The sequence below is a fragment of the Vreelandella titanicae BH1 genome, assembly GCF_000336575.1.
Lineage (GTDB): Bacteria > Pseudomonadota > Gammaproteobacteria > Pseudomonadales > Halomonadaceae > Vreelandella > Vreelandella titanicae.
This window is the reverse complement of record NZ_AOPO01000010.1, coordinates 1-57,182: the sequence shown is the minus strand read 5'-3', so window position 1 is coordinate 57,182 and position 57,182 is coordinate 1. Positions and strand designations below refer to the sequence as shown.

Sequence of the window (57,182 nt, the reverse complement as noted above, 5' to 3'; positions counted from 1 at the left end):
ACCCCTGGATTGCTAAGGAGTACGGCAGCCACAGCATGCCGGAAACTGCTGATAACATTGCCCACGACCTGAATATTAGCCGCGATGAAAGCGACACCTTTGCCGCCCGCTCTCAGGCCCGCTACGCCCAAGCGCTGGCCTCAGGTTTCTACGACGGCGAGATGTTTGGCGTAGAGGTGCCCCAAGGGCGTAAACAGCCGCCACTGTTGGTGGAAAAAGACGAACACCCCCGCCCACAAAGCAGCGAAGACAAACTGGCCCGACTGGGCTCGCTATTCGAGGGTGGCGTGGTCACCGCCGGAAATGCCTCGGGCCTGAATGACGGCGCCGCTGCCATGATTGTCGGCACCAAGGCCGCCGGTGAACGTGTGGGCCTAGCGCCGCGCGCGCGCATTGTCGCCAGCGCCGTTGCCGGTGTGGCTCCGCGGGTTATGGGGTTAGGGCCAGTACCCGCTTCACAAAAGGCGTTGGCGCGTGCAGGGCTTACCCTTGAGCAGATGGATGTGATTGAAATCAACGAAGCGTTTGCCGTTCAGGTGCTTGGCTGCGTGCAGCAGTTGGGTCTCTCCGTTGATGATCCACGCTTGAACGCCAACGGCGGCGCTATCGCCATTGGTCATCCTCTGGGGGCATCAGGAGCACGCTTGGCGCTTACGGCTCTCCGACAGCTTGAAGCGACCGGTGGGCGCTATGCGTTGGTTACCATGTGCATCGGCGTCGGTCAGGGCATTGCCACGATTATCGAGCGTCTGGACAGCTGATTTAGTGTCAAACAGCCGCTATTTCGTTGAGAGGCATGAACGCTGCGTCTAAGTAGATATGCGATACTGGGCGCCATAAGCCACCTATTGTTGGGATATTGAATGCACCCCACCGACACTGATGCTGACGACCCGCAGTTGCCAGGAAAAGATCGTAACTTTGTGACTGCCCTCGCGCGCGGTTTAGAGTTACTGCGCGCCTTTGGCGCAGGTGAAGAGTATTTAGGCAATGCTGAGCTCTCCAACCGTACGAGTATCCCTCGCCCGACGGTGTCACGTTTAACCTATACCCTGACGCAGTTGGGCTATCTCCAACACAATACCCACCTGGAAAAGTACCGCCTTGGGCCAGGTGTCTTAGCCTTGGGATATCGCTTTCTCGCCAATATGGGCATTCGCGAAATTGCTCGCCCGCATCTGCAGAAATTTGCTGATGCCACCGACTGTAACGTTAGCCTGGGCGGGGCCGACCGCAGTGACATGGTTTATTTGGAAACCTGCCACGGCCATGGCCCGCTAATCATTCGCCTGGACACGGGCTCCCGCCTGCCCATTGCCACTTCCGCCATTGGTCGTGCCTGGCTATGCGGTTTGTCTGACGAACGGCGCCAGCAGGTGCTCCAAGAGTTGGCCAGCGAGTATGGTAGCGACTGGCCGCGTTATGAAGCGGGTATACAACAGAGTTTCAAAGACTATGCACAGTACGGTTTTTGTCTCTCTGAGCAGGATTGGCAGCGCGATATTAGCGCGGTGGCGATGCCGCTAATTTTAGAAGATGGCGCCGAGGTCATGGCGATTAACTGCGGCGGCTCCAGCCTGCGCTTGGATCACGACCGCTTGGTTAATAACTTAGGCCCACGTCTCAAAGAAGTCGCTAATCAGATTAAGCAGGAACTAGCGCCAAGAAACCGCTCGGCAAGGTAAATTCAAGCTAGGGAGACTTTAACTAACGCCCGTTTGAATGCATCATAGACTTCTAAACAAGCGCAGCGATACCAAGAGCGCCGAGGAGTGGGGATGCCAAGCGAGTGGATAGCGCGTCATGATCAAACAGTCACCCTTAAAGGCGAGTGGACACTTGCCAATTACCGCTATATCAAAGCGGCGCTTAATCACAGTGAAACTCGAACCGAACTTGGCAAGCCAACGGGTGCGACGGTTTCGTTAGACGCAATAACTCGCCTTGATACCGCCGGTGCCATACTCATTGTAGAGCTGATTGGCGTTGAGAAAGCACAGGCGGTAGCGGATTGGGCAGCAAAACTGCCGAAAGAACAGCAGGCGCTGCTGGTGCGTATTGCCGAAGCCATGGAAGCGCCGCTTGACGTTGATCCCCCCTCCTATTCGCGTATTAGCCAAGCGCTTGCCAGCGTGGGCCAACACATGGCGGGGCTTTGGTCTCAGCAGCGCCAGCTGCTGGCCTTTATTGGTCTCGTCGTGGCTACCCTATTCCATCTGGCATTGCGGCCACGCCACTGGCGCCTAACGGCCACCGTTGCCCATATTCAGCAGAGCGGTCTTAATGCCGTACCCATCGTCGCGCTACTCACCTTTATGGTGGGTGCCGTTGTGGCTTTCCTTGGCGCTACCGTTTTGCAGGATTTTGGCGCCACGATTTATACCATCGATCTTGTTGCGTTCTCATTCTTACGAGAGTTCGGCGTTCTGCTTGCTGCAATTTTATTAGCGGGACGAACCGCCAGCGCCTTTACTGCCCAGATCGGCGCCATGAAATCCAATGAAGAGATTGATGCCCTGCAGGCCCAAGGGCTAGATCCTATCGAGCTTTTGGTGCTGCCACGGGTAATGGCGATGTTAATTAGCCTGCCCATGCTAGCGTTTGTGGGCATGCTCAGCGGCTTAGCGGGTGGTGCCATGGTCACCTCTTTGTCACTGGATATTTCACTTACCCAGTTCATGGCCACGCTGCAAAAAGACGTATCGGTGACACACTTTTTGGTAGGGCTTAGCAAAGCACCGGTGTTTGCCTTTGTAATCGCCGTTATCGGCTGCCTTGAAGGCTTTAAGGTCAGCGGCAGTGCGCAGTCGGTGGGAGAACACACTACGTCAAGCGTCGTTCAGTCGATTTTTATGGTGATTCTGATTGATGCCGTCGCCGCGCTATTCTTTATGGAGATGGGCTGGTGATCAATTCAGATAAACCGACAGAGCAAAACGACCTCCCGGTCATTAAGGTTCGAGGCTTGGTGAACCACTTTGGCGCTCATGTGGTTCACGAAAATTTAGATCTGACCCTTGAACGCGGGGAAATCCTCGGCGTTGTAGGCGGTTCTGGTACCGGCAAATCAGTGCTGTTACGCAGCATCGTTGGTTTGAAGCGCCCCAATGACGGCACGGTTGAAGTCCTAGGCACAACCCTTAACGAGCTTAACGAGGCACAGCGCAGTCAAATAGAGCGGCGCTTTGGTGTACTGTTTCAACGCGGTGCGCTGTTCAGCTCGTTGAACCTGCAAGAAAATATTGCCCTACCGCTAATTGAACACGCCAGGCTACCCCGTGAAGACGCCGAGCATCTTGCCAGGGTAAAGCTAGCGTTGGTCGGGCTGCCGCCACAGGCCGCGCTGCAGTTTCCTGAGTCGCTGTCTGGCGGCATGGTCAAGCGCGCCGCCCTTGCCCGTGCCTTAGCGCTTGATCCTGACATCCTGTTTCTTGATGAGCCCACGGCGGGGCTTGACCCTATTGGCGCTGCGGCCTTCGATCAGTTGCTGGTCACCCTTCGCGATGCGCTGGGTTTCAGCGTATTCCTGGTCACCCATGACTTGGATACGCTCTACGCCGCCTGCGACCGGGTAGCGGTACTCTCACAAAAACGCGTATTAGTCGTAGATACCATTGATAAAGTGGCGGACACCGACGACGAGTGGATTCAAGACTACTTTCACGGCCCGCGTGGTCGAGCCGCTCAGCGTGCTCATACCGGCTCTTCAAATAATGCAAACGTCCAGGAGTGACTGCACATGGAAACACGGGCGCATCACGTTTTAATCGGTCTCTTCACGCTGGCCACTGCCGCTGGCGCGCTGCTGTTTGCACTTTGGATGAGCTATGCAGCGGGCGAACGTAGCTACCAGCCTTATCGTATTCTATTTGAGCGCAGCGTTAGCGGCTTATCGGTCGGCAGCCGAGTGCAGTATAACGGTATTGAGGTGGGGGACGTCACCGAGCTTAACCTTAATCCTGATGACCCTCGGCAAGTGATTGCCCATATCCGCGTCTACGATGACGCACCGATTAAGACAGACACCCGGGCAAAACTTGCCTTTGCCAGTATCACCGGCAGCATGTCCGTGCAACTTCACGGCGGCACCCCTGAAGCCCCACTGCTAATTGACCAAACCGATATCGAAGCACCGTTTATAAACGCAGACCCTTCGCCCATCGCTACGCTGTTTGATGAGGGCGAAGATATGATCGAAAACATCAATTCAATCCTGCAAAACGTCAACGAACTGTTTGACGATAATAACCGTGACCAGGCAGGCAGTATTTTAACCAACATTGCTCAGATCACCGAAATGATTGCCGCCCAGCAGAACGCCCTAGACCAGAATATGGCGCTTTTCGGCGAAGCCACTCGCCAGGCAACTAACACGCTTAGCAGCATCGACGAACTTAGCCAGGAAGCGACACAGCTACTGCGTCAAGATGGCCGGCTGGTAATGGAGAGCGCTGCCGATGCAAGCCGCGATGTGGCACGTGCGGCACAGCGCATCGAGCAGTTAGTGGAGACTAACGCTGGGGCCATCGAAGGTAGCTTACAGGGTGCGCAAGATATTGCCCCGGCGCTCTCTTCGCTGCGCTCCACGCTCGATACGCTAGATCGTATTACCCGCCAGCTAGAGGAGAGCCCAACGGACTTTTTCCTAGGCCGTGATCAGGTAGAGGAGTTCCGCCCATGACATTACGCTCCACCGCCATCGCTTTAGTTAGCGCTGCGCTGCTACTCAGCAGTGGCTGCTCAATATTGCCCGAAAGTGAGCCAGCGACCCTGTATCGTCTGCCCAGTAGCGATATACAGCCCGTCACATCAGATTCTATGACCACCCGCCAACGCCTGGCGGTGGCGGCCCCACAGGCGGGGCATTTACTGAGTAGCAACCGCATTTTAGTCTACCCGGAGGGCAATATTGTTAATGTCTACGAAGGTGCCCGCTGGCAAGAGAATGCCTCTGCTTTACTCCAATCGCGCTTGATCACTGGGTTACAGCAGAGCCGCCTATTCGCCAGCGTGGGTAGCGATAGCCTGCCTTCCGAGCTATTGCTACTGAGTGAACTACGTCACTTTCAGAGCGACTACGCTACCCGTCCGCCCACGGTGAAGGTTCAGCTCGATGTTCAGCTCGTCAGCACTCAAAACCACGCTTCAATCGCTACTCAGAGCTTTACCACCAGCGCGCAATCTATAAGCACTGATATTCCTGATGTGGTTGATGCATTTGGTGCTGCTAGCGACGAACTTACTGAGCAGTTGGTCAACTGGCTGGCCAATCAACAGGAAGCCACCATTGACTAAGTCAGCATAGTTAAGAAGTGGTTGCCCTGCGGGCATACTCCCGCGGGTCGCGGGGGTAGTAGCGTTCTGGCTGGCTTTCCAGGTGCGCAAAGTAGCGGGTATCCTTGTAGGGCATTTTCATGTAGCCCGAGACGCCTAGGCCCTCGATTTGGTCTACCGAGGCGAGAATGCGCGCCAGCAGCGTGCGGAACTCGTCCTCTCGAGCCGGATCCAGCAGACGATAGTAGCTATGTATTTTGAGGTGTTGTGGCAGCGCTTCAAAAATGATCATGCCGGTATGGTGAATGTCATTGAGCTGCTGCAGCACATGCATAATCGCCTCGGGCAGCACCAATAGCTCTTCTGGGTCGGGGCCATCTTCGAAGTAGCTGTGCTGACGGGTGCGATCTTCAAGCTCCGGTACTGCGCTCAACTCATAGCCTATCGCCATGCTGGGTTCGCTAACGAAGGCTTCATCCACGGAAGTACGTTCTAAGTGCAGTGTTTGGCGGGCATTAAACAAGCAGCTTTTAAACACGCCCTGACGATGAATCGCCCGCGCCAAGTGCACCATATTATTGACCGCTTCAATAAAGGCGGGCTTCAGCGTAGGGTCGTGTAAATTTAACGACGAATCGATATACACACCCTCACGCTCCCAGCGAACCGCCAATCCCCCTACCACCGGATATTTGCCCAGGCGGCTCACCGACGCCAAAAAGGCTTTTTCGGTTTCCCCCATACCCTGCATAAACTGCTTGTAGTAGCGGTCTAACTGCACATCATTGACATCATTCAGGGTTTCCTGTGCATTCGCTTCGCGTAGAAAGGCTTTGCGCGAGCTATATACCACGGTATCGATCTCCTGATGCGCAGGACGCGCCCATACCGGTACCAGCGGGACACTGAGCGATGTGGGCAGATCGATCATTACTACCCTGGCCATTCGCGGCATGTTTTTTAAAAAGTAGTCGCCCGCTTTGCGCCGTACCTGAGGGTCGGGGTCGAGCATGCCATCCAGGGTGCGGGCAAACTCCATCGGCAACCCCAGCGAACTGGCGGGAATCGCCCGATGGCCAAATCGACACGACTGCGCCGACGCCAGCGCATACAGGGTACCCGCCGCGCCCTGCTCGTCGAATCGCGGCGATGACAGTGCGCCGTTCAACTGCTCTTCGCCGATAAAGTAAACATCGCCCAGGCGGGCATTGGTTTGCTGCAAATTGTCCGACATCAGCTCCATCACGTTGGCGCCCACAAACTGCAGTTGCGCGTCTAGTTGGGCAAATACCGATGAGCCCCAGTCGATTAACGCAATAGACTCCTGCTCGGCGTCATACACCAAGTTAGAAGGCTTAATATCGCCATGCACCACCGGACGTGCCTGGGACCCTGACTCCCGCCGCAGGGCAAGCAGGATGTCGGCCAACTGCGCCGCAATGCGCACAATCAAGCGTGGAGAGAGGCGCCCCTGCTTAAGCGATACCTGCTCTAAATTCCAGCCGGGGGCACGCTCCATTACCAGAATGGACTGCCCCCGGGAGCGCTGGTAAGCAATAAGACCTGGAATGCGTGGATGGGACACCTGTTCCAGCATAAACGCCTCTTCTTCGAGGCGCTCCTGCAAGTGCACAGGTAGGGTAATGCGGGAGAATTTAAAGACATAATGCGCTTTAGCGCCTTGGTGGACGGTGCTGCCGGCAAATACAAAACCGTAGGCACCCTTGCCAATGAGCTCGATGCCCTGATAGCCCAACTGGGAGAGCTGCGCCTGGCATAGCGCTACCCAGTCTTTAAGCTTACGGGCATCGTGATGGCTCAGCAGATAGACCGACTGCTCTTCAGGTATATAAAACTGCTGAAGCGGTGCCTGGGACATAAGTCACCTTGCTTGCTAGCCTAAGTGAAGCAGCATGGTCTCTGGGGCTTCGAGAAAGCCCTTCCAGGCATTACAGAAACGCGCAATGGTACCGCCGTCGATAAAACGGTGATCGCCCGCCCAGGTGATGGTCATGATCGCCCGGCGCTGTACCGCACCCTGCTCATCAAAGCGTGGTAGCCACTGGGTTTTACCAATCGCCACAATAGCGGCCTCGGGGGCGTTAATGATAGGCGCGGCGTAGGTACCTCCCAACGCCCCAATATTGGAAATACTAATGGTGCCGCCTTTTAGATCCGCCTGATCAACCCGCCCCTCCCGCGCCGAGGTGGTTAGCCGGCCGACTTCCCGGGCAATTTCCAACAGGGTTAAGCGCTCAACGTTTTTGACATTGGGCACCATCAAACCCGCTTTGCTATCCACCGCCATACCGATATTACAATGGGGGTAGTAGTGCAGCTCATCCCCAGCCGCATTTAACTGGGCATTAACGATAGGCTCTTCGGCGACGGCTAGCGCCATGGCTTTCATAAAAAACGGCATTAGCGTCAGCCGTTCGCCCTGAGCCTCGGCTAGCGGCTTTAAGCGCTCCCGCAGCGCCAACAGTGCAGTAACGTCGATCTCTTCACCGTAGTGAAAATGGGGAATGGTGCTGGCTGCCTCGACCATGCGCTTGGCCATGACCGCCCGCACACCGCGGAGGGGCTCCACTCTGGGTGCCTGAGTTTCAGCTTGGTTGTTAACAACGGTTTGGCTAGATGAAGCTGAAGCTTGGAGTGCTTGATCCAGATGCGCCAACACGTCCTCTTTTAGCACCCGACCGTCTTTGCCGCTGCCAGCGATCTCCGCGAGCTGTAGAGAGTGTTCACGCACTAGGCGTCTAACGGCGGGGCTGGCTGGCACCTTGTCATATAAGCGGCCAGCAGCCGGAATACCTGTAGGGTTGGACGATTCTGTCGTCTGTGCCATTGGCTTTTCACTGGCGGCCGATTGCGCACCGTCTGGTTCGGCCTCACTATTATTGTTACTAGCCCCATCCACTTGATAGGCATACAGCGGCGCATGCACTTTGGCAATTTGGCCCTGGGCCACATACAGTTTGGTCACCACACCGGCTTCGGGGGCGGTAATCTCCACCAGCGCCTTGTCGGTCATGACTTCAACGATAGGCTGATCTTCTTCAATTTGATCGCCTTCAGCGACGCGCCATTCGACGACTTCACACTCGACGATGCCTTCGCCAATATCAGGCAATAAAAAATCGCTCATTGTTTTTCTCCCCATGCGTACTTAGGCATTAATAGCCACTAAAAGTTGACGCTTTCGCGAATCGCTTCAAAAATCTTCAGGTGATCAGGCAGATACTCTTTTTCCAGCACCAGTGGAAAAGGCGTATCCAGACCCGTCACCCGGGCAATGGGCGATTCCAGGTAGAGAAAACAACGCTCTTGAATAGTGGCAGCGATTTCACCGGCAAAGCCACCGGTTAACGGGGCTTCATGGCTCACCACCAGTCGGCCGGTTTTTAACACCGATTCAGCCACCGTATCCGCATCCCAGGGCAGCAGTGAGCGCAGGTCGATCACTTCACAGGCGATGCCCTGCTCTTCGGCTAGCTCGACCGCTTTGCCGATCACCTCCATCTGCGCGCCCCAGCCTACCACGGTAATATCCGTGCCCTCCTTGGTGATTTCGGCTTCGCCAATGGGAAGCTGGTAATCCTCTTCGGGCACTTCACCGACTGAAGCACGATAAAGACGCTTAGGCTCCAGAAAAAGCACCGGATCCGGGTCGCGAATAGCGGCAAGCAGTAGCCCTTTAGCCTGGTATGGGTTGCGCGGCACCACCACCTTTAATCCAGGTGTATGGGTGAAATAAGCTTCCGGTGATTGAGAGTGATAAAGGCCACCAGCGATACCGCCACCGTAAGGAGTGCGAATCGTCAAACCACCAACGTTAAACAGATCGCCTGAGCGGTACCGGAACTTGGCGGTTTCGTTAACGATCTGGTCAAACGCCGGAAAGATATAGTCGGCAAACTGTATTTCTGCCACAGGCACCGAGCCCTGGGCCGCCAAGCCATTGGCAAAGCCGATAATGCCCTGTTCGACAAGTGGCGTATTGAAACAGCGCGCTTTGCCGTACTTCTCCTGCAGGTGACTGGTGGCCCGAAATACGCCGCCAAAAATACCCACATCTTCACCAAAGCAGATGACTTTTTCATCCTCTGCCATGGCGATATCCAGTGCATTATTAATTGCCTGGAGCATGTTCATGGTAGCCATGTTACGCCTCTCCCTGAGTATCAGTCTCGGTGCCCACGTCTAAATCCAACGACTGCGCCCCGCGGGGATAAGCCTCTGGGTAGCGACGGATATGGCGTTTTAACTGATCGAATTGGCGCTGCAGCGATGGGGTTATATCGGCATACACATCGCTGATCAGGCTCTCTAGCGGCGGCGATGAGCGCTTCTCAGCCCGCTTCATGGTTTCCAGTACTTCACGGCGCAGGGTTTCCTGCTGGGTAGCCTCCTCCTCTTCGCTCCACCACTGTTTCTTCAAGAGCCATTTTTGCAGCCGCAGCAGTGGGTCTTTGGCGCGCCACACTTCCTCCTCATCTTTCGAGCGATAGCCAGAGGGGTCGTCGGAAGAGGAGTGCGCGGCAAGGCGATAGCTCATGGCCTCGATCAATACCGGCTGATTTTTCTCAACGGCGATCTTGCGTGCCTGCCGCGTCGCTTCGTAGACCGCCAGCACATCGTTACCATCTACCCGGATCACGTGCATGTGGTAGCCAAAGGCTCGGGGGGCGATACCGTCGGCGGCAAACTGCTCGACGGCAGGCGTGGAAATGGCATAGCCATTGTTACGGCAGAAGAATATCACCGGCACCTGATGCACTGAGGCCATATTCAGCGCGGCGTGGAAGTCTCCCTCGGAGGCGGCGCCTTCACCAAAAAACGTTAACGTGCAGTGACCGTTACCAGCCAATTTTTGGCCGTAGGCGTAGCCCGTGGCCTGAGGAATCTGAGTCGCTAAGGGGGACGAGATGGTCATGTAGTGCAGCTTGCGCGACCCATAGTGAATCGGCATTTGGCGGCCTTTGCCGTAGTCCAGCTCGTTGCCGAACAGCTGATTCATGAATTCGTCGATCGAGAAGCCGCGATACATTAAAGCGCCCTGCTCGCGGTACTGGGCCATAATCATATCGGCGTCATTTAGCGCAGCAGTGGCGCCCACTACAGCGGCCTCTTCCCCGGTACACTGCATATAAAAGCTCAACCGCCCCTGGCGCTGAGCAGCCATCATACGTTCATCGAGAATACGCGTGGCCAGCATCGCCTGATAGATACGCCGGGCGTGATCACGCTCAAGCGCGGGCTCATCAGCGTCGCTATGCAGCTCACCTTCTGGGTTAAGCAGGCTGAAAGTAGGAATTGAAAATTCGTCGCCGGTCATGAAGTCCGGCTGGTGTACGTACTGTGTCATCATTATTGTCCTTGTTTTGCCCCTTTTGAGGGCAGTGTTGTTGGTATTGACCGTTTATGCCAGTGGATTTATCTGTCATAGGTCAACGCAACATCTATCTACCACAACATTTAGGACAATAACGCAAGGCAAGGACTTTAGGGATGCTACTTAAGATGCAGAGAGGTTAAAACGCAGAAAAATCAGTCATCAGAGATACGCGCACGTAGTTGACGCTGCAACACTTCGAACAAGCTATCAATCGTCAGGGCCAACAATGCAATGGTCAGCGCCCCTTGAACCACATAGGCCATATTGCCGTTCACGATGCCGGAGATAATCGGGTCACCAAGGTTACTTGCTCCCACGGTAGCCCCTAACGCGGCAGTGGCAATATTGATGGTCACCGAGGTTCGGATGCCCGCCAGAATGACCGGTGCTGCCAGAGGGAGCTCAACTTGACACAGGATTTGCGTTGGCTTCATGCCCATCGCGTGAGCCGCCGTTTTAATTTCGCTTTCGACGCCCTGCAGACCGGCAAGGGTATTGCGCACGATAGGCAGCAAACCATAGAGCATCAAAGCGACAATAATCGGTAGGGTGCCAAAACCCAGAACGGGCACCGCCAGCGCCAGGACGGCCACGGGGGGAAACGTTTGCCCCAGCGATGCCAACTGGGCCACCAGTGGTAGAAAATCACTCCCCCACCTGCGGGTAACGGCGATACCCGCCGCGACTCCCACGATAATGGTCACCACCGCTGCAATGCCGACGACAAAGAGGTGGCGGCCTAGCAAAGTGACAAAACCGGCGCGATCGTAGATGACTTGCCGGGCATCGGGCTCAATCCAGCGAAATAGGGGCTCGGCAGCCGACATGGCAAAGACGCTCATCATTAGCAGCGCCCCCCAAAGCAGTGGCCATAGCCATTGTGGGGCTTTTTTGTGGGGCTGGGCGACGCTTAGCGAGTTACTCACGCGGGTTTCCATTGTCCAGTTGAGCCTCCTTGATAATTCTCCGCAACGATAGCTCACCGACCGGCACATCATGTTGGTCAACAACGGTCAACCGGTCGCTATGATCGCGCAGCATCATGGAAAGCGCCTGACGTAGCGAGAAAGTCCCAGGGATGCGCGACTGCGCGGGCAAGGTAGGCCCCATAGAGGTCATATGATCTTTCACACGGGTTAACGCGGCTTGTTTAAGGCCTCTTTCCAGCCCACCTAAAAGCGACTCGACAAAAGGGTCGGCAGGGCTTTGTAATAGCGCCAGCGGTGAACCTTGTTGCACGATTCGACCTTCGCGCATCACCACTAAGTGATCCGCCAGCTTAAGCGCTTCATCCATATCATGGGTCACAAACACTACGGTTTTATGCAGCCGTGCTTGTAGCTTGGCCAGCTCATCCTGTAGCTTTTCACGGGTAATAGGATCAAGCGCGCCGAAGGGTTCATCCATCAACAAAATATCCGGGTCTGCCGCCAGGGCACGCGCAACACCCACTCGCTGCGCCTGCCCCCCTGAAAGCTGATGCGGGTATTTATGCCCAAACTCATCCACTGGCAAACCGAGCAAATGCATTAGCTCGGCCACCCGTGACTGGACGTCCGTTGCTGACCACTTCAATAACCGTGGCACCAGACCGATGTTGCGCGCAACGTTCCAGTGGGGAAACAGCCCGGTGTGCTGTATCACATAGCCAATCCGGCGACGTAGTTTTACAGGGTCATACGCGTCTATCGCCTGCCCATCGAGGATGATGTCGCCTTCGCTGTGCTCAATTAAGCGATTGATCATGCGCAAGGTGGTCGATTTACCACAGCCCGAGGTACCCACTAACGCACAGAATTTACCCTTCGCCACCCGTAGAGAAATATCGTCCACCGCGGTTTCATCCCCAAACCGCTTGGATACGTGGGATAGTTCGATCATCTTGTTCCTCCGGGGCGCAGCGCTTCTGCCAAGGCACCTAAGCCCGCATCCACCACCAGAGCCAGCATTAAAATAGGCAGTGCGCCAAGCAGCACCATATCCATGGCGGCCTGACCTAAGCCTTGAAAAATAAAAGTACCTAACCCGCCCGCACCAATCAGAGCGGCAACGGCGGTAAGCCCAATGGCCTGAACAGTGGTAATTCTCACCCCTTCCAACAGCACCGGCAGCGCCAGCGGTAACCGCACCTGCCAAAAACGCTGCCCGGCACGCATGCCCATGCCTTTGGCGGCTTCTAATGTATCGGGACTGACTTGTTCAAGCGCGGTATAGGTGTTGCGCACAATGGGCAGCAGGCTGTAGCCAATCAGTGCAATTAAGGCGGGCGTAGTGCCAATACCGCTAACGCCAAGCTGGGCTAAAAAAGGCACGTTGGTGGCAAGCCAGGCTAGCGGCGCCAGCAGTAGACCGAATAGCGCCAAACTGGGAATGGTTTGAAGAAAATTGAGCACAGCAAACGCGCCCTTCTGCAGCCGGGCATAGCGGCGCATCAGCATGGCAAGTGCCAGCCCAAGCACAATGCTGACACTGACGGCGATACTGACCAGCTTAATGTGCTGCGCGACGGCGCTTAGAAACTGTTGATCACGGGCTTTAAATTCTTGAACGAGGGCAAGCGTCTCCAGCCCAAAAGCTGCACAGAGCCACCACATCAGCGCGACACCACATAGCAATAGCGTGGGCCATACCCGCGTGAGGTTTAAGCGCAAGCGTAGTTCTACTAAACACAGCAGCAGTACAAACAGAACAACCCAATACGCCGCTCCCATGCCTAAACGCGCTTGAGGCATCTCAGGGTCAATCAGTAAATAGCTGCTCGCCATCAACCCCACTGGCATTAGCGCCATGATCACTATCACCGCCGCTAACAGCGCTCGGTAGTGACGATGGGTTGGCTGGCACGCGAGAATACCGATAAAGGAGAGCAATAGCGTTGCCAATAGCGCACCTGGCCAGCCAAAAGCCTCCAGTGCGCCATGCCCCGTCCCTAACACAATCCGGTTGGGGGCCATGCTGACCACATCAAGTAACCAGAATGCAGCCAGCATAATAAGGCTCAGGCTAACGAGCACAACGTTAGGGTGCCACCCTTCCCAACGAAGCCGCGGGGTGGGCAGTGCATCCATCAACGACATTAATTAGTTATCCCGAGCGTTAGCATTAAATTATAAGATTACCAGGCATTAATTATTAAGCGAATCGAGGTAGTCGCTGGCCACTTGGGATGGAGACAGCCCGTTAACGGCGACATCGGCATTGAGCGTTTGCAGAGTGACCAGATCAAGGCTAGTGAAAACCTCATTGAGCAGCGCTTCTATTTCTGGATAGGCTTCAAGTACGCTTTCACGCACCACGGGGGCAGGCTGATACACCGGTTGCACGCCCTTGGTATCTTCCAGCACGACCAGCCCCAGCGCACTTAAGCCACCGTCCGTGCCATAGGTCATGGCGCCATTAACGCCGCTGGTCTGTTGGGCGGCAGCACGCATGGTAGCAGCGGTATTACCACCAGAGAGCACCAACAGTTGATCATCACTCAACTCAAAACCGTAGGCTTCCTGAAATGCGGGCAGTGCTTGTGAAGACTCGACAAACTCAGCGCTTGCAGCAAATTTGAACTCGCCGCCGTCAGCCAAATAGGCGGCTAGATCTTCTAGACTCACCAGCTCATTTTCCTCGGCAACATCCTCGCGGACGCTCATTGCCCAAGTGTTATTAGCGCTGGCAGGCTGCAGCCATATCAAGCCTTGCTGCGCATCACGCTCGCGCACTGTTTCATAAGCCTGATCTGCATTATTCCATACTGAACTGTCGGTCATATCGAAAAAGAACGCGCCATTACCCGTGTATTCTGGATAAAGGTCAATCTCGCCCGCTTCAAGCGCAGTGCGGACAACGCTAGTGCCGCCCAGCTGTAAGCGGTTTTCGGTCGCAATGTCATTGCGCTCCAGGGTCTGAATAATCAGCTCGCCCAGAACAGAGCCTTCTGTATCGATTTTGGATGACACCACCACAGGCTCGTTAGCGCTGACTTGGGAGAATGCCGCGAGGGATACGGCACAAGCAGCGATTAAGGGCTTAGCAATGAAAGAATTGGCTGAAAAGCGCATCTTTGAATTCCTTTTGAAGTGGGCTTTAAACGACCGAGGCTCTTATAGTCATTATAAGAGCCATCAGCGTTTAAGTTAGCGCATAAGCCACCAACGAGAGATGAAGGTTTTTGGGTTAAGGTGCTTCTAATACCCAAGACGTGCCTTCTCGGGAGTCCTTGAGAATAATCCCTAAAGCGGCAAGCTCATCGCGGATCGCATCCGCTTGGGCGAAGTCTTTATTCGCCTTAGCCTCAATGCGCTGAGCAATTTTCGCTTCGATCTCGCTCTCGCTGAGCGGCATACCCTGCTGCTGCGTGCCTTTTAAGAACGTTTGTGGCTCTTGCTGAAGAAGCCCCAAAACTGACCCAAGCTGCTTTAACTCGCCCGCCAGCTTGGCAGCTTCATTAGGCTGTTCTTGCTTGGCGCGATTGACCTCGCGAGCCAGCTCAAACATCACCGCCAAAGCTTCGGGGGTATTGAAGTCATCATCCATTACCTGAGTAAAGCGCTCACGGTAAGCCGAAGCGTCATCACTATTTGCCGCGCCTAGCTCAAGACCTTCCAGCGCGGTGTACAAGCGCGTTAGCGATTTACGCGCCTCGGTCAGTGAATCAACCGAGTAGTTGATCGGGCTACGGTAGTGACTCGCCACCAGCAGAAAACGCACCACTTCTGGGTCGTGCTCGGCCAGCACGTCGCGAATGGTGAAAAAGTTGCCCAGGGATTTGGACATCTTTTCCTGATTCACCCGCACAGCGCCTGCGTGCATCCAGGTATTGACGTAGGTTTTGCCAGTGGCCGCCTCGGATTGAGCGATCTCATTTTCATGGTGTGGAAAGGTTAAATCCGGCCCGCCGCCATGAATATCGAAAGTGTCACCCAGGCAGCAGGTCGACATCGCCGAGCACTCGATGTGCCAGCCAGGCCGGCCGTTACCCCAGGGCGACGCCCAGTGCGCCTCCCCCGGTTTGGCTGCCTTCCAGAGCACGAAATCGAGCGGGTCTTCTTTATGAACATCCACATCAACCCGGCTGCCTGCACGCATATCGTCTAACTGGCGGTTATTGAGCTTGCCGTAATCAGCGAATTTGCGCACCCGATAGTAGACATCACCGTTATCGGCCGCGTAGGCAAAGCCTTTTTCAATCAGCGTTTCAATCATTGCCACGATATCGTCGATATGGCCGGTGGCGCGGGGCTCATGGCTGGGCGGCAATACAAATAGGCGCGCCTCGTCTTCGTGCATGGCATCAATCATGCGCTCTGTCAGCGCAGTGATACTTTCGCCATTTTCGTCCGCGCGCTTGAGGATCTTATCGTCGATATCGGTAATGTTGCGCACGTAGTTAACGTCATAGCCGCGTTCTCGAAGATAGCGGGTGATGACATCAAAGGCGACCATGACGCGAGCGTGCCCTAGGTGGCAGTAGTCATACACCGTCATGCCGCAGACATACATGCTCACTTTACCCGCTTCCAGTGGGGTGAAAGGTTCTTTGCGGCGCGTCAGCGTATTGTAAATATGCATATGGCTATCCATGTTTGTTTTAGCCCTTCTGCTTGATTTTAGCCCAGCTATCTTTCAACCCCACGGTACGGTTAAACACCAAATGCTCTGGCGTAGAGTCGTGACGGTCAGCGCAGAAGTAGCCGACGCGCTCGAACTGGAAGCGTGACTCGGGCGTTGCGAAGGCTAAGCTTGGCTCTCCGATGGCTTGGCAAACGACCAGCGACTCCGGATTAAGATGCTCTAGAAAATCGACATCTTTATCGCGATCAGGCTGCTCAACGGTGAACAGGTTGTCGTAAAGACGCACTTCCATTGGCACGCCGTGTGCAGCGCTGACCCAGTGAATAACGCCTTTGACCTTACGCCCTTCGGGGTTTTTACCCAGCGTATCGAAATCCACCGAACAGTGCAGTTCGCTGATCTCACCGGCGGCGTCTTTGAACACCTCATCACAACGAATCACGTAGCTATTGCGCAGGCGTACTTCTTTACCGGGTGCCAAGCGGAAGAACTTTTTAGGCGCGTCTTCCATAAAGTCGTCTTGGTCGATATACAGCTCGCGACTAAACGGCACCTGACGCACCGTCATATCTTCACGGGCGGGGTGGCCAGGAACCTCGTACACCTCCTGGTGATCTTCCGGCACGTTGGTGAGCACGACTTTCAGCGGCTTTAACACACACATGGCGCGCGGGGCATTGTCCTCAAGATCCGAGCGAATGGCGTGGGTCAACATGGCGATATCCACCAGGCCACCGTCGGCACGGGTGACGCCAATCATCTCGCAGAATTTACGAATTGACGCGGGCGTATAGCCACGGCGACGCATGCCGGAGATCGTCGGCATCCGCGGATCGTCCCAGCCATCGACGATTTGTTCATCCACCAGCAGCTTCAGCTTACGCTTGGAAGTCAGGGTGTAGTCGAGATTCAGCCGTGCAAATTCGATCTGGCGCGGCTTCGCGGGTACTGGCAGATTATTTAAAAACCACTCGTACAGCGGGCGGTGATCTTCAAATTCCAGGGTGCAGATCGAGTGGGTAATACCTTCAATAGCATCCGACTGACCATGGGTGAAGTCGTAAGAGGGATAGATTTTCCACTTGTCGCCAGTCTGGTGATGGCTGGCATGACGAATACGGTAAATAATCGGGTCGCGTAGATTGATATTGGGTGAGGCCATGTCAATCTTGGCGCGCACGACCTTTTCACTTTCGCCAAACTCACCTTCACGCATACGCGCGAGCAAATCCAGGTTCTCCTCGGCGCTGCGTTCGCGATAAGGGCTGGGTTTACCCGGCGCCGTCAGGCTGCCGCGATACTCGCGGATTTCATCCGGCGACAGGTCGTCAACGTAGGCTTTGCCTTCACGCATTAAGTGCTGCGCCCAGGCATAGAGCTGGTCGAAGTAGTCAGACGCAAAACGCACCGGGCCTGCCCATTCAAAGCCTAGCCAGCTGACGTCCTCTTTGATCGCATCGATGTAAGCCTGCTCTTCTTTGGCAGGGTTGGTGTCGTCAAAACGTAGATGACACTCGCCACCCAGTTGCTCCGCCAACCCGAAATTTAGACAGATCGACTTCGCATGGCCGATATGCAGGAAGCCATTGGGCTCCGGGGGGAAGCGCGTCACGATTTTAGTGACCTGGCCGCCCTCGATTTCGTCGCGTACTTGGTTGCGAATGAAGTTCGGCGCTGGGGTGGTCTCGTTGGTCATGATGGTGTTGATAACCTCGTGGTGGATGGCGTGCTGCGCCGTGAGGACATAGGATACTCCTATGGCCCTTCGCGGTGCAGGGCAAAACCGCTATTATAACGTGACGCCGATGCACAGCGCCAAGGCGAACGCCTTTATTGAACAGGAATTTATCTATGATCGTATTACAAACGAACCACGGTGACATCACCATCGCTCTTAACCACGAAAAAGCGCCAATTAGTGCGGCGAATTTTGAACAGTATGTGCGCGACGGGTTTTATGATGGCACCCTGTTCCATCGCGTCATTGACGGCTTCATGGTGCAAGGGGGTGGTTTCGATAAGGAGTTCAACCAAAAGCCGACCCGCGACCCTATCGACAACGAAGCCGACAACGGCTTGAAAAATACCGTTGGCACCCTGGCCATGGCACGCACCCAGGATCCCCACTCTGCCACTGCGCAGTTTTTTATCAATGTGGGCGATAATAGTTTTCTTGATCACAGCGGTAAAAGCCTTCAAGGCTGGGGCTATGCGGTATTTGGCGAAGTCGTTGACGGGATGGATGTGGTCAATGAGATTAAAAACGTAGCCACGTCTCGCCGCGGCATGCACGCCGACGTCCCCTCCGAAGATGTCATTATCGAGCGCGCGTACGTCAAAGACGCGGAATAACGCCGGGAGCCTTATGCGCACACTGCTTGTTGCCGACCTTCATCTAAGTAGCGATACCCCCGAGATCAATCAGGGGTTTTACCGCTACTTAGAGCACACTGCTCCAGGAGCCGACGCGCTTTATATTCTTGGGGATCTTTTCGATGCCTGGATTGGCGATGATCTACTGGACGCCAATACACATCCGCTTAGCGTTGTTGCACATGAAGTAATTCGCCATTTGCGCAGACTTAGCAGCGACGGTACTGCGGTGTACCTAATGCACGGCAACCGAGACTTTCTGCTGGGCGAACGCTTTATAAATGCGTGCCAGGCATTTCTGCTACCGGATATTGAGGAAGTGGAAATCCAAGGCATTCCCGTTTTACTGCTACATGGCGATAGTTTGTGTACTCAGGATGAAGCGTATATGGCTTTCCGCAAGCAGTCGCGCAATCCAGAGTGGCAGGCGCAGATGCTTGCGCTACCTTTGGAACAACGTGTAGCACTTGCGCAAAGCTTGCGTACTCAATCTGGCGAAGCCAATGCTAATAAAGCTGAAGCGATTATGGATGTGACGCCACAAGAAGTCATTGCGCTGATGGAGCACCATGGCTTGACTACCATGATCCACGGTCACACCCACCGCCCCAGAGTACATGACTTGACGGTTGAAGACGTGCCTGCCAAGCGCTATGTACTAGGCGACTGGGATGCCCAGCACGGCTGGGATATTATCATTGAGCGCGCCGACCATACTGCGCCCCGACTACGTCAGTTCTCTTTAACGGAATTACCTGATTCCTGACCGCAATTTACGAGTATAAAAAAAGCCGATCATGTGATCGGCTTTTTTGTCTCTTGCTGTTTTTAACTTGGGCTTAAGCGACTCTAGCGCTCTATATCGGCATCGCTGCGCAGGTCATCAATCAATCCCTGCAATACCGATTGGGCACGCAACTGCTCGGCCATTTGCGCAACAAATGTCTCCATCTGCTCATCGACCTCACCTACACTGACGCTATCAAGCGCTACCACAGCCACTCCTTGCGGCAGTTCAACCGTGCGATAGACGCTCTCACCCTCTTCAGGTCGCTCCATGCGGAAGGCTTCCTGAACAATCAGCTGAGGCACAGTGCTATCGGCTTGGCGGCTTACGCTGTTGGCTTCTAGCCAATCAACATCTGCCGACTGACCGTCTCGCAAACTTGCAACCAGTGCCTGTGCCTCTTCACGCAGCGCCTCTTGCTGCTGTTCTGCGGCCACTGACATTTCAACGTCCTCGCGCACTTCATCAAGCGGCAGCAGAGTCGCATCACGCTGCTCAGCAACCCGCAGTACCAGGCGACGATCCTGATCCAGCTCAATCACTTCGCTGTTGTAGCCCTCTTCAAATACGTCGTTGCTAAAGGCCGCCGACATTACCCCAGGCTCAGATAGCACTCCGTCAGCCTCATCATCACGAGCAAGCCAATCGCTCTCCTGCAGCGTTAGACCGAGCTCATCGGCAACGCTCTGCAAGTCGTCGGCAGCGAAGCTCTCGTCGATCAGTTGTTGAACCCGCTGGTTAAACTCATCATCAATGTCACGTAGTGCCACTTCCCGCGCTAGCTCATCGCGCTGCTCTTCAAAAGTAGGGCCCTGAATATCCGTCACCTGGATAATGTGGAAAGCGTTATCCAACTCAACAGGCTGGGATACATCACCCTCTTCGAGACCAAAGGCCGCTTCATCAAAGGCCTCACCAAAGAAGCCACGGCTGATCACACCAAGATCACCGCCCTCTTCTGCGCTGGCCGTGTCGTCAGAATAGCGCAAGGCGGTATCTGTAAACGAATCACCGCTGTCCAGTGCTTCCCGAGCGGTCTCGGCTAATTGCTGCGCTTCATCGCGGGTGCGCTCATTACCAAAGGTGATCATGATATGCGACACACGGCGGTCAGCATTGCGATTTTTCTCGCGCCAGGCGTCACGCAGGGCCTCTTCATCCACGTCACGACCCTCTGCCATGGCCTGACGGTCAATCAGCACATACTCAAGACGCACCTGTTCCGGGCGTTCATAGCGCTCCTGGTGGGCATCGTAATATGCTTGGAGATCGTCATCGCTAACGCTGATATCAGCGTCCACATCGTCGCCATCCAAGACTATATAGCGAAAACTACGCTGCTGGCGCTGTAATTCGGCCAGGCGCTCTTGCTCGTTCGGCAGGCTAAAATCACTGAAGGCTAAGCCTTGCTGTAAATGCTGGCGCTGGATATCGACGCGCAACTCTTCACGAAAGGAGATCGGCGTATAGCCAGCACCGGCGAGACGATTTCGGAATACCTCTGCAGAGAAACGGCCATCCTGATCATGAAATTCCGGCAGGCTGACAATTAACTGATCCAACTGCTGTTCAGAAACGGCAAAACCACCCTCTTCTGCATACTGGGACAGCAGTTGCTGCGTGATAAGCTGGTCAAGTATATCGTTGCGCAAGGCACGCTCTTGCTCAGGCGGCACTTGTCCTGAACGCAGCGCGCGCTGAACCTCTAGCTCAACTTGCTGACGCATAATCGGCTGTCCGTTGACGCTCGCCACTTCGTCCGGATCGCTGCCAAAAAGCCCAAACAGTGACTCAATCCCGAAAAGTGCCATGGCCGCGACCATGACACCGATAATAATTTTGGCACCCCAGCTCCTGGAGCCATCTCGAATACTTTGCAGCATGCTAGCCTCAGATAGTCACAGCCAAACAGATCGGCCCGCTCAACCCAAATAAAAAGTGGGCCAGAAAATAACATGGGCGCATCGCCAATGCGATGCGCCCATTAGGTTACAGCAAACGCGGTCAAATTAGTTGACGGCGTCTTTCAGCGCTTTACCTGCTTTGAAGCTGGGTACTTTGGCGGCACTGATCTGGATTGGCTGACCCGTTTGTGGGTTACGGCCAGTACGAGCAGCACGCTCTTTGATCGCGAAGGTACCAAAACCTACCAGAGATACGCTTTCGCCTTTCTTAAGGCTATCGGTGACAGACTCCACCATGGCATCCAATGCGCGGGTTGCCGCTGCTTTCGGAATATCTGCAGACGCGGCAATGGCTTCAATCAGCTCGGACTTATTCACTCTTCACCCCTTGACTGTTTCAAAAAATGGCTCTGAACGGCATGGTCACCGATGGATACGACGATCAAAGCATAGCTGCGTTTTATAGCAATGCCTTGAAACATCTGTCAAGCAACCATGCCGCGAAATACCCGCTACCCAAAGCAGCGGGCACATATTAAGTAAAATTAAAGACCAGCGAGGACTTTAACAGCTTAATGGGTACTAGCAACAACGGTATTACTAAACGATGCTTCGGTACTTTTCAATGGCGCACCGTCTTCTACCTTATCAGCTAGCGCTACGGCTAAGACATCATCTATCCAACGTACCGGACGAATATCCAATGCACCTTTGATATTGTCAGGTACTTCCTTGAGATCACGGCGGTTTTCCTCAGGAATTAGCACTGTCTTTATACCACCGCGGCGGGCTGCCAGCAATTTCTCCTTCAATCCGCCTATCGGTAATACCTCACCGCGCAGATTGACTTCACCGGTCATTGCCACGTCGCAGCGTACCGCACGCTGGGTGTATGCGGAAACAATCGCCGTCACCATGGCAATACCTGCACTGGGCCCATCTTTAGGTGTTGCCCCTTCAGGAACGTGGATATGCAGGTCCTCTTTTTCGAACCGTTCGGGGTCAATGCCATACGCTTCTGCCCTGGCGCGCACTACCGTATGAGCGGCACTCACCGACTCTTTCATTACATCGCCAAGTGAACCGGTCTTGTTAATTCGCCCTTTACCCGGCGTCACGACAGACTCGATGTTGAGTAACTCGCCGCCCACCGATGTCCAGGCAAGGCCTGTCACTCGGCCGATCTGGTCGTCTTGCTCTGCCAAACCGTAACTATAGCGACGTACGCCCGCGTAGTGCTCAATTTGCTCAGCCGTTAAGCTCTGCCCTGTTTGGGCGGCTTGCGGGTCACGCTCTTTCTCAAGCCGCTCACGCAGTACCTTCCGCGACACTTTGGCAATCTGCCGCTCCAGCTCACGCACACCCGCTTCGCGGGTATAGTAGCGAATAAGCTCTAAAAGCGCGCTGTCTTCGAGCGTTAACTCATCGCCTTTTAAACCGTTCGCGGCTAGTTGCTTAGGCAATAAGTAGCGCTTAGCGATCGCCAGCTTCTCATCCTCGGTGTAACCCGGCAGACGAATAATCTCCATACGGTCAAGCAAGGCGCTAGGGATATTCATCGAGTTAGCGGTACAGATGAACAGCGTCTCGGAGAGATCGTAGTCAAGCTCCAGATAGTGATCGCTAAAGCTGTTGTTCTGCTCAGGATCAAGCACTTCGAGCAGCGCAGAGGCAGGGTCACCGCGATGATCCATGCCCAGTTTGTCGACCTCATCCAAAAGAAATAACGGGTTTTTAACCCCTGCTCTGCTCATCCGCTGCATCAACTTGCCTGGCAATGAACCAATATAGGTGCGCCGATGGCCGCGAATTTCCGACTCATCGCGTACCCCACCCAGGGCCAAACGCACATATTTGCGATTGGTGGCACGGGCAATGGACTGGCCAAGCGAGGTCTTGCCCACCCCGGGCGGCCCAACGAGACATAGCACTGGGCCTTTCATCTTGCGCACGCGCTTCTGTACGGCAAGATATTCCAGGATGCGCGCCTTAACCTCCTCCAGGCCGTAATGATCTTCATCGAGCACCTGCTGCGCTTTGACGAGATCATGCTTTACCCGGGTACGCTTTTTCCATGGAACAGCGACTAACCAATCCAGGTAGGAGCGCACTACGGTCGCTTCAGCGGAGTTTGAGGCCATCATTTTAAGCTTATTGAGCTCTTGAGTCGCTTTCTCGGACGCCTCTTTCGGCATACCGGACTCTTTAATCGCCAGCTCATACTTCTCAGCCTCGTTGGGCACATTATCCAGCTCACCCATCTCTTTCTGGATAGCTTTCATCTGCTCATTGAGGTAGTACTCGCGCTGAGTCTTCTCCATCTGCTCTTTGACCCGCGAGCGGATGCGCTTCTCTACTTGCAGTAGGTCGATTTCAGATTCGATCAGCGCCATCAGGTGCTCAATACGATCGCGCACCCGATCCATCTCAAGCAGCTCTTGCTTGTCGCCAATTTTAAGCGACAGGTGGGCACAAATGGTGTCCACCAAGCGGCTTGGATCTTCAATCCCCGACAGCGAATTAAGCACTTCGTTGGGGACTTTTTTGGAGAGTTTGACGTACTGCTCGAACTGATTGAGCAACACGCGCACCAGTGCTTCCTGCTCACGACTGGTCAGCGGTTCACTCTCTCGGGGCGTTAAATACGCCTGGGTGTAGCCTGCGGCATTCTCTTCGACATTGAGAACATCCGCTCGGAAATTCCCCTCAATGAGTACCTTGACCGTGCCATCAGGCAACTTAAGCAGTTGCATGATATCGGCCACGGTGCCCATAGCGTAAAGATCCGCATTGTCAGGCTCATCTTGAGACGCTTCACGCTGAGCCACCAGTAGCACACGTTTATCAGCCTCCATCGCCGCTTCGAGCGCCTGGATAGACTTTTCACGACCTACAAAAAGGGGGATGACCATTTGCGGATAAACAACCACATCGCGCAATGGCAAAAGGGGTAGACATTGTGTCTGTTCGGCGTTCTGCTGCATCGCAGACGTTCCTCGACAAATCGGATGAGTACTTAAAAGAGTACTTAGAAAAGTACTGCACACTTTTCAAAATGCTGGCGTTTAGACGTTAGCATTGAATAGGCTAGGCAGTAACACTTCACGAATTAGGCTTTATAACTCTCTCGCTAGATAACCAGGCTTCACAACACGCTTTATAAGGGCTCTCTACAGCAGAGTCCTAGAACATCTACAACAACAAGGGGTCGCCTTGGCGACCCCTTGATTTAGCGCAAGCGGTTGAAGCTGGGCCGCGATACTCGACTAGCCACTAACCATCAGTGCCGTCGACACGTGCATCTTCCTGCTGAGAGTAGATCAACAGAGGTTCGCTTTCTCCGGCTATCACAGATCCGTCGATGACGACCTTGCTAACACCTTCAAGCGAAGGAATTTCGTACATGGTATCCAACAGTACCGACTCTAGAATAGAGCGCAGTCCGCGAGCACCTGTCTTACGCTCCATGGCTTTTTCAGCCACTGCACGTAACGCTTCATCTCTGAACTCTAGCGTTACATCTTCCATTTCAAACAGCTTGGCGTACTGCTTAACTAGCGAATTCTTCGGTTCTGTAAGAATCTGCACCAGGGCGTCTTCAGTGAGCTCCATCAGTGTTGCGATGATGGGCAAACGACCCACAAACTCTGGAATCAAGCCAAATTTAACCAGATCATCAGGCTCTACGTCGGCCAGCAGTTCACCCACCCCACGGGAAGACTCTTTGCTTTTCACCGCCGCATTGAAGCCGATGCCGCCTTTCTCAGCACGGTCACGGATAACTTTATCCAGCCCTGCAAAAGCACCGCCTACGATAAACAGAATGTTGCCCGTATTGACTTGGACAAACTCCTGCTGGGGGTGTTTGCGTCCGCCTTGAGGCGGCACGGAAGCCGTCGTACCTTCAATAAGCTTCAGCAGTGCTTGCTGAACGCCTTCACCCGAGACATCACGGGTAATAGAAGGGTTATCCGACTTGCGTGAAATCTTGTCGATTTCATCGATGTAAACAATGCCACGCTCGGCTTTCTCGACGTCGTAGTCGCACTTCTGCAACAGCTTCTGGATGATGTTTTCGACATCTTCACCGACATAGCCGGCTTCCGTCAGCGTGGTTGCATCCGCAATGGTAAAAGGTACATTCAGTAACCGTGCCATGGTTTCCGCAAGCAGCGTTTTACCGCTACCGGTGGGGCCAATCAGCAGAATGTTTGATTTACCTAGCTCTACATCGCCGTCGCGTACATCTGTTTTCAAACGCTTGTAGTGGTTATATACCGCTACGGAAAGCACCATCTTGGCGCGATCCTGTCCGATAACGTAGTCATCAAGCGTATGACGTATTTCGCGTGGCGTAGGTAAACGCTCCTCATCGCTCTCGGCATCGGCTTCGAGAACTTCCTCGCGAATGATGTCATTACACAAGTCGACACACTCATCGCAGATATAGACGGATGGGCCCGCAATCAGCTTACGTACTTCGTTTTGGTTTTTGCCGCAAAACGAGCAGTAGAGCAGTTTGCCACCTTCGTCTTTGCCTTTGCCGTCGGCCATTCGCATACCTCTATCACTGCGGCGGCTTTCGCCGCCGGAAAAGCTCGTTAGAAAAGCAGAATCCTATCACGCTATCAGGATGTAGGCCGCTTATCCAGCACTGCATCAATCAGGCCATACTCTTTGGCTTGATTGGCGCTCATGAAATTATCCCGATCAGTATCACGTGAGACAGCTTCAATTTCCTGACCCGTGTGGTGGGCAAGAATTTGGTTCAGTTTCTCGCGAATACCCAGAATCTCACGGGTATGAATTTCAATGTCAGACGCTTGGCCTTGGTAACCACCCAGCGGCTGGTGAATCATGACGCGTGAGTTGGGAAGGCAATAACGCTTGCCAGCAGCACCCGCTGTCAATAACAGCGCACCCATGCTGGCCGCCTGACCAATACACACCGTAGAGACATCTGGTTTCACAAACTGCATAGTGTCATAAATCGACATACCCGCAGTGACCGATCCACCTGGCGAGTTAATATACAGGTGAATATCTTTATCGGGGTTTTCCGATTCCAGGAACAGCAGTTGGGCAACAACCAAATTAGCCATGTAGTCTTCTACAGGGCCTACCAAAAAGATCACACGCTCTTTTAACAGGCGTGAGTAAATGTCGTAGGCTCTTTCCCCTTTGGCGCTCTGCTCAACCACCATGGGCACTAAACCGCCGGCGTTTTGAATATCAAACTCACTCATTCAGGTGATTCCTTGCGTCCGGGAAGGGAAAGGCGCACCGACATATTAGGTGCGCCGCGTTCCAGGGTGTTAGGCGCTCGCTTGCTCGCCCTCTTCAGCACCCTCATCTTGCTCTGCCTGCTGTTGCGCAGCGGCAAGGGCTTGCTGATAAGACATTTCAACGTCTTTAATGTTCGTTTGTTCGAGCAGCTTAGCTACCGCTTTCTCTTCGAGAATGGCAGATTTTACTTGGGTTTTCATCTGCTCGTTACCCATGTAGTAGCTAACCACCTCATCAGGATCTTGGTACTGCTCAGCAAGCTCGGTCACTTTTGCTTTGATAGCATCATCGTCAGCATCGAGTTCGTTAGCTTTGATTACTTCAGCCAGCAACAAGCCGACCTGAACGCGGCCTTTGGCCTGCTCTTCAAAGAGTTCGTTGGGCAACTGGCTGACATCAAAATCTTCGCCTAGACCAAACTGCTGCGCCGCTTGGCGCTTCATGCCGTCAGTCTCTTGCTGAACGAGCGCGCTAGGCACAGGAATTTCGTTAACCTTTTTCAGCGCATCGAGCACTTGCTGCTTAACCCGGTTATCAACGGCTTGCGACGCTTCACGGGTCATGTTCTTCTTGATTTCAGCGCGGAATTTTTCCTGATCGCCGCCTTCAACGCCAAAACGCTCGATAAACTCAGCGTCTACTTCGGGCAACTTCTGGCTGCTGACCTTATGTACGGTTACCTTGAAGGTGGCTTCTTTACCGGCTAAATGCTCGGCCTGGTAATCCTCAGGGAAGGTGACGTTAAGGGTCTTCTCTTCGCCCGCTTTGGCGCCAATTAACTGCTCTTCAAAACCAGGAATAAAGCTATTGGAACCAATGACCAGCGTGTGGCCTTCGGCGCTACCGCCTTCAAACGGCTCATCACCAATATAACCCTGGAAGTCAATAGTGACCTGATCGCCGTCAGCTGCAGCAGCGTCCACTTCTTCCCAGGCTGCATTTTGCTTACGCAGCGTATCGATCATCTCATCGACATCCGCATCACTCACCGAAACCACCGGGCGCTCAATCTCTGTACCTTCGATAGAGTTAAGCTCAACCTGCGGGTAGATCTCCATAACCGCAACAAACTCTAGGTCTTTACCAGACTCATTGACCGATGGCTCAATTTGCGGGAAGCCAGCAGGGTTCAACCCTTCTTCGGTAATAGCGCGCACATAACGCTCACGCATTACTTCGCTGACAACCTCGTTACGTACGTCTTGGCCGTAGCGCTGCTGGACTACTGCCATTGGCACCCGGCCCTGGCGAAAACCATTCAAGCGAACGTTCTTCGCAGTGTCTTTCAAGCGAGCGCTAACGGCCCCGTCAATTTCGGCCGCCGGCACTTGAATGGTAATGCGGCGTTCGATCTGGGAGGTCGTCTCGACAGAAACTTGCATGAATTGTCCTCTAACGGCTGGGCGTTGTGTTGATTGCATATAATAAGTTCAAGGGGGCAATTTTAAGAACCCCAACGCATAGTGGCAAGCGCCATGCTCGCAACATGGGGGCAGTGATTTTAAAAACAAGGCAATAAGCGAGCAATTAACCACTTTAAGGCGTGTTTAGCTTCATTATTCGCCCCACGTTGCGTAATTTTTACCATTCTACTGCTTTGTGCGTCTTGCAGCGACTTTTTCAATCACTACCGCAAAAAAAGCTAACCTGCATGACGCTCACCCGACCACCATAAGCTCAGCGCATGAAGAAGCACCCCAAGCGTAGCACCATGAGAAATGAATACCTGCCAACTGATCCAGTCCGTAAACAGCGCATGCCAGCCACCCATCACCACCATTCCCAGCAGCAGCATAACGACTAACCGTTTACATAGTTGTGGCAGACGACGACGCGCCTCCACGGCCAGTAAGCGCCACTGAACAATAGCCGCAAAAGCCACCAGCGCTAAGGCGAAGATAATCAGCGTCTGGCGGGTTTCATGCCCTCCCGCCATGTAGCGCGGCAAAGTTGCCAGCATAACGACACATAAGCCCAGCGCAACGCTGATGCGCTCAGGCGAGGTGGGGGCTCGCTGCATCGCTCAAGCCACCTCTAATTGCTGGGCAACGATCCACTCTTCCACCCAGGGCACAGCAGCATCGTCGGCCATAAAGGTCTCCATGGCATCGATCTCTAGGCGCTCCCCTAAACGCGTCGCGCCATGATCCGCCAGCAGCTCATCAAGCGCGCGGCCAGCGCCACAAAATGTATCACCATACGAGCTATCACCGAGTGCAATGAGTCCGTAGCGAAGTGTGGTAAGCGCAGGACTTTGGTCACGCAACTGCCGGACAAAGGGCACAAAGCTGCCGGGAAAATCACCACTACCAGTGGTCGATACACAAAAAAGCGCCAAATCGGCGTCACCGCTGACAATATCATCAACAGATGGCTGTTCAATAATCTCCACAGCGTAACCGGCCTGTTCAAATAGGGGTTTCACCTGCTCTGCCACATCAAGGGCACCGCCATACATGGTACCCACCAAAATATTTAGCTTCGGCATCGTCACTCCCCTGTCAAAGTGTCACAGTGCCAACCGTCAAGTCGACAAATACCTGATGAATTTGCTCAAATATTAACATGGCTGGTTAGAATGAGACACATCGCCCAAACGGGTGACCCACACGCAGCGCACAGGAGTGGCTATGCAGCAAACCTTCGAGGCTTGGATCACCCCGCTAATGATTAGCGGCCTGATCATATTTATGTGTTTTATTATCTGGGATTTGGCCAAAAAATCGAACGCAGGCAAATTTGGTACCATCATGCTGTTTGTGGTGCTCGGCGCAGGCATGCTTGGTTACGTCATTAAGGTGGTGATTACCTGGCTAATCGAAGGTGGCGGCATGCAGGGGTAGCAAAAGCCATCACTCCACAGGCGCGCTTATCACTATACTCATCACAACAACGCCCATCATAAAAGAGAAAAGGAGCGCCCGAAGGCACTCCTTTTTTATGAAGGGGAGTCTTGCATGACACGAGAGCAGCTACTGAACTGAGAGTACCAGCATTTCTCAAACCAAAAGACTATTCACCGCCTTCATAGTGTTCAACCTGCTGCTTAAGCTTTTGCCCTGGGCGAAACGTCACGACTCTTCGAGCAGAAATGGGAATTTCTTCACCGGTTTTGGGGTTACGCCCTGGTCGCTCGCGCTTATCTCGCAGATCAAAGTTACCAAAACCCGATAGTTTTACCTGTTCGTTCTCACGAAGGCAGGCTCTAATCTCTTCAAAAAAAGCTTCGACCATAGCCTTCGCTTCTCGTTTGGACAGGGCTAGCTCTGCATGCAAATGTTCGGCTAGCTCTGCTTTGGTCAACGCACCCATAAGGCTTCTCCTTATCCTTGAAGCAAACACAGCAACAAACGCTCTGTACCAAACGTACAGTAGCAAACGCATTGCCAAGAACGTGATAAGCATCGTGGCGTAGCCCAGGCACTCACATAGCTACTTAATTAGCCGCGCAGCTCAGCATCTAACTTGACACGCACTTGTGTCACAATTGAATCAACCAACTGATTGATTTCCTCGTCGTTTAGCGTGCGCGATGGATGCTGCCAGGTCAAGCCCAAAGCAATACTCTTGTGCTCTTCGGCCACACCTTTACCTGAATAGACGTCAAATAGCTTGATATCTTGCAGATACTCACCTGCTTGCTGCTTGGCGCAATCCAACAGCGCCTGCACAGGAGTCGCCTCTTTGAGTATAAACGCCAAATCACGGCGCACCTCAGGAAAGCGTGATAACGGTTCAAAGGCAGGAATACGGCCTTGGCTAAGCGCATCCAGACGCACTTCGAAGAGCACCGCATCCATCTTCAAGCCAAGCGTTGCGCGCACCTGAGGGTGCAGGGTACCGATCCAACCCGCAGGCTCTCCACGATGCAGCAGCTGCGCACACTGCCCCGGATGAAGGGCCGGGTGCTCTGCAGGCTCAAAGCGCCATGCGTCAGCGTCACCGCCCAAGGCCAGGACACTCTCCAAATCGCCCTTTAGATCGTAGAAATCCACCCGCCCTTTCGCATCACTCCAGCCCTCTGCTTCCCGCGCACCACAGACCAGAGCACCAAGCATCGGGACTTGTGACAACTCATCCAGTTCGCCGTTGAAAACCAGCCCGGTTTCAAACAGCCGCACGCGGGTTTGCTGACGGTTAAGATTATACTCCATGGCGCGCACCAAGCCGGGAAACAAACTAGCACGCATCACCGACAAATCAGCCGAGATAGGGTTAGCTAGCGCGGGGCTTACAGCATCGGGCAGCATGGTCGCTTGCAGCTCAGGAGCCACAAAGCTGTAGGTAATCGCCTCTTGGAAGCCGCGGGCAACCATCTGGCGGCGCAGCCGTGCCTGGGTAAGCGTTGCCTCGTCTGCTGAACGGAGCGCCAAGCGTGCCGCCGGCCGGCGCACCGGCAAATTATTGTAGCCATGGATACGCGCTACTTCTTCGATGAGATCCTCTTCGATGGCCAGATCAAAACGCCAACTCGGCGCAGTGACTGCCCAGCCGGCATCCTGCACGCTGACTTCAAGCCCTAGGCGTTGCAAGATATCAGTTACATCATCACTATCGAGAGCCTTGGAAAGCGCTTTTTCTAACCGTTCACTGCGCAAGAAAATAGCGCGCTCAGCAGGCATACGCTCAGCACTTTGCGCTTCAACAAGAGGCCCTGCTTGGCCGCCGCAGATATCAATCAAAAGCTGTGTGGCGCGCTCAACGGCAACTGGTGTCAATTGCGGATCGACGCCGCGCTCAAAACGGTGCGATGCATCTGTGTGTAGCCCGTAGGAGCGCGCCTGCCCCGCAATGGCAAGCGGAGTGAAGAACGCTGATTCAAGGAAAATAGTCTGGGTATTTTCATTAACGCCGGAGTTTTCCCCACCCATCACACCTGCCATGGCTAGCGGGCCTGAGCTGTCGGCAATGATCAACGTTTCGGGGCGCAGCGCCATATCACTACCATCAAGCAGTGTTAGCCGTTCGCCCGGCTTGGCCATGCGAACCACTATGCCCTCTTGCAGGTTGTGGCGGTCAAAGGCGTGCATCGGCTGGCCCAATTCCAGCATGACGTAGTTGGTAATATCCACCACTGGGTCAATCGAGCGCACGCCACTGCGGCGAAGACGTTCTACCATCCACAGCGGTGTTTCAGCCTTAACATTAACGCCCTTGATTACGCGACCAATATAGCGCGGGCACTGCTCTGGTGCCTCTACGCTCACCGCGAAGCTATCCTCAACCTCCGCGGCCACCGGTGCGATTACGGGCCCGTTAACCGGCAAACGGTTAAGCACGCCGACCTCTCGCGCCATCCCCTTAATACTCAGGCAGTCTCCCCGGTTGGGCGTCAGATCGACCTCAATCGTCATGTCATTAAGATGCATGAACTCTCTGAAATCGCCCCCCACCGGCGCAGATGACGACAGCACCAGGATGCCGGGCGAGGTCTCTTCTTCAAGCCCCAGCTCCGATGCAGAACAAATCATCCCGCGCGATTCAACGCCGCGTAGCTTGGCTTTTTTGATTTTAAAATCACCTGGCAGCACGCCACCCACCTGGGCAAAGGGGATCTTCTGACCAACATCAACATTGGGTGCACCGCAGACAACCTGCACAGGCTCGCCACTACCGTCATCAACGGTGCACACATTGAGCTTATCCGCGTCAGGGTGCTTCTCTTTACTCAGCACCTCAGCCACCACTACACCGCTGAATGCGGCGGCTACCGGCTCAATAGCGTCGACTTCCAAGCCCGCCATGGTGATTTGGTCGGCCATTGCCTGCGTTTCAAGCTGCGGCGAAACCCACTCACGCAGCCACTGTTCTGAAAATTTCATCGTTGATCCTGTATTCGGCGGCGGTCTTAAGCGAATTGACGTAAAAAACGCAGATCGTTTTCAAAGAACAGGCGTAAATCATTCACGCCGTAGCGCAGCATTGCCAAACGCTCAGCCCCCATTCCGAAGGCAAAACCGGTATAGCGCTCGGTATCAATACCCGAGTGACGAAAGACTTCAGGATGCACCATGCCGCATCCCATCACTTCCAGCCAGCCGCTGTGGGAACAGACACGACAACCTGATCCACTACACATCACACACTGAATATCCACTTCGGCGGAGGGCTCAGTGAATGGAAAGTAGGATGGACGGAAACGCACCGAAAGGTCGTCGCGCTCAAAAAATGCCTGCAGAAAGTCTTCGATCGTTCCTTTAAGGTCGGCAAAGCTAACCCCCTCATCGACCAGCAAGCCCTCCACTTGGTGGAACATGGGGGTGTGAGTCAAATCTGAATCGCTGCGATAGACCCGCCCCGGGCAAACGATACGGATAGGTGGCTCACTACTTTTCATAGTACGCACTTGCACCGGCGAGGTGTGAGTACGCAGCAAGCGCGTGGCGTCAAAATAGAAGGTATCAGCCATACCGCGAGCGGGATGGTGCGCGGGAATGTTGAGGGCTTCGAAGTTGTGATAATCGTCTTCAATTTCAGGCCCTACCGCCACGTCATAACCAATACGTGTGAACAGCCCCTCTATGCGCTCAAGCGTACGCGTGACGGGATGCAACCCACCGCTGGCCTGACCACGCCCTGGCAATGTGACATCGATACTTTCAGCGGCCAAACGGGCATTCAGCGCCTCACTTTCAAGCTGTTCGCGCTTAGCATCAATTTCGTCGGCCAGCGTTTGCTTGGCTTGATTAATACGCTCGCCTGCTGCCGGGCGTTCTTCGGCTGACAGCTTCCCCAGGCCCTTCAGCAAGGCAGTTACCTCACCTTTCTTACCTAAGTAGCGTACTCGTAACTCGTCTAGTGCGGCGACACTCTGCGCAGCCTGAATGGCGTCGCGAGCCTCAGATACCAGAGTAGGAAGGTGATCCATCCGTTTCACTCCGAATTAAGCGGTGTCCATCCGTGAAGATGGCGTGGCACGTTGAAGGTGACAAAAAAACAGGGGAAGAGCGGCTGCTCTTCCCCTGGATGGGTCACTCTGAAATGACCTCAGGCACGTAACACGGGCACAAGCCCTATGCATATTACCTTATTGGGCAGCCTTGGCTTTTTCCACGATGGCAGCAAATGCAGCCTTCTCGTGTACTGCCAAATCGGCCAATACTTTACGGTCGATTTCGATACCGGCTTTCTTAAGACCGCCAACAAAGCGGCTGTAAGACATACCGTTAACACGCGCACCAGCGTTAATACGCTGGATCCATAGCGCGCGGAACTGGCGCTTACGATTGCGACGGTCACGGTAAGCGTACTGACCAGCTTTGATTACAGCTTGCTTGGCAACACGGAAAACGCGTGAACGGGCACCGTAGTAACCTTTGGCAAGCTTCAATACTTTTTTATGGCGACGACGCGCTACTACGCCACGTTTAACTCGAGTCATAACACACTCCTGACTTTAAGGCTGAGGCAAAAAAATTGTGCACTCAGAAAAACGAAAACCCGACTTATAGATTCGGCAGCATACGCTGGATGAGCGCTTTATCAGACGCGTGGATCTGCTTCATTCCACGCAATTGACGCTTACGCTTGGTCGATTTCTTGGTCAAGATGTGGCTACGGTGAGACTGCTTGTGCTTAAAGCCATTAGCAGTCTTCTTGAAGCGCTTGGCAGCGCCGCTGTTGCTTTTGATTTTCGGCATGAGGAAAACTCCGCTCGATATTTTTTAGAAAACCCAGGGCCGACCACCGGTTTAACGGTGGCCCGTTGACATCGCCGTTGGATCACTTCTTTTTCGGGGCAATAATCATGATCATCTGGCGGCCTTCCATTTTAGGAAAGGCCTCTACCACTCCGATCTCTTCCAGGTCTGCCGCGATCCTTTCCATCAGCTTACGGCCGATATCCTGGTGCGCCATTTCACGACCACGGAAGCGCAGTGTGACTTTGCCCTTGTCACCACCTTCCAAAAAGCGCGTCAGGTTTTTAAGCTTGACCTGATAATCGCCTTCATCGGTGCCAGGACGGAATTTGACTTCCTTAACCTGGATTTGCTTCTGCTTCTTCTTTTGAGCCGCTTTCTGCTTCTTGGTCTCAAAAACGAATTTGCCGTAATCCATAATCTTACAGACGATGGGATCGGCATTCGAAATTTGCACGAGATCTAAGCTTTCAGATTCAGCACGCTCTAGCGCTTCGGTGGTGGGCACAACGCCCAACTGCTCACCGTCGCTACCAATAAGGCGTACTTCTTCTTCGACAATTCGCTCGTTCATTGGTGGGCGTTTGTCTGCTGGACGCCCGCGCTGGTTGCTTCTCTTGATCGTTCCGTCTCCTTAGGCCATTGACGATGTCGCCAGGGCTGCTCTCTCGGCAGTATGGCGTTCAATAAATTCATCGACCGTCATTGTACCGAGGTTTTCGCCGCTGCGTGTTCGCACGGCCACTGAGTCAGCTTCGACTTCCTTATCTCCCACCACAAGGAGATAGGGAACTTTCTGTAATGTATGCTCACGGATTTTAAAGCCGATCTTCTCGTTCCTCAAGTCCGCTTTAACACGCAAGCCACTTTTTTGCAGACGTTTCTCCAATTCAAGCGCATATTCACGCTGCGAATCGGTGATAGTCATGACAACCGCCTGCTGAGGCGCAAGCCATAATGGCATAGCGCCCGCATAATGTTCAATCAAGATGCCAATGAAGCGCTCCATGGAGCCTACAATAGCACGATGCAGCATTACCGGCGACTTACGCTGACCTTCTTCAGTCACATACTGAGCCCCAAGCCGCTCTGGCATCATAAAATCGACCTGCATAGTGCCGACCTGCCATTCACGCCCCAGACAGTCTTTCATATGATATTCAATCTTGGGGCCGTAGAACGCGCCTTCGCCAGGAAGTTCCTGCCACTCGACGCCACAAGTTTTCAATGCGCTACGCAGCGCATCTTCTGCCCGATCCCAAACCTCATCACTTCCAATGCGCTTTTCCGGGCGAAGAGCAATTTTAATAGCTATATCTTCAAAGCCGAAATCACTATACACCTTTAGCGCTTGGCGATGAAAATCAGTCACTTCAGGCTCAACTTGAGCTTCAGTACAGAAAACATGGCCATCATCTTGCGTAAATGCCCGCACACGCATAATGCCGTGTAAAGCACCTGAAGGCTCGTTACGGTGGCATCCACCAAACTCACCAAAACGAACGGGCAATTCGCGATAGCTACGCAAACCAGAATTAAACACCTGAACATGTCCAGGGCAGTTCATCGGCTTAAGAGCATACTCACGCTTTTCGGATTCAGTAAAGAACATGCCGTCCGCGTAGTTATCCCAGTGCCCTGATTTTTTCCAAAGCGATACGTCCATAATCTGAGGACAGCGTATTTCTTGATAACCACCCTCTTTATAGACGCCCCGCATATATTGTTCGATCTGCTGCCATAGCGCCCAGCCGTTTGGATGCCAGAATATCATCCCCGGCGCCTCTTCCTGCATGTGGAAGAGATCCAACCGACGCGCCAACTTACGGTGATCGCGTTTCTCCGCCTCTTCGAGACGTTTGACGTAAGCCTTCAGCTGTTTTTTATCACCCCACGCGGTGCCGTAGATACGCGTCAACATAGTATTTGCAGCGTCACCGCGCCAATAAGCACCGGCCAACTTGGTCAACTTAAAGGCTTTTAAGTGGCGGGTATTTGGCACATGAGGCCCGCGGCACATATCGGTGTATTCTTCGTGATGATAAAGCCGGATGGTCGCGTCATCGGGAATATCGCGAACAATTTCCTGCTTATAAGGTTCATCGCGGTGTAAAAAAGTCAGCATTGCCTGGTCACGATCAACATACTCGCGTACCACATCGTACTCACGCTCTATCAGTGACTGCATACGCGCTTCGATGGCTTCCAGGTCTTCCGGTGTGACAGATTGACCAAACTCAATATCGTAGTAGAAACCATCTTCAATAACTGGCCCGATGGCCATTTTGGCCTCGGGGTACATCTGCTTAACCGCATGACCAATGAGGTGAGCGCAGGAGTGGCGAATAATTTCCAGCCCTTCAGCGTCACGGGCAGTAATTATCGCCACCGTTGCGTCTTGCTCGATCAGGTCAGCGGCATCTACCAGCACACCATCGATCTTTCCAGCGATACAGGCCTTAGCCAAACCAGGGCCAATGGATTCTGCGAGCTGCATAATGGTTAGCGGTGCTTCAAACGTCTTTTGACTGCCGTCAGGCAGAGTAACAATAGGCATTCAGATTCCTTGAGCGCAGTGGTGATCCATACCAAGGATCACATATCGCTATCAATGGTCTTGGGAGAGGTGTAAATGTACCAACATAAAACAGCAGCAAGACTAGCAGACTTGCCGACCGCTTAAAATAAAAACGGGAGGCATAAGCCTCCCGTTTCTTTACCTGTGGATTGCCGCTAGCACTTTATAACCAAACCGCAAACCTCAGATGATAAGTGAACTTAGTTCCACTCATCCAGTTCAACGCGACGGTTCTGGAAGCGACCTTCTTCAGTCTCGTTAGAGGCGACCGGACGCTCTTCACCGTAACCTACCGCACGCATGCGGTTAGCTTCTACGCCACGGCTCGCCAAGTAGTTAGCAACAGATTGAGCACGCTCTTGTGACAAGTTTTTGTTGTACTCGTCAGAACCGCGTGAATCAGTGTGGCCTTCGATGCTTACGCGAACATCAGGGTTGCTGACCAAGCGCTCTGCAACACCGTTAAGCACGCTCTGAGCGTTAGAGGTTAACTGAGCAGAATCAAACTCGAAGTTAACATCTTCCAGAACTACGCTATCCGGGCAACCCAGGGCGTTCACTTCTACACCAGCAGGAGTGTTCGGGCACTGATCACGGTAATCGGGCACACCGTCGTTATCGGAGTCAAGCGGGCAACCGTTGGCATTAACTTCAACGCCAGCGGGAGTGCCTGGGCACTGATCGCGGTAGTCCGGCACGCCATCACCGTCAGAATCTAACGGGCATCCCTCGGCGTCAACTGCGACACCAGCAGGCACTTCGCCATAGCTCGGGCACTGAGGTGCAACCGGCTCAGGCGTACGATCAGCACATAGCAGACCGCCGATAGCAGCACCAGCTGCGGCACCAGTAGCAGCACCGCTCTCTTCATCAGAACTACTGCTGGTGGCGTAGCCAATGCTGCCACCGATAACGCCGCCTGCCAGACCACATACCGCAGGGTGCTGGTACCAGCTGCGGTCGCTGCTAGCGCTTGCTTGGCCGGAAGACTGTGAGGCCGAGCTGGCACAGCCAGATAGACCTACTACCAGTGCGGAACCGATGAGCAAGCCAGTCGTTGATTTTTTCATGCAAGACTCCTTCTTGATCCAATGCTGAAATGGCCATAAGTGACCAAATCTATCCAATGCTTCTTATTGCGAGAGCATCCATTTTTCGCCTGCTCCATATCGCTGTTGATAGTATCAAGCTCCCAGTACCAATAATCACGTACTAATTACTCAACACCCAGTCGATATAGAGCGATGTGCCTATCATTCACGCTTAAGCGCAGGAAGGCAACAATGCCAAGATATCAACTTCTTGCCAATACCGACATCCTTCAGCATAGCAAAATTGCCGCAATGGGCACTAAAAATTAGCTTGCTATGCTTTTGGGCGGTTTAAACCGCTCAAAACCTGTCATTAATGCAGCGCTTTTCTGCCTTGGGCACGCCATTTCAGCACTGCCCGAGCTGCCTCCAATACGGCATCGCGCATATCATTTTCTACCATCAGCCGCTCTTTGTCTTCCTGCATACGCTCTCGGGGGGACAACTGTTGACGAGCGGTATGGGTATTCAGGTGTTGAGTGCGGCTGTAGTGCTCGGCAAATGCCTTAAATTCAGTTCGTTCCGTTAAACTAGGATCAATGATTTCCAGTAACACCTTGCACCGCCAGGCGCCTTCGGTAATATCGACCTGCTCCTGAACCAGTGCGCTTGCTACATAATCGAGGTTTTCTAAGCTATTTTGTTGGGCACGAGCGTCTTCATCGCGACGATAAGCTTCTCGACGACTCACCTCTTTGCGTAACGACCATGCGTAGAAACACAACCCTACAATGACTGCAATCGCCACGGCGAGTAATACCAGCGCTACCGTTGAGCTCATGAAACTCCTCATTCAGCGGATAAATTGCTTGACGAAAATTGTACACCCTTATACCACTATTCTGCCAATAGCATCTAGGCTTGCTTCTCTTCTGACTGCATAGCTGTCCAACTCTTGTTTGGATCACCAAGCAAGCGCCGCAGCGTAGTGATCAAGTAATAGCGCCCCAAAAACACCTAATAAATAGCGAATTGAGAACCAGAATGCGCCGATAGGAGCAGCAGGATCCTGACCACGCCACACTCGCCAATTCCACACCATGAAGCGCGCATTCAGGCACAGCACGACCACTAGGTAGAGCGCGCCGCTCATGCCTATCATCACCGGCAGTAAGGTGGCTAACACCGTTAACCACCCATACAGCCAAATTTGCAGCCGCGTAAAAGGAATGCCGTGGGTAACGGGCAGCATGGGGATACCAGCCCGGGCATAATCATCGCGCTTGTGAATGGCCAACGCCCAAAAATGGGGCGGCGTCCAGGCAAAAATAATCAGCATTAAAAGCAAAGGCTCGGGGGTAATTTGCCCAGTAATAGCGACCCACCCCAGCAGTGGCGGCGCAGCGCCAGCAACGCCTCCAATGACGATATTTTGTGGTGTCGCCCGCTTTAAAAAAGCGGTATAAATCAGCGCATAACCAATTAGGGAGGCAAAGGTTAGCGCAGCCGTTAAATGGTTAACCTGCCACACCAATAGCGCAACACCTGCGACTGAAAGCAAGCACGCCCAACCTAGAGCGATTGCCACGGGTAGACGTTTACTTGCCAAAGGACGACGAGACGTTCGTGTCATTACCGCGTCCAAGTGGCGGTCGATGACATGGTTAAAAGCCGCCGCACCGCAAGAGGCCAAGCCGATACCGGCTAGCCCAAGGGCTACGTTCGTCAATGGTGGTAGGCCCGGGGTTGCTAACGCCATTCCTACGGCAGCACACACCAACATAACGGCAACAACTTTCATCTTGCACAGACCAAGGAGCTCTTTCCAGCCCCACACCATAGAAGGCACTGCCGTGGGTAGCGTCATTGTTATATTTCGCATGGCATGCTTCCCTTTTATTGAACGATAACGTTGTTATAAGGTGAATGAGTCGTCGTTGAGTAAACGCCAGCCTCATGATAGCGCCAACGCCACCAGGCCCAAACGAGCCCAACGGCCAACGCAATGGCGCCCGCTGTGTGCAGTAGCGCCAGCCAAAGCGGCAACCAAAGCACCACATTGGCCACCCCCAATGCAGCCTGCAGCACATACAAACCGACGACAATCGCTAGCGGCCTTACCACATTCTGCCACTGTCGATAACGCCACCAGAGCACTATTAGCCCGACACCAAGCAACAATGCCCCCAAGCGATGTACCACTTGAATCGCGGTACGTGCATCGGCATGTAAATGCCCATGTAGGTAATTGGGCCCCACGGTCTGGGTAAGATGGAAGCCCTCGCTGATATCCATCGCGGGCATCCACTGGCCATTACAAGTAGGAAAACCTTGGCAGGCAATACCGGCATAATTGCTGGACACCCACCCACCTAGAGCCAATTGCACTACCAGCAAACATGCCGCAATACCCCACCACGCATTCACTCGCCGAGGCTCACTTGTTGGCTTTGGCGCCACAGCGAGGCGTAAGCGAAGATGCAGCCAAAAGAGCAGCAGCAGCACACTCAACCCGCCCAGGAGGTGAAGGGTAACGACTTGAGGCCATAACTTGAGCGTAACGGTGAAGGCACCAAAGGCGCCCTGGAGCAAAATAACCACCAGCAGCATCAAGCTTAGGTGCCATGGGTAATCGCGACGATGACGCAACGGCCAGCCCAAGGCTACAACGCTAACGATCACCAATCCCAGCAGCGTCGCGATATAGCGATGTACCATTTCTACCCACGCTTTAAAGGGCTCCAACGGGACATCGGGATGATGAAGCGTGGCAAGATCATTATCAGGAACTAATAGCTTGCCGTAGCAACCCGGCCAGTCAGGGCAGCCTAAACCAGCATCGACTAAACGCGTCCAGGCGCCTACCAGCATCACTACGGCAGTAAATAGAGTACCTACCAGCGTTAATCGCACTAACCAGCGCAAGCGGCGCTCAAATGAATCGTGCATGGCGTTTCCTTAACAGCAGAGGCTAGCGCGCTTTATTGAGGATTCACTTTAAGTAGATGCTGGATATCCTCGAGCACATCCTCAGTGGCTACGTTGGCCTCAAAGGCCAGTGCTGGTCGCCCCATTGGATCAAGCAGCCAAGCCGAGTTGGCTTGACGCCACGGAGGTAAGTGCTGCCATTCGCTGGTCATTTCTCCTGGCAGCGATTCGGGATCCCCACCAATCCGTAAGCGAGTTAACCTCGGCGCTTCGCGCCCTAAAGCACGGTGTAAACGCCAAAACTCATCCTTACGCTGCTCACACTGCTGAGAGCAGTCAAAGGCCAAGACCCACTCCTCTTGGCTATTGACCGCAGCTATTGTTAAAGGCCACTCGTCAAGCATGGGCAATTCCAGCTCCACATTTCCGTGAGCAGTATGGCGATCGGGAATACCGATGCGTAACTCGACCATTCCCCAAGCAGCGACCATGGGCGCCGCAAAAACGACAAAAATAAGGATTAACTTGAGCCGCTGACGGCGAATATGTCTGGCGTCCTGCATACTTTTCACCTCTGTTTATTTTTATTAACTAAAGCTTTTTTATCAGCGCCATCGCGACGCAGTTTATATCCGCCAATAAACATCACCATCAAGGCCGCCAGTGCCAGCCCCCACCATTGAAAGGCATAGCCCATATGCCGACTGGGCGGCATCACATTGGCTTCCCACCATGGGATTAAGACCCCATCGCCTTCGCTGGCGTGCAACCAGCCTGGGTAACTAAACGCGCCTAGCGAAGCGTGCCAGGGTTCAAGGCTAAGCTGCTGCAGCCTTGCCCCTTCTCTATTTTCCCCATATAGCGGCCCGCCAGACTGTACCTCCTGCCACTCGCCAATCACTTCGACCGTACCGCTGGGTGTGGTTGTCTGCGGCGTTTCGCGACGCGGCCCGGTGGCTAAAAAGCCACGCTGTACCAGCCAAAGCTGCCCGAAACTATCACGCAGCGGGGTTAGTACGGCCACCCCCACTCTTCCGTCTACAACGCGATTATCCAAATAGAGCGTTTGCTCCGCCAAATACTGCCCACGCAACGTTACCTGGGCGCCTTGCGCTGGCTGCTCGGTAGGCTGCACTAAGGTAGGGGCTGCATCGCGAACGGCGATGGCCAACCGCTTGTCATCTGCCCGTTCCCACTGCCATAGTCCTAAACTAATACCTAACGCCACCAGCAAACTCCAAAACAGACACCAACTATAAAAACGCCATTGCCGAGAGGGATTCATCATGTGGTTACAACTACTCATTGCCGCCGTGTTTATTGCGATGGTTATCAGCTTGGCCATGGGCGCCGTTTTCCTGATTCGAGATAACGCCTCTTCCCGCCGCCTACTACTCTCTCTCAAATGGAGAATTGGATTAGCCTGTCTGCTCATGGCCCTTATTATTTTCGGTTATTGGTCGGGCCAGTTAGGCTAATGTGGCTATAAGACGTAGACAAAAATAAACAGCCCAACCCACACCACATCAACAAAGTGCCAATACCAGCAAGAGGCTTCAAAACCAAAATGGTTTTCGCCGCCAAAGTGGCCCTTGATAATGCGTACCAGCATGGCGGCTAAAATCAGCGTGCCAATAATCACGTGCACACCATGAAAGCCGGTCAAAATAAAGAATGTTGCCCCGAAAATTCCGGCTTCCAAGGTAATGCCATAATGGGCGTAGGCCTCGTAGTATTCGACACCCTGGATCATGATAAAGCAGCAACCCAATAGCACCGTTCCCGTTAGCCAGTTGCGGCAAGTCTTCCGGTCACCCACTTTTAAAGCTTCGTGAGCAACGGTGAGCGTGATGCTGGAAGTTATCAAAATCAGCGTGTTGACGAGAGGCAGTTGCCACGGGCTAAAGACTTGTTCAGGGCCGGCAATGGATGAGTCCGGTGGATTCAACAACGGCCAAGTGGCGACAAAGTCAGGCCATAGTAATGCGGAAACACCTTTTGCCCCCTCTCCCCCTAACCATGGAATAGCAAACATGCGTACGTAAAACAGCGCGCCAAAAAAGGCGGCAAAAAACATTACTTCCGAAAAAATGAACCAGCCCATCCCCCAACGAAATGAGCGATCCATCTGCTCATCATAAAGCCCTCCCCGAGACTCACTAATGACGTCACGGAACCAGAGCCCCATCACCGCAAGAATGCCTACCACACCGATTAACACCAGCGGTAACCCGGTGTCATAAACGAGTTTAATGCCCGTGCCGACCATCATGGCGCCTAGGGCAACCGAGCCGAGAACAGGCCATCGGCTACTCGCCGGAACATAATAGCTACCACTGCTCATATCGCTTCTCCCGCCGCTTTATTGTTTTTAGGCGTGTTACTGAGATTGTTTATAGGGTCGTTTATAAGCTCGTTGTTAGCGCTGCTCTTAAGCGTATTATCCAATGCAGCATTTTGAATCACATGCTCTATCGGGTAGAGGGTATACACCAGCGTAATAGTATTAATATCGTCGGGCAGATCACGCGCTAGCTGGAATACCAACGGTATGGTTAACCGCTCATTACCCTGCAACTGCTGCTCCTGAAAGCAGAAACAGCTGATTTTACGTAGATGCGTCGTGGCAGTAGAGGGAGACACACTGGGCACTGCTCTCCCCCAGCTTTCGCTACTGCTATTATTGGTGAAGGTAAAATCGACTTCCGCCATTTGCCCGGGGTGCACACTCATCTGGCGCATTTCAACGCTCATTTGCCATGGCAGGCCGGGGCTGCCGCGGGTGATAAATTGCACATTTATATAGCGCGACTCATCGACTTCTTCGTGCACGACGCTCTTCGCAGTGGCGTCCACCTTGCCGTTAATACCAGTAATGCTACAAAAAACGTCATAAAGCGGCACTAGTGCAAAGGCAAAGCCAAACATGCCTATCAATACGGCGATTGTTCTAATAACCGTGCGGCGCACACCTACCCTTGCCTGCTCTTGGCTATCCATAACACCTCTTAGGCCAGTGACCCATGTGCTTTATGTCATTGCTAGTGGGACGTACGATGAAACACTGGCGGCGTTTCAAACGTATGCAGTGGTGCTGGACTAGGCACCGTCCATTCTAAATCCTCGGCCCCCTCCCAGGCTTTTGCTGGCGCTTTTTTGCCACCGCGCACGCACAGTATGACGCCCAATACAAAGAGCAGTTGAGATGCGCCAAAGAAGAAGGCACCGATGCTTGAGAGTAAATTAAAGTCCGCAAACTGAAGGGCGTAGTCAGGGATCCGCCGTGGCATTCCCGCCAAGCCTGCGAAGTGCATGGGGAAGAAGGTTAGATTGACACCAATAATCGAGAACCAGAAGTGCCACTGGGCCAGCTTCTCATTGGGGTAATGCCCGGTCCATTTAGGCAGCCAGTAATAGACCCCCGCCATAATCGCAAAGATTGCCCCCGGGACTAGCACATAGTGAAAGTGGGCAACGACGAAGTAGGTATCGTGATACTGAAAATCCGCCGGTGCAATCGCCAGCATAAGCCCTGAAAAACCACCAATGGTAAACAGCACCACGAAAGCCAGAGCAAACAGCATCGGCGATTCAAAACTAATCGAGCCGCGAAACAGCGTGGTTACCCAGTTAAATACCTTCACGCCGGTTGGCACGGCGATCAGCATGGTGGAATACATAAAGAACAACTCTGCCACCAAAGGTAGACCCACTATAAACATATGGTGGGCCCAGACTAAAAATGACAGCAGTGCAATGGCCGCAGTGGCGTACACCATGGAAGCGTAACCAAACAAAGGCTTACGCGCGAAGGTGGGGATAATCGCTGAGACAATACCAAAAGCTGGCAGAATCATAATGTATACTTCGGGATGCCCAAAGAACCAGAATAGATGCTGGAACAACACCGGATCCCCACCACCTGCCGCATCAAAGAAGCTGGTGCCAAAGTTGATATCCATCAACATCATCGTGATGACACCCGCTAGCACCGGCATTACCGCAATTAATAGGAAAGCGGTAATCAGCCATGTCCATACGAATAGCGGCATATCCATTAAACGCATACCCGGCGCACGCATATTTAAAATGGTCGCGATGATGTTGATGGCACCGAGAATAGAACTAATACCGGCAATATGTAGCGCAAGAATAAAGAAAGTTGTCGAAGGTGGAGCAAAATTCGTCGACAGCGGTGCATAAAACGTCCAACCAAAATTAGGGCCGCCGCCGGGCATTAGTAGCGTTGAAAGTAGCAGTGTGAATGAAACAGGAAGAAGCCAAAAACTGAAGTTATTCAACCGAGGTAACGCCATATCTGGCGCGCCAATCTGTAGCGGTATCATCCAGTTGGCTAAACCGGTAAAAGCAGGCATTACCGCACCAAACACCATGATCAAGCCATGCATGGTGGTCATCTGGTTGAAAAATTCAGGCTCGACCAGCTGCAGGCCGGGCTGGAAAAGTTCCGCCCTAACCACGAGGGCGAATATCCCCCCGATGAAAAACATCGTCAGCGAAAAAATCAAATAAAGGGAGCCAATCTCTTTATGATTGGTGGTCAGTAGCCAGCGAAAAATGCCTTTCGGCGGCGCAGCATGACCATGGGACTGCCCATCGGCGACGGCCGTGGTGCTATGTTGCAGCGGTGGCTGAGGAGGTAGTTTGGGCGCCATGTGTCTCTCCGAAATATTGTTGTCTAATTGAGTGGCAAACCAACATCACTGGGCAATTAACTCAGCTACTGCAGAGGGCTGCACGACATCACCCGTATCATTACCCCAGGCGTTACGCGTATAGGTGACCACAGCCGCTATCTCAACAGGGTTTAAGGTGCTACGGAAAGCAGGCATAGCAGCACCCGATACACCGTTGACGACCCTATCTAGATGCCAATCCACATCATTGATGAGCTGTTCGTTATTTGCCAACGCGGGAAAGGCGGGTGGAGAACCTTGGCCTTCGGCCTGATGACAAGAGGAGCAGATCGATTGATACACTGATTCGCCGCGCTCAACTAGCTCATCCATTGCCCATTCACGGTCAACCCCCATGGCTTCCTGCTCAGCAGCCTCTTTGCGCTCAGCTAGCCAGCCATCAAACTCCTCCTCCTCCACAGCGTGCACCACCACAGGCATAAAGCCGTGGTCGATACCGCACAGCTCAGCGCACTGCCCGCGGTAAATACCCGGCTCGTTGATCTTCACCCAATTCTCATTGATAAAGCCGGGAATCGTATCCTGCTTAACCGCTAAATCCGGCACCCACCAAGAGTGAATAACGTCATCTGAGGTCATTAGAAAGCGCACTTTACGATTTATCGGCAGCACCAGCGGCTCATCAACCTCTAATAGGTAGTGCTCTCCGCGAGTTTCTTCTCCGCTGATTTGCGTTCTCGGCGTACTCATATTAGAGGTGAATGCCACATCTTCCCCCAGGTATTCATAGCGCCAACGCCACTGCTGGCCGGTAATCATTACATCCAACTCGGCGTCTGATGAGTCATACATGTTTTTTAAAGTTGCGGTGGCGGGCACCGCCATACCTACCAGGATCAAGATAGGGATAGCTGTCCATAACACTTCCACACTAGTGTGCTCATGAAAGTGGGCGGCCTTTGCACCTTTGGAATGGCGATAGCGAAACAGGGAGTAGAACATTGCCCCAAATACCACCAATCCAATCACGACACATATCCAGAATATGGTCATGTGCAGGCCGTAAATATCGCTACTCACATCGGTAACGCCGACAGGCATGTTCCAACCGTTCGTTTGAGCCTGCGATCCACTTGCAGCAAGGGATACGGCCATTAGCCACCACCGTGAACGCATAGAGACCTCCAGTTTTATTGTTGTTATTTCTTATCGTTAGATTAGGGTAGGATGAAATTAGATATTAGCAGTATAGAAAATATGTGCGATTCGTCACGCTTTGCTTATTTAACGCTATCAACGCTTTTCAGCGGGCCGCAAACATGGCCAAAAAAACAAGCATCAAAACGAACAGTAGCGTGATCACCACCCCCGTAACGAAGTAGGCTGCGGGCCTGCCACTGCTAAAGTCCTCTTCCCGCTTTTGATTACTTTGAACGCCTAGTAGGGCTGCTAACACTGACTTGACTACAGACCACATACCACCTCCGGTTTTCTTTGGCTCTCGTATCAGTCTAAGGCTGAAGGGTTAGCCACTATTATCATAGACCTACATAAGCATTTACAGCCACGTAAATGACCACTTATAGTTTCTCAATGTGAGATACTCAGCCAATTCTCAGGATCAGCGCCACCCAATGGAGTGCCTTATGCTCAAGCGCCACCTCGCCTTACCCATCACACTGTTTTTGATCATTCCACTGCTGCTGGCAGGCTGCACGACTTACACTTGGCCGGATGGGTCTAAGGAAACCGTCATCGGCGTAGTGCCTGAAGAAGAGAATCAACGCTATGAGGAAGAACGCGTAGATGGCGTGCGCTATCGCATTCCCGATGAAATCCCGGAAAAGCGCAGCGAGTAATTATCGGAGTCGAAGCAGCGAAACCGGTCACGCCTTTCGCTTGGTATGCGCAGTGGCGGGTGCTGTCAGTGGGTCTTCAGGCCAGGGATGCTTTGGATAGCGACCGCGCATCTCTTTGCGTACTTCAGGATAACCCTTCTGCCAAAAGCTAACCAAGTCCTGGGTGACTTGCAACGGCCGACGCGCGGGAGAAAGCAGGTGAATCATTACGGCAACGGCACCATCGACAACGGTGGGCGTTACCCGCCAGCCAAAGGCCTCTTGCAGTTTCAACGCTAACACAGGCGGCCGCTGGGAGAGACACGGCAGGTAGTCTAAGCCAACCTGCTTGCCGCTAGGAACCTCAAGCGCTAATGGGACTAACTGCGCAAATTCACGTTGTGCTTCCCAGCTCAGTGAATTGAGCAAATAGCGCTCTAGCGGCAATTTCTCAATTTGGCTCAACCGTTTAATACCGATTAGGTAAGGGGCTAGCCAGCTCTCTAATGAGGCTAATAGCGTTGGCTCGGACCAGTCGGGCCACTCGTCCCCCTGGTACTTGCGAAGTAGCGCCATTCGCCCGCGCAACTGCTGTAAATTATCGCCAAATAACTGCTCGGGCCGCTGGCGTAGTGCATTCAATAGCGCCCCTTTCACCGCCTCCTCGGGTAAGTGTGCTAAAGGTCGTTTGGCAATGACGAGGCTGCCGTGTGCTTGTACCTCTTCACCGATTAAACGGCCCTGTTCTTGCGACCACGCCACTCGTGGCTGCCATTGGCGAATATCAGGATATAGCGAAAGCAGCGACTCAAGTGATAGCGGTTCGCCTGAGATGATCCGCGCCTGATCACCAGCCGCACTATTTAATGCGACAGCAACAACGTAGGCTTGATGCGCCAACGTATCGTTTAACGGCAGCGTAGCGGTTTTGCCATTGGCAAGCCGAAACTTACCCGGCTCAATTGACTGGCCAAGGCGCTCAGGGTACGCCAGCGCTAAGAGTGGCCCAAGCGGCACTAGCACGGCGTCATTAAGCGCCACTCCTGCTCGTTTAGCCAGCCTAAGTGCTTCACGCTGCCAACTGGGGAAGCGTTTAGGCTGACGCAGACGCAGTGCTAACGCATCGTGCAGGGATCGCTCGTTGCTGTCGCGCTCTTCAAGGAGCGCCGCTACCCCACAGGCTAGAGACATAGCATTGAAGTCTGAAGCCCGCTCTAGCATCACGGCAATTCTCGGTTCAACTGGCCACTTGGCACAGCGGCTACCTAGAGGGGTAAGCCTGTGCTCGTGATCTAACACGCCTAATTGCTCGAGCAGCGATTGGCCACTGCGCCAGGCACCCTCCGGCGGCGATGTTACCCAGCTTAGCGCTTGGGGTGATGCGACGCCCCAGCACGCCAGTTCGAGCACTAGTGATGAGAGATCCGCTTGCTGAATTTCAGGCTCACCATAAGGCGCCAACGGCTGCTCCTGGGCCCAGAGCCGAAAACAACTGCCTTCCCGCTGACGCCCTGCACGCCCCCGACGCTGATCGGCACTGGCGCGATTGATCCGCCGGGTCGTTAAACGGGTTAGCCCGGTACGCGGCTGAAAAAGTGGCACCCGCTCCAGGCCACCGTCAATCACCACATTCACACCATCCACGGTAATGCTCGATTCGGTGATGGCGGTGGAGACGATAATGCGCTGTTTCGATGTATTCGCCGCCAAGGCTGCCTGCTGTTCAGCAATGCTCATTCTGCCGTGCAGCGGCCGAATCGCCAGATGGGGCAGCTTTTTTTCCAGCGCCTGAACCAAGCGATTAATTTCGGCGACACCGGGCAAGATTACCAGTATGCCTTGAGTACCAGGCAGTGATAGCGCTTCCTCAACCACCCGAAGTGCGTGGCTAATGCTCTCCTCACCACTCAGGGAAGGACGATAAGCCGTCGCCACAGGATACTGACGCCCATGGCACTCAATAACAGGTACTTGCTCGCCCAACACCCGCTTGAGCGCTTCGACATCCAAGGTTGCAGACATCACCAGTAGGCGCAAATCATCGCGAATACTGGTCTGCACATCCAGCGTTAGCGCCAATCCCACATCAGCTTCTAAACTGCGTTCATGGAACTCATCAAAAATGATCCCGGCAACGCCTTCTAACAGCGGGTCATCTTGCAGCATGCGAGTGAGTACGCCCTGGGTCACTACTTCCAAGCGGGTTTGCGCGCTCACACAGCTATCACCGCGCATGCGATACCCCACCGTTTGGCCAACGTCTTCACCCAATTGCCGGGCCATAAAGCTGGCTGCCAAACGCGCAGCTACACGACGAGGCTCAAGTAACAGTAGTTTTTGCCCTTTGACCCACTCTTCTTCAAGTAAACAGAGCGGCACGCGGGTGGTTTTACCCGCCCCCGGCTGGGCAATCAGCATCAGCCGATTATGGGTAGTCAAGATGGTTTTAAGCGGATCAAGATACTGATCAATAGGCAAAGCGCTCATGTGAAGGTCACTTTTCCACACTGTGAGCGTCTGCACTGCTTTTAGGTGCAGAATTATTGGGCGCGGGTGAAGTAACGCCGCAGCCTTTTAGAATAACGTGCTCAAGAAAGCTGGAGATGGATTCAAGGTCATCCTCGGTTAACGCATCGCGGCCTAGAATACCGCTGACCTGGGCACTATATTCAGTGTAGTGCTGGGTGGCAGACCAAATCAGGAAAATAAGCCAGCGCGGATCGACAGCATCCATTTTTCCCTGGGCTGACCACTGGCGAATGATCGCGGCACGAGAGGAGACCCAATCGCGTAACTCACCGCCCAGATAATCACTTAAGAAGGGAGCACCGGCTAAAATTTCCGCCGCAAAAAGTTTTGAGCCTTCGGGATAGCGCTGCCCCAGCACCATTTTAGTGCGAATAAAGTCACTGAGTACCGTCGCGGGATCACTATCAGGAGTAATGTCTTCAAGCACTTCGTTCCAGCGGCGCATCATGCGGTTAAGCAGTCGCACATAAAGCGCTTGCTTACTGCCCATGTAGTACAAAATATTGGCTTTGGGGAGACCGACTCGATCAGCGATCATTTGCAAGCTCGCCCCGCGGTAGCCGTGCTGAGAGAACACCTCCTCAGCGGCCACCAGAATACTTGTTTCTATTCTTTCCCGGCTAGGGCTTTCATGAGTGGCAGAGACGGCGGTCATTAACAGTATTCCCCAATAGCGTGAGTGATTGTTAGCTTGAATGTTTAGTTACACATGAATGCTTAGCTGGGTGAGAAGATAGACTGGGCTGCCCCAAAAGTTAGCATTTCACACCAGCTTGCCCCACTCCTGTGCAGTGAGCAAATACTTGCAAGGTAGGGCGTTTTGTCCCAAGCTCAACCTATATTGACCGATCGGTCAAAAAATTCCGGTCTATACAATAACAGTGGAGTTCGGCATGGCAACGATGACGTTCCTGCTCAATGGTACCCCTCAGCGGTGTAACGTTTCACCCGACGCCAGTATTTTAACGCTACTGCGCGAGCATTTGGCCCTAACGGGCACCAAAGAGGGCTGCGCTTCCGGTGACTGTGGCGCCTGCACCGTGGCGATTGGCGAGTCAACGGCTGGTAGCCAAAAGTTTACCAGCGCTAACGCCTGTATTACGCCCGCTCACCAGCTACAGGGCAGGCACTTGGTCACCGTTGAAGGGTTATCGGAAAAAGGTCTCCTACACCCAGCCCAGGAAGCGATGATCGAATGCCATGGCAGTCAGTGTGGTTTTTGTACGCCAGGTATCGTTATGTCGCTTTTCACCTTGCATAGCGATCTTACTCAACGCCCTACTCCCCTTTTACAAGAACTATCACCTGAACGCCTAGAAGCCGCTCTGGGCGGTAATTTGTGCCGCTGCACCGGCTATCGCCCTATTCGAGATGCGGCGCTGCGTATGAATGATACGCCCTATGAGCGCCCTCAGTGGTTCGACGCGACGCTGCCAGCGCCAGAAAGCGACACTCAGACCGCCGATTCGGCAGGAACTGCGCCATTTTTTGCTCAGCCAGCGTCTTTGGAAGAGCTAACGCAATTGCGTCGCGCAACTCCCCAGGCGCGCTTGGTGGCAGGCGGTACTGATCTTTGGTTGGAGATCACTCAGCGCTTGGCGCCGCTTGATCAGTTGATTGACGTTTCCCGGGTTGCCGAGCTATTGACAGTTGAAGAGGCTACCCATGGACATCAAACCGGCTGGTGGATAGGCGCCGGGGTTACCTATACCCAGCTCGAACCGCTATTTGAAAAGCACTTTCCTGCGTTTGCTCACCTGCTGCACCGGCTTGGCTCCCAGCAAATTCGTAATCGGGGAACGCTGGGTGGCAATATTGCCAATGCCTCACCTATTGGTGATACGCCACCCGTGCTACTTGCCTTGGGAGCTCAGGTGGAACTTGCCAGCACAAACGGCAAGCGTTGCTTAGCGCTGGAGGATTTCTTCCTCGATTACAAAAAGACCGCTTTGGCGGCTGATGAAGTCGTTTCGCGGATTTTCATTCCGCAGCCGGTTGAGGACAGTCAATTACGCGTTTGGAAGTTATCCAAGCGTCGCGAAGATGATATCTCTGCGCTACTCAGTGCCTTTAGCTACCGCATTGAACAAGGCACCTTGCACGATGTACGCATCGCTTTTGGGGGAATGGCCGCTACTCCCAAACGCGCGAAAGCTGCTGAAGCAGCGCTCGAAGGTTGCACCATAGCTGCGGAAGCTTTTCGCGCCGCTCAGCAGGCACTTGATGACGACTTCCAGCCCATGAGTGATGTGCGGGGCAGTCAGCATTATCGCCGGCAAGCTGCCAAGAATTTGCTTGAACGCCTCTATCTTTCTCTCTTAGCGCCCGACCACGAGGTGATGCTCCATGCGTACGCTCACTAAACTGGACGGCGATAGTAGCCGTGCCCGCCGTGAACTACACGACCACATCCAAGGCTCTGGCCCCTTAGCGCGCCATACGGTGGACAGTAATGGCCAGCGACAGGCGGGAAGCGCAAGTTTTCACGAAAGTGCTGAAAAGCACGTCACCGGCAAGGCCGCTTATATTGACGACTTGGTACTCCCCGCAGACGCCCTGCATGTGGCGCTTGGCCTATCGCCCGTCGCCCACGGCACCTTAACGCAGCTTGATTTTAGCAAGGTGAAAGAGGCACCAGGGGTAGTCGATGTGATTACCTTTCATGAAGTGCCAGGGCATACCGATATCGGGCCGGTCTTTCCGGGCGATCCCATTTTTGTCGATCAAGCGATCAGCTACGCAGGCCAATGCCTCTTCGCCGTTGCCGCAACGTCGCTGCAGGCCGCACGTCGTGCCGTCAAGCTAGCCGCCATTAGCATAGACGAGCAACCTGCCAGTTTAGATCCGGTGGCCGCAACGGAGCGTGAGGAGTTTGTGCGCCCGACTCATGTGCAGACCCGTGGTGATTGGCAGCAGGCGCTTGATCAAGCGGAACAGCTGATTGAGGGTGAGCTATTCGTCGGTGGCCAAGAGCACTTCTATCTGGAAGGCCAGGCCTGCGTGGTTCACCCCACCGAGGATGAGGGCGTTGTCGTCCATACCTCCAACCAGCACCCCAGCGAAACCCAGAAGCTGGTGGCGGAGGTGCTCGATATTCCTTTTCATGCTGTGACCGTAGAAGTGCGCCGTATGGGTGGTGGCTTTGGTGGCAAAGAGACTCAGGCCTCCCCCTGGGCGTGTATCGCCGCGATTATTGCCCGCCGCACAGGCAAGACGGTGCGACTCCGCTTACCGCGCAGTGAAGATATGCGCGCCACGGGTAAACGCCACCCTTTCCATAACCGCTACCGACTCGCCATTGATGCTGAGGGCGTTATTCAGGGTGGTGAGATTACGGTGATCGGTGACTGCGGCTACTCGCCGGATCTTTCCGACGCTATCGTTGATCGCGCTATGTTCCACGCCGACAACGCCTACTCGCTGGGGGACGCCCAGGTAGTCGGTCATCGAGCAAAAACCCATACCGCCTCTAATACCGCATTTCGGGGCTTCGGTGGCCCCCAAGGAATGATGATTATCGAAGCGGCCATGGATGATATTGCCCGCCAGATTGGCGAAGACCCACTGACCGTACGTAAGCGCAACTTCTACCGCGATGGCCGCGAGGTGACCCATTACGGCCAGCAGGTCGACCAGCGACAACTCCTGCATACGCTCGTTGAAACCCTCGAAAGCGACAGCGATTACTGGACACGGCGCAAAGCGGTCAGTGACTTCAACGCCACCAGCCCTATCATTAAAAAAGGACTGGCACTTACCCCGGTTAAATTTGGCATTTCGTTTACCGCCCAGCACCTTAATCAGGCGGGTGCTCTTCTGCATGTTTACACTGACGGCAGCGTGATGATCAATCACGGCGGTACCGAGATGGGCCAAGGGCTACATACTAAAATTTGTCAGGTAGTGGCTCGGGAGCTGGGCCTGGATCTGGAGAAGGTACGCATTACCGCTACGCGAACCGATAAAGTCCCCAATACCTCCCCTACCGCTGCCTCTAGCGGTGCTGACTTAAACGGTATGGCCGCGCGGGATGCCGCCAGTAAACTGCGAGAACGCCTATTTGATTTTGCCGCCGAGCACTATTCAGAGGGCTTGGATCGCGAAGGGATGCGCCTGGAAGATGGCATGCTAGTGGCCGGGTTCGGCGAAAGCGAGCGCCGCATACCTTGGGGTGAGTTGGTGCAAACAGCTTACCTCAATCGCATATCGCTATCTGAAAAAGGCTTCTACGCCACACCGCTTATTCACTATGATCGTTCAGTTGGTCAAGGTCGGCCCTTCTACTACTACGCATTTGGCGCGGCAGTGGCAGAAGTAAGCGTGGATACCTTGAGTGGGGAGTATCAGGTCGATCGTGTCGATATCTTGCACGACGTGGGAGACTCACTAAACCCAGCCATTGATATTGGTCAGGTGGAGGGCGGTTTTATTCAAGGAATGGGCTGGTTGACCAGTGAAGAGCTTAAGTGGAACGACAAAGGCGTGCTTGTCAGCGATGGCCCGGCGACCTATAAAATCCCTACCTTTGGCGACCTACCGCCCGTCTTCAATGTCGCGCTAATGGAAGGCCATCCCAATTCGATGGCCAGTCTCTACCGTTCAAAAGCAGTCGGTGAGCCCCCTTTAATGCTCGGCATCAGTGTGTGGTCAGCGCTGCGTGATGCGCTATCCAGCCTTACTGGTTACGCCATCTCTCCTCACTTAGATACACCGGCCACACCAGAGCGGGTCATGCTGGCAGCCAACGCTATCAGGAAGAAAGTGCTGTGAGTTCTAGTCAAAACCCAGAAAGCTGGCATGCGGCGTTACACCGCCTACAGCGCGACGGCATACCGCATGTATTAGCCACTCAGGTAACCAGCGCAGGCTCCACTCCCCGGGAGCCTGGCGCACGCATGGTGATCACCAACGATGCGATCTTCGATACACTAGGTGGCGGTACCTTTGAGTGGCAAACCATTACCGCTGCACGTGCTTGTTTGACAGAAAAATGCTATGGCCTCAGTTTGGAAGCCTTCTCTTTGGGCGGACGAAGCGGCCAGTGCTGTGGTGGGTTCGTTAATATCCTATTGGAAGCCTTTCCAGGCACTACAACGCACATAGCGATCTTTGGTGCAGGGCACGTAGGGCAGCAACTGGTAAAGCTAAGTGCGCCGCTTCCCTGGCAATTACACTGGTACGATAGCCGAAGCGATGCGTTTGCCGAGCAGTACCATCAGCAGCAGCCGCGACTTAGCTGTTATTCACTCCAAGATGCACAGCAAAGTGTTGCCGCCTTACCTGCTGATAGCCACGCACTGGTATTGACGCACAACCATGACGAAGACTATGCGCTGATCAAAGCGCTGATCGCGCGCGATGGCATCGCGTCGATTGGGCTAATTGGTTCTGACAGCAAATGGGCAAGCTTTGAAGGACGCCTTAAGCGCGATGGTTACTCCGCCGATCAAATTGCGCAGGTGCGATGCCCTATCGGCCACATCCACGCCACTAAGCTGAGTAATAAAACGCCCTATGCGATTGCTTTAACGGTGGTGGCTGAACTGCTTTGGCTAACGGACACGCCCTCTTCGCAAGAAAACCGTGGCCTTGACCCCCAGGCAGTGCGAACGCTAATGACCGATTCTCCGACGACCCCGAGTTGATATGACTTCTTCTACCGATACGTTCATTCGTGCTGAATTGATTAGTTTTGCCCGTGACCCTGGCGATGGCAATACACCTGAACCGGGCAGCTTAGAGCATTACGGCGACGGACTGCTCTGGTTGAAAGGCCAGCATATTCATGCCGTCGGCCATTTCACCGAACTCTCACCTTTGCTACCCAAAGGGGCTGACGTTCTTGATTATCGTGACAAGCTGATTATGCCGGGGTTTATCGATACCCATGTGCACTATGTGCAGCTGGATATCATGGCTTCTTATGGCCGCCAACTGCTTGACTGGCTAAACGACTACACCTTTCCTGAAGAGTGTCGCTTTGCTAATCATGTCCATGCTGAAGCGCTGTCTAATGCTTTTTTGGATGAAATGCTACGTGCGGGCACTACCACTGCCCAGGTATTCGGCTCTAGCCACCCCGGCTCCGTAGATGCATTTTTCACCGCCTGCCAAAAACGCCAGCTGCGCATGCTGGTGGGTAAGGTATTGATGGATCGTAATGCGCCAGAGGCGCTGATGGACGGTGCATCTGGCATTGCTGACAGCGAGCGACTGATTGAAGACTGGCACGGCAATGACCGCCTGGGCTATAGCGTCACACCGCGTTTTGCGCCGACTTCAACTAAGACGCAAATGGACGCTGCCGGCGCTCTCTTACGTAATGATCCTAGCCTTTGGTTACAGACCCACTTAGCTGAAAACAGTGGCGAGTTAGACTGGGTAGCCGAACTTTTTCCTGGTAGCCGCGACTACTTGGCTGTGTATGAGGAGGCAGGCTTAGTCGGGCCCCGCAGCACCTTCGCTCATGGTATTCACCTCGATAACGGCATGCGCAAACGCTTGGCGGATCGAGGAGCCAATATTGCCTTTTGCCCCAGCTCCAATCTTTTTCTGGGTAGCGGGTTATTCGACCGCGAAGCAGCCAAACAGACGGGCATGGCATATACGTTTGCCAGCGATATCGGCGCAGGCACTGATTTATCAGGATTTGGAACGCTTAAAGCGGCCTATCAAGTGGGTCAACTAGGCGGACAGCCCCTTACCGCATGGCAGGGCTTTTATGGCTTAACCATGGGTAATGCAAAAGCTCTCTCGTTGGATAGCCACATCGGTCAGTTGGCGCCTACCCTTGAGGCTGACTTTGTGGTGATTGACACCCAGGCAACATCGCTACTCTCTCGACGAATCAATCATTGCACCACGCTTGGTGAGCGGCTGTTTGCACTCATGATGCTGGCGGACGACCGCGCTATTTATGAAACCTGGGCAGGCGGGCAGTGCCAGCATCGAAGGGATGTATAAAAGTGAGGCGTGAGGCGTGAGGCGTGAGGCGTGAGGCGTGAGGCGTGAGGCGTGAGGCGTGAGGCGTGAGGCGTGAGGCGTGAGGCGTGAGGCGGAACAGGATATTCGGGAGATAGCCATTCACCAACGTTTCCTACTCACGATTCACGACTTACCCTTTACTGCCCACCATTTACCCCTCACAACCTCCCCCACACGCAAAAAAAATCCCCCAAGGCATCAGCCCTGGGGGATTTTTCATAATAAGTGCCTGACGATGACCTACTCTCGCATGGGGAGACCCCACACTACCATCGGCGCTAAGCGGTTTCACTTCTGAGTTCGGCAAGGGATCAGGTGGTTCACGCGTGCTATGGTCGTCAGGCGTAACTGTTAATGTACATCATGCTGTTTGTGATCGTCTCATTGTGCCGCCTGCTCGTTTGAGTCA

The 57,182-nt window shown here is 53.8% G+C and carries 53 protein-coding genes and 1 rRNA gene (1 of these 54 running past the window's edge); 15 read left to right on the top strand and 39 right to left on the bottom strand.

What is annotated here, in order from left to right; translation table 11 throughout:
* The 6 genes from HALTITAN_RS16805 to HALTITAN_RS16780 all read left to right on the top strand — a co-directional run.
* On the top strand, positions 1–761 hold the 3' portion of the coding sequence (locus HALTITAN_RS16805; protein ID WP_009287810.1) for a 3-oxoadipyl-CoA thiolase. It extends 448 nt beyond the left edge of the window; only the last 761 of its 1,209 coding nucleotides appear in the window; the start codon falls outside the window, past its left edge; its stop codon occupies positions 759–761.
* Positions 762–863: 102 nt separating this feature from the next.
* The gene (locus HALTITAN_RS16800) at positions 864–1,685 is read left to right on the top strand and encodes an IclR family transcriptional regulator (RefSeq protein ID WP_027959572.1); all 822 of its coding nucleotides are present in this window, start codon (positions 864–866) and stop codon (positions 1,683–1,685) included.
* A 93-nt stretch (positions 1,686–1,778) separates the two neighbouring features.
* Entirely contained in the window at positions 1,779–2,909 is a 1,131-nt protein-coding gene (locus HALTITAN_RS16795) for an MlaE family ABC transporter permease (protein ID WP_039859825.1), read from the top strand.
* Complete coding sequence (locus HALTITAN_RS16790; RefSeq protein ID WP_039859896.1) at positions 2,909–3,733, top strand: ABC transporter ATP-binding protein; 825 nt, start codon at positions 2,909–2,911, stop codon at positions 3,731–3,733. The genes HALTITAN_RS16795 and HALTITAN_RS16790 overlap by 1 nt, the downstream gene beginning before the upstream one ends.
* Positions 3,734–3,739: 6 nt before the next feature.
* Positions 3,740–4,681 (top strand): MlaD family protein, encoded by a 942-nt coding sequence (locus tag HALTITAN_RS16785; protein WP_039859823.1) that lies wholly within the window; start codon positions 3,740–3,742, stop codon positions 4,679–4,681.
* Positions 4,678–5,295: an ABC-type transport auxiliary lipoprotein family protein gene (locus tag HALTITAN_RS16780; RefSeq protein WP_009287808.1), complete on the top strand. Its 618-nt coding sequence runs from the start codon at positions 4,678–4,680 to the stop codon at positions 5,293–5,295. The genes HALTITAN_RS16785 and HALTITAN_RS16780 overlap by 4 nt, the downstream gene beginning before the upstream one ends.
* Before the next feature lie 10 nt (positions 5,296–5,305).
* Here the strand turns inward: HALTITAN_RS16780 and HALTITAN_RS16775 are convergent, their stop codons facing one another.
* From HALTITAN_RS16775 to HALTITAN_RS16730, 10 genes are all read right to left on the bottom strand, one after another.
* A complete protein-coding gene (locus HALTITAN_RS16775; RefSeq protein WP_009287807.1) occupies positions 5,306–7,153 on the bottom strand; it encodes a protein kinase domain-containing protein in 1,848 nt (615 codons plus the stop codon).
* A gap of 15 nt (positions 7,154–7,168) precedes the next feature.
* The gene (locus HALTITAN_RS16770) at positions 7,169–8,422 is read right to left on the bottom strand and encodes a 2-oxo acid dehydrogenase subunit E2 (RefSeq protein WP_039859822.1); all 1,254 of its coding nucleotides are present in this window, start codon (positions 8,420–8,422) and stop codon (positions 7,169–7,171) included.
* A gap of 38 nt (positions 8,423–8,460) precedes the next feature.
* Positions 8,461–9,438: an alpha-ketoacid dehydrogenase subunit beta gene (locus HALTITAN_RS16765; RefSeq protein WP_009287805.1), complete on the bottom strand. Its 978-nt coding sequence runs from the start codon at positions 9,436–9,438 to the stop codon at positions 8,461–8,463.
* Between the two features lies 1 nt (position 9,439).
* Positions 9,440–10,642 carry a thiamine pyrophosphate-dependent dehydrogenase E1 component subunit alpha gene (locus tag HALTITAN_RS16760; RefSeq protein WP_027959577.1) on the bottom strand — a complete coding sequence of 401 codons (1,203 nt, stop codon included), beginning with the start codon at positions 10,640–10,642 and terminating at the stop codon, positions 9,440–9,442.
* Positions 10,643–10,824: 182 nt separating this feature from the next.
* Complete coding sequence (locus tag HALTITAN_RS16755) at positions 10,825–11,610, bottom strand: ABC transporter permease (RefSeq protein WP_039859821.1); 786 nt, start codon at positions 11,608–11,610, stop codon at positions 10,825–10,827.
* The gene (locus HALTITAN_RS16750; RefSeq protein ID WP_022523315.1) at positions 11,591–12,553 is read right to left on the bottom strand and encodes an ABC transporter ATP-binding protein; all 963 of its coding nucleotides are present in this window, start codon (positions 12,551–12,553) and stop codon (positions 11,591–11,593) included. Before HALTITAN_RS16750 ends, HALTITAN_RS16755 begins: the two co-directional genes overlap by 20 nt.
* Positions 12,550–13,749: an ABC transporter permease gene (locus tag HALTITAN_RS16745; RefSeq protein WP_039859820.1), complete on the bottom strand. Its 1,200-nt coding sequence runs from the start codon at positions 13,747–13,749 to the stop codon at positions 12,550–12,552. Before HALTITAN_RS16745 ends, HALTITAN_RS16750 begins: the two co-directional genes overlap by 4 nt.
* Before the next feature lie 48 nt (positions 13,750–13,797).
* Entirely contained in the window at positions 13,798–14,724 is a 927-nt protein-coding gene (osmF, locus tag HALTITAN_RS16740; protein ID WP_009287804.1) for a glycine betaine ABC transporter substrate-binding protein OsmF, read from the bottom strand.
* Between the two features lie 115 nt (positions 14,725–14,839).
* Complete coding sequence (gene cysS, locus HALTITAN_RS16735) at positions 14,840–16,234, bottom strand: cysteine--tRNA ligase (RefSeq protein ID WP_022523312.1); 1,395 nt, start codon at positions 16,232–16,234, stop codon at positions 14,840–14,842.
* 19 nt (positions 16,235–16,253) lie between these two features.
* Positions 16,254–17,933 (bottom strand): glutamine--tRNA ligase/YqeY domain fusion protein, encoded by a 1,680-nt coding sequence (locus HALTITAN_RS16730; protein WP_009287802.1) that lies wholly within the window; start codon positions 17,931–17,933, stop codon positions 16,254–16,256.
* Between the two features lie 155 nt (positions 17,934–18,088).
* On the opposite strand from HALTITAN_RS16730, the gene HALTITAN_RS16725 reads away from it, so the two are divergent.
* Positions 18,089–18,589 carry a peptidylprolyl isomerase gene (locus tag HALTITAN_RS16725; protein ID WP_022523310.1) on the top strand — a complete coding sequence of 167 codons (501 nt, stop codon included), beginning with the start codon at positions 18,089–18,091 and terminating at the stop codon, positions 18,587–18,589.
* A 13-nt stretch (positions 18,590–18,602) separates the two neighbouring features.
* Positions 18,603–19,376, top strand: a complete 774-nt coding sequence (locus HALTITAN_RS16720) for a UDP-2,3-diacylglucosamine diphosphatase (RefSeq protein WP_022523309.1) — start codon at positions 18,603–18,605, stop codon at positions 19,374–19,376.
* Between the two features lie 83 nt (positions 19,377–19,459).
* Here HALTITAN_RS16720 and HALTITAN_RS16715 read toward each other — a convergent pair whose 3' ends face one another.
* The 8 genes from HALTITAN_RS16715 to HALTITAN_RS16680 all read right to left on the bottom strand — a co-directional run bounded on the left by HALTITAN_RS16715 (position 19,460) and on the right by HALTITAN_RS16680 (position 29,075).
* On the bottom strand, positions 19,460–21,280 hold the full coding sequence (locus tag HALTITAN_RS16715) for a SurA N-terminal domain-containing protein (RefSeq protein ID WP_039859817.1): 1,821 nt from the start codon (positions 21,278–21,280) through the stop codon (positions 19,460–19,462).
* Positions 21,281–21,406: 126 nt separating this feature from the next.
* Entirely contained in the window at positions 21,407–21,679 is a 273-nt protein-coding gene (locus tag HALTITAN_RS16710) for an HU family DNA-binding protein (protein WP_007114333.1), read from the bottom strand.
* 194 nt (positions 21,680–21,873) lie between these two features.
* Complete coding sequence (gene lon / locus HALTITAN_RS16705; RefSeq protein ID WP_027959583.1) at positions 21,874–24,285, bottom strand: endopeptidase La; 2,412 nt, start codon at positions 24,283–24,285, stop codon at positions 21,874–21,876.
* Positions 24,286–24,574: 289 nt separating this feature from the next.
* A complete protein-coding gene (gene clpX, locus HALTITAN_RS16700; protein ID WP_022523306.1) occupies positions 24,575–25,855 on the bottom strand; it encodes an ATP-dependent Clp protease ATP-binding subunit ClpX in 1,281 nt (426 codons plus the stop codon).
* A 74-nt stretch (positions 25,856–25,929) separates the two neighbouring features.
* On the bottom strand, positions 25,930–26,547 hold the full coding sequence (gene clpP / locus HALTITAN_RS16695; protein ID WP_009287800.1) for an ATP-dependent Clp endopeptidase proteolytic subunit ClpP: 618 nt from the start codon (positions 26,545–26,547) through the stop codon (positions 25,930–25,932).
* Between the two features lie 69 nt (positions 26,548–26,616).
* A complete protein-coding gene (tig, locus tag HALTITAN_RS16690) occupies positions 26,617–27,969 on the bottom strand; it encodes a trigger factor (RefSeq protein WP_022523305.1) in 1,353 nt (450 codons plus the stop codon).
* 260 nt (positions 27,970–28,229) lie between these two features.
* Positions 28,230–28,607: a hypothetical protein gene (locus HALTITAN_RS16685; RefSeq protein ID WP_022523304.1), complete on the bottom strand. Its 378-nt coding sequence runs from the start codon at positions 28,605–28,607 to the stop codon at positions 28,230–28,232.
* Between the two features lie 3 nt (positions 28,608–28,610).
* Entirely contained in the window at positions 28,611–29,075 is a 465-nt protein-coding gene (locus HALTITAN_RS16680; RefSeq protein ID WP_022523303.1) for a flavodoxin, read from the bottom strand.
* A gap of 142 nt (positions 29,076–29,217) precedes the next feature.
* On the opposite strand from HALTITAN_RS16680, the gene HALTITAN_RS16675 reads away from it, so the two are divergent.
* On the top strand, positions 29,218–29,430 hold the full coding sequence (locus HALTITAN_RS16675) for a DUF2788 domain-containing protein (RefSeq protein ID WP_022523302.1): 213 nt from the start codon (positions 29,218–29,220) through the stop codon (positions 29,428–29,430).
* Between the two features lie 169 nt (positions 29,431–29,599).
* On the opposite strand, the gene HALTITAN_RS16670 is transcribed toward HALTITAN_RS16675, so the two are convergent.
* From HALTITAN_RS16670 to HALTITAN_RS16610, 13 genes are all read right to left on the bottom strand, one after another.
* Positions 29,600–29,899 carry an integration host factor subunit alpha gene (locus HALTITAN_RS16670; RefSeq protein WP_022523301.1) on the bottom strand — a complete coding sequence of 100 codons (300 nt, stop codon included), beginning with the start codon at positions 29,897–29,899 and terminating at the stop codon, positions 29,600–29,602.
* Between the two features lie 128 nt (positions 29,900–30,027).
* Positions 30,028–32,409 (bottom strand): phenylalanine--tRNA ligase subunit beta, encoded by a 2,382-nt coding sequence (gene pheT, locus HALTITAN_RS16665; protein ID WP_039859814.1) that lies wholly within the window; start codon positions 32,407–32,409, stop codon positions 30,028–30,030.
* A 26-nt stretch (positions 32,410–32,435) separates the two neighbouring features.
* Positions 32,436–33,455, bottom strand: a complete 1,020-nt coding sequence (gene pheS / locus HALTITAN_RS16660) for a phenylalanine--tRNA ligase subunit alpha (RefSeq protein ID WP_022523299.1) — start codon at positions 33,453–33,455, stop codon at positions 32,436–32,438.
* A 159-nt stretch (positions 33,456–33,614) separates the two neighbouring features.
* A complete protein-coding gene (gene rplT / locus HALTITAN_RS16655; protein WP_007114344.1) occupies positions 33,615–33,968 on the bottom strand; it encodes a 50S ribosomal protein L20 in 354 nt (117 codons plus the stop codon).
* A gap of 64 nt (positions 33,969–34,032) precedes the next feature.
* Complete coding sequence (gene rpmI / locus HALTITAN_RS16650) at positions 34,033–34,227, bottom strand: 50S ribosomal protein L35 (RefSeq protein ID WP_027959586.1); 195 nt, start codon at positions 34,225–34,227, stop codon at positions 34,033–34,035.
* Between the two features lie 82 nt (positions 34,228–34,309).
* Complete coding sequence (infC, locus tag HALTITAN_RS16645; RefSeq protein WP_009287797.1) at positions 34,310–34,801, bottom strand: translation initiation factor IF-3; 492 nt, start codon at positions 34,799–34,801, stop codon at positions 34,310–34,312.
* Positions 34,802–34,861: 60 nt separating this feature from the next.
* Complete coding sequence (thrS, locus tag HALTITAN_RS16640) at positions 34,862–36,784, bottom strand: threonine--tRNA ligase (protein ID WP_009287796.1); 1,923 nt, start codon at positions 36,782–36,784, stop codon at positions 34,862–34,864.
* A gap of 221 nt (positions 36,785–37,005) precedes the next feature.
* A complete protein-coding gene (locus HALTITAN_RS16635; RefSeq protein WP_022523297.1) occupies positions 37,006–37,875 on the bottom strand; it encodes an OmpA family protein in 870 nt (289 codons plus the stop codon).
* A 334-nt stretch (positions 37,876–38,209) separates the two neighbouring features.
* On the bottom strand, positions 38,210–38,677 hold the full coding sequence (locus HALTITAN_RS16630) for a DUF2489 domain-containing protein (RefSeq protein ID WP_022523296.1): 468 nt from the start codon (positions 38,675–38,677) through the stop codon (positions 38,210–38,212).
* Between the two features lie 123 nt (positions 38,678–38,800).
* Positions 38,801–39,718, bottom strand: coding sequence for a heme o synthase (gene cyoE, locus HALTITAN_RS16625; protein ID WP_009287794.1), 918 nt, complete (start codon positions 39,716–39,718; stop codon positions 38,801–38,803).
* 14 nt (positions 39,719–39,732) lie between these two features.
* Positions 39,733–40,785: a COX15/CtaA family protein gene (locus tag HALTITAN_RS16620; protein ID WP_009287793.1), complete on the bottom strand. Its 1,053-nt coding sequence runs from the start codon at positions 40,783–40,785 to the stop codon at positions 39,733–39,735.
* Positions 40,786–40,817: 32 nt separating this feature from the next.
* On the bottom strand, positions 40,818–41,327 hold the full coding sequence (locus HALTITAN_RS16615) for a hypothetical protein (protein ID WP_027959588.1): 510 nt from the start codon (positions 41,325–41,327) through the stop codon (positions 40,818–40,820).
* A gap of 5 nt (positions 41,328–41,332) precedes the next feature.
* Positions 41,333–42,052 (bottom strand): SURF1 family protein, encoded by a 720-nt coding sequence (locus HALTITAN_RS16610; RefSeq protein WP_039859812.1) that lies wholly within the window; start codon positions 42,050–42,052, stop codon positions 41,333–41,335.
* Between HALTITAN_RS16610 and HALTITAN_RS16605 the strand changes: the two genes are divergently transcribed.
* Entirely contained in the window at positions 42,051–42,242 is a 192-nt protein-coding gene (locus tag HALTITAN_RS16605) for a DUF2909 domain-containing protein (protein ID WP_039859811.1), read from the top strand. The two genes, HALTITAN_RS16610 and HALTITAN_RS16605, sit on opposite strands and share 2 nt — an antisense overlap.
* Positions 42,243–42,247: 5 nt before the next feature.
* Here the strand turns inward: HALTITAN_RS16605 and HALTITAN_RS16600 are convergent, their stop codons facing one another.
* The 5 genes from HALTITAN_RS16600 to HALTITAN_RS24930 all read right to left on the bottom strand — a co-directional run bounded on the left by HALTITAN_RS16600 (position 42,248) and on the right by HALTITAN_RS24930 (position 46,899).
* Positions 42,248–43,108: a cytochrome c oxidase subunit 3 gene (locus HALTITAN_RS16600; RefSeq protein WP_009287790.1), complete on the bottom strand. Its 861-nt coding sequence runs from the start codon at positions 43,106–43,108 to the stop codon at positions 42,248–42,250.
* Entirely contained in the window at positions 43,105–43,764 is a 660-nt protein-coding gene (locus HALTITAN_RS16595) for a cytochrome c oxidase assembly protein (RefSeq protein ID WP_009287789.1), read from the bottom strand. The genes HALTITAN_RS16600 and HALTITAN_RS16595 overlap by 4 nt, the downstream gene beginning before the upstream one ends.
* Positions 43,765–43,805: 41 nt before the next feature.
* Positions 43,806–45,440 (bottom strand): cytochrome c oxidase subunit I, encoded by a 1,635-nt coding sequence (gene ctaD / locus HALTITAN_RS16590; protein WP_009287788.1) that lies wholly within the window; start codon positions 45,438–45,440, stop codon positions 43,806–43,808.
* A gap of 45 nt (positions 45,441–45,485) precedes the next feature.
* On the bottom strand, positions 45,486–46,598 hold the full coding sequence (coxB, locus tag HALTITAN_RS16585) for a cytochrome c oxidase subunit II (protein WP_009287787.1): 1,113 nt from the start codon (positions 46,596–46,598) through the stop codon (positions 45,486–45,488).
* A 127-nt stretch (positions 46,599–46,725) separates the two neighbouring features.
* The gene (locus HALTITAN_RS24930; protein ID WP_083868819.1) at positions 46,726–46,899 is read right to left on the bottom strand and encodes a DUF2970 domain-containing protein; all 174 of its coding nucleotides are present in this window, start codon (positions 46,897–46,899) and stop codon (positions 46,726–46,728) included.
* A 169-nt stretch (positions 46,900–47,068) separates the two neighbouring features.
* Between HALTITAN_RS24930 and HALTITAN_RS16580 the strand changes: the two genes are divergently transcribed.
* A complete protein-coding gene (locus HALTITAN_RS16580) occupies positions 47,069–47,281 on the top strand; it encodes a hypothetical protein (protein ID WP_022523287.1) in 213 nt (70 codons plus the stop codon).
* A 27-nt stretch (positions 47,282–47,308) separates the two neighbouring features.
* On the opposite strand, the gene hrpB is transcribed toward HALTITAN_RS16580, so the two are convergent.
* Together hrpB and HALTITAN_RS16570 are read right to left on the bottom strand one after the other, a co-directional pair.
* Positions 47,309–49,747, bottom strand: coding sequence for an ATP-dependent helicase HrpB (gene hrpB, locus HALTITAN_RS16575; RefSeq protein ID WP_039859810.1), 2,439 nt, complete (start codon positions 49,745–49,747; stop codon positions 47,309–47,311).
* Positions 49,748–49,754: 7 nt separating this feature from the next.
* Positions 49,755–50,444, bottom strand: coding sequence for a TetR family transcriptional regulator C-terminal domain-containing protein (locus HALTITAN_RS16570; RefSeq protein WP_022523285.1), 690 nt, complete (start codon positions 50,442–50,444; stop codon positions 49,755–49,757).
* 238 nt (positions 50,445–50,682) lie between these two features.
* Between HALTITAN_RS16570 and xdhA the strand changes: the two genes are divergently transcribed.
* The 4 genes from xdhA to guaD are packed head-to-tail and all read left to right on the top strand — an operon-like array spanning position 50,683 to position 56,752.
* On the top strand, positions 50,683–52,152 hold the full coding sequence (gene xdhA / locus HALTITAN_RS16565) for a xanthine dehydrogenase small subunit (RefSeq protein WP_039859808.1): 1,470 nt from the start codon (positions 50,683–50,685) through the stop codon (positions 52,150–52,152).
* Complete coding sequence (gene xdhB, locus HALTITAN_RS16560; protein WP_039859807.1) at positions 52,136–54,559, top strand: xanthine dehydrogenase molybdopterin binding subunit; 2,424 nt, start codon at positions 52,136–52,138, stop codon at positions 54,557–54,559. Before xdhA ends, xdhB begins: the two co-directional genes overlap by 17 nt.
* Complete coding sequence (xdhC, locus tag HALTITAN_RS16555; RefSeq protein WP_039859806.1) at positions 54,556–55,434, top strand: xanthine dehydrogenase accessory protein XdhC; 879 nt, start codon at positions 54,556–54,558, stop codon at positions 55,432–55,434. Before xdhB ends, xdhC begins: the two co-directional genes overlap by 4 nt.
* A gap of 1 nt (position 55,435) precedes the next feature.
* Positions 55,436–56,752, top strand: a complete 1,317-nt coding sequence (gene guaD, locus HALTITAN_RS16550; RefSeq protein WP_027959593.1) for a guanine deaminase — start codon at positions 55,436–55,438, stop codon at positions 56,750–56,752.
* Between the two features lie 248 nt (positions 56,753–57,000).
* Here guaD and rrf read toward each other — a convergent pair.
* Positions 57,001–57,116, bottom strand: a 5S ribosomal RNA gene (gene rrf / locus HALTITAN_RS16545).
* Positions 57,117–57,182: the final 66 nt, after the last annotated feature.

Excerpts from the sequence above, each read along its gene's own strand:
- HALTITAN_RS16580 (WP_022523287.1), top strand. The coding sequence starts at position 47,069 with ATGCTCAAGCGCCACCTCGCCTTACCCATCACACTGTTTTTGATCATT.
- HALTITAN_RS16610 (WP_039859812.1), bottom strand. The coding sequence starts at position 42,052 with ATGATGAATCCCTCTCGGCAATGGCGTTTTTATAGTTGGTGTCTGTTT.
- pheT (WP_039859814.1), bottom strand. The coding sequence starts at position 32,409 with ATGAAATTTTCAGAACAGTGGCTGCGTGAGTGGGTTTCGCCGCAGCTT.
- xdhB (WP_039859807.1), top strand. The coding sequence starts at position 52,136 with ATGCGTACGCTCACTAAACTGGACGGCGATAGTAGCCGTGCCCGCCGT.
- cyoE (WP_009287794.1), bottom strand. The coding sequence starts at position 39,718 with ATGCGAAATATAACAATGACGCTACCCACGGCAGTGCCTTCTATGGTG.
- HALTITAN_RS16605 (WP_039859811.1), top strand. The coding sequence starts at position 42,051 with ATGTGGTTACAACTACTCATTGCCGCCGTGTTTATTGCGATGGTTATC.
- HALTITAN_RS16715 (WP_039859817.1), bottom strand. The coding sequence starts at position 21,280 with ATGCTGCAAAGTATTCGAGATGGCTCCAGGAGCTGGGGTGCCAAAATT.
- clpP (WP_009287800.1), bottom strand. The coding sequence starts at position 26,547 with ATGAGTGAGTTTGATATTCAAAACGCCGGCGGTTTAGTGCCCATGGTG.
- HALTITAN_RS16675 (WP_022523302.1), top strand. The coding sequence starts at position 29,218 with ATGCAGCAAACCTTCGAGGCTTGGATCACCCCGCTAATGATTAGCGGC.
- HALTITAN_RS16680 (WP_022523303.1), bottom strand. The coding sequence starts at position 29,075 with ATGCCGAAGCTAAATATTTTGGTGGGTACCATGTATGGCGGTGCCCTT.
- HALTITAN_RS16745 (WP_039859820.1), bottom strand. The coding sequence starts at position 13,749 with ATGTCGTTGATGGATGCACTGCCCACCCCGCGGCTTCGTTGGGAAGGG.
- HALTITAN_RS16775 (WP_009287807.1), bottom strand. The coding sequence starts at position 7,153 with ATGTCCCAGGCACCGCTTCAGCAGTTTTATATACCTGAAGAGCAGTCG.
- HALTITAN_RS16785 (WP_039859823.1), top strand. The coding sequence starts at position 3,740 with ATGGAAACACGGGCGCATCACGTTTTAATCGGTCTCTTCACGCTGGCC.
- infC (WP_009287797.1), bottom strand. The coding sequence starts at position 34,801 with ATGAACGAGCGAATTGTCGAAGAAGAAGTACGCCTTATTGGTAGCGAC.
- HALTITAN_RS16725 (WP_022523310.1), top strand. The coding sequence starts at position 18,089 with ATGATCGTATTACAAACGAACCACGGTGACATCACCATCGCTCTTAAC.
- HALTITAN_RS16570 (WP_022523285.1), bottom strand. The coding sequence starts at position 50,444 with ATGACCGCCGTCTCTGCCACTCATGAAAGCCCTAGCCGGGAAAGAATA.
- HALTITAN_RS16800 (WP_027959572.1), top strand. The coding sequence starts at position 864 with ATGCACCCCACCGACACTGATGCTGACGACCCGCAGTTGCCAGGAAAA.
- HALTITAN_RS16615 (WP_027959588.1), bottom strand. The coding sequence starts at position 41,327 with ATGCAGGACGCCAGACATATTCGCCGTCAGCGGCTCAAGTTAATCCTT.
- HALTITAN_RS16600 (WP_009287790.1), bottom strand. The coding sequence starts at position 43,108 with ATGAGCAGTGGTAGCTATTATGTTCCGGCGAGTAGCCGATGGCCTGTT.
- HALTITAN_RS16780 (WP_009287808.1), top strand. The coding sequence starts at position 4,678 with ATGACATTACGCTCCACCGCCATCGCTTTAGTTAGCGCTGCGCTGCTA.
- HALTITAN_RS24930 (WP_083868819.1), bottom strand. The coding sequence starts at position 46,899 with ATGTGGTCTGTAGTCAAGTCAGTGTTAGCAGCCCTACTAGGCGTTCAA.
- HALTITAN_RS16755 (WP_039859821.1), bottom strand. The coding sequence starts at position 11,610 with ATGGAAACCCGCGTGAGTAACTCGCTAAGCGTCGCCCAGCCCCACAAA.
- lon (WP_027959583.1), bottom strand. The coding sequence starts at position 24,285 with ATGCAGCAGAACGCCGAACAGACACAATGTCTACCCCTTTTGCCATTG.
- HALTITAN_RS16750 (WP_022523315.1), bottom strand. The coding sequence starts at position 12,553 with ATGATCGAACTATCCCACGTATCCAAGCGGTTTGGGGATGAAACCGCG.
- HALTITAN_RS16685 (WP_022523304.1), bottom strand. The coding sequence starts at position 28,607 with ATGCAGCGAGCCCCCACCTCGCCTGAGCGCATCAGCGTTGCGCTGGGC.
- HALTITAN_RS16765 (WP_009287805.1), bottom strand. The coding sequence starts at position 9,438 with ATGGCTACCATGAACATGCTCCAGGCAATTAATAATGCACTGGATATC.
- xdhA (WP_039859808.1), top strand. The coding sequence starts at position 50,683 with ATGGCAACGATGACGTTCCTGCTCAATGGTACCCCTCAGCGGTGTAAC.
- guaD (WP_027959593.1), top strand. The coding sequence starts at position 55,436 with ATGACTTCTTCTACCGATACGTTCATTCGTGCTGAATTGATTAGTTTT.
- cysS (WP_022523312.1), bottom strand. The coding sequence starts at position 16,234 with ATGCATATTTACAATACGCTGACGCGCCGCAAAGAACCTTTCACCCCA.
- HALTITAN_RS16760 (WP_027959577.1), bottom strand. The coding sequence starts at position 10,642 with ATGACACAGTACGTACACCAGCCGGACTTCATGACCGGCGACGAATTT.
- HALTITAN_RS16720 (WP_022523309.1), top strand. The coding sequence starts at position 18,603 with ATGCGCACACTGCTTGTTGCCGACCTTCATCTAAGTAGCGATACCCCC.
- HALTITAN_RS16795 (WP_039859825.1), top strand. The coding sequence starts at position 1,779 with ATGCCAAGCGAGTGGATAGCGCGTCATGATCAAACAGTCACCCTTAAA.
- HALTITAN_RS16635 (WP_022523297.1), bottom strand. The coding sequence starts at position 37,875 with ATGAAAAAATCAACGACTGGCTTGCTCATCGGTTCCGCACTGGTAGTA.
- HALTITAN_RS16670 (WP_022523301.1), bottom strand. The coding sequence starts at position 29,899 with ATGGGTGCGTTGACCAAAGCAGAGCTAGCCGAACATTTGCATGCAGAG.
- HALTITAN_RS16595 (WP_009287789.1), bottom strand. The coding sequence starts at position 43,764 with ATGGATAGCCAAGAGCAGGCAAGGGTAGGTGTGCGCCGCACGGTTATT.
- HALTITAN_RS16620 (WP_009287793.1), bottom strand. The coding sequence starts at position 40,785 with ATGCACGATTCATTTGAGCGCCGCTTGCGCTGGTTAGTGCGATTAACG.
- hrpB (WP_039859810.1), bottom strand. The coding sequence starts at position 49,747 with ATGAGCGCTTTGCCTATTGATCAGTATCTTGATCCGCTTAAAACCATC.
- rplT (WP_007114344.1), bottom strand. The coding sequence starts at position 33,968 with ATGACTCGAGTTAAACGTGGCGTAGTAGCGCGTCGTCGCCATAAAAAA.
- rpmI (WP_027959586.1), bottom strand. The coding sequence starts at position 34,227 with ATGCCGAAAATCAAAAGCAACAGCGGCGCTGCCAAGCGCTTCAAGAAG.
- clpX (WP_022523306.1), bottom strand. The coding sequence starts at position 25,855 with ATGGCCGACGGCAAAGGCAAAGACGAAGGTGGCAAACTGCTCTACTGC.
- thrS (WP_009287796.1), bottom strand. The coding sequence starts at position 36,784 with ATGCCTATTGTTACTCTGCCTGACGGCAGTCAAAAGACGTTTGAAGCA.
- HALTITAN_RS16630 (WP_022523296.1), bottom strand. The coding sequence starts at position 38,677 with ATGAGCTCAACGGTAGCGCTGGTATTACTCGCCGTGGCGATTGCAGTC.
- tig (WP_022523305.1), bottom strand. The coding sequence starts at position 27,969 with ATGCAAGTTTCTGTCGAGACGACCTCCCAGATCGAACGCCGCATTACC.
- HALTITAN_RS16730 (WP_009287802.1), bottom strand. The coding sequence starts at position 17,933 with ATGACCAACGAGACCACCCCAGCGCCGAACTTCATTCGCAACCAAGTA.
- HALTITAN_RS16770 (WP_039859822.1), bottom strand. The coding sequence starts at position 8,422 with ATGAGCGATTTTTTATTGCCTGATATTGGCGAAGGCATCGTCGAGTGT.
- ctaD (WP_009287788.1), bottom strand. The coding sequence starts at position 45,440 with ATGGCGCCCAAACTACCTCCTCAGCCACCGCTGCAACATAGCACCACG.
- osmF (WP_009287804.1), bottom strand. The coding sequence starts at position 14,724 with ATGCGCTTTTCAGCCAATTCTTTCATTGCTAAGCCCTTAATCGCTGCT.
- coxB (WP_009287787.1), bottom strand. The coding sequence starts at position 46,598 with ATGCGTTCACGGTGGTGGCTAATGGCCGTATCCCTTGCTGCAAGTGGA.
- pheS (WP_022523299.1), bottom strand. The coding sequence starts at position 33,455 with ATGGATCACCTTCCTACTCTGGTATCTGAGGCTCGCGACGCCATTCAG.